Origin of the sequence: Mammaliicoccus sp. P-M59 (assembly GCF_022386135.1) — a bacterium.
Classification (GTDB): Bacteria; Bacillota; Bacilli; order Staphylococcales; family Staphylococcaceae; genus Mammaliicoccus; species Mammaliicoccus sciuri_A.
Window position 1 is genome coordinate 115,344 of the sequence record NZ_JAJNJJ010000002.1, and the last position, 57,671, is coordinate 173,014.

The window sequence follows — 57,671 nt, forward strand, 5'->3', positions numbered from 1 at the left end:
GTTCATCCCTACTCGTACAACCCGCAGCAGGACTGATCTCAAACTTCGAAGGACAAAATCTAGTCATTATAAACAAAGACGAAACACCTTATGACGCAACAGCAAATATCGTCATACACGATGACATGGTAGCTGTTGTACAGGAGTTGTTGGGGTAAGTGAAACTTATAACATCTAAGTGTCACCTTTTATTCTTGATAACAAAATACACCCATGGTATTATTTAAGTATTAAAAAACACTCAGCAACTTTGGAAGGTCGGCTGAGTGTAAAAATTAAGGCGTATAGTCAATGCTATATTTCACCATGGCTTATTGAATTTAGTCGTTTGTGTTGCTGCACAAGCGACTATTTTTTATTGTCTTTTTTAAGCAATAAATAAATGGTAATAGGAAGTATTACTGTGTAAGTAATCTTGAATGTTAAATATATCTCTAGTTGCATACTTACATCTAAGCCCATATAATCACCTTCTTTCACCACGATCTAATAAGGCACGGTGAACATATAGGCAATCAATAAGCACGTTAATTTTTATGTACTAATTATAGCATGGTATCAAGGCTCTCAACATTTCAATACCTTATTTTTTTTGAGTAATAACATAAAAAGAGTCACAAGAATCTTGGTAATCAAGTTCTTGTGACTCTTTTCCTAATATATATAATGATATCTAACTAAATGGCCAAACTAATGGAATGAGTACTAAACATATAATCAATTGAATGATTAAAAATGGTAGTCCACATTTTACGTAATCCATAAATTTATAATTTCCTGGGATATAGATTTAATCAGTAGTATTAAATCTATATCCCTATACAATTATAACTTTAGTACCTTGTTTTTCCACTTTTAAAACAAATTCATCTGATATATTAATATCAGTTATCAAAATATCAACATCGTTCCAACTACATACTTTTTCTAGGTGGATTTTTTCTTCTTTCGAACTATCTGCTAACACAATTACCTTTTCTGCATTAGAAATAACTTGTTTTTTTATATCTGCTGAAAATATATGATTTTCACTTATAAACTGTGTATTCATACCACTAATACTTATATATGCAGTTTGAAAATGATAATTTTTTAATTCAGAAATTGCTTTAGGACCAACCACCTCTTGTAGCGCACTTCTAATCGTTCCACCAATTATATGTACATTAACATTATTTAATTGGCTTGATTCCATGGCAGTGTGAAGAGCACACGTTACTAAATTATAATGAAATTTTGTAGGTAAATATTTTATTAGAGCACTGATTGATGTACCAGCATCTAAAAAGATAGTATCATGCTCAGTAATATATGCAGAACCATATTTTCCTATTTTGTCTTTTTCTGTTTTGTGTATTTTTGTTCTATCTTTATATGGGTATTCAGTATGATTAGCATTGATACTTTTAGCACCACCATGAATTCTTTGTAGTTTATCCATCTCTTCTAAAGCTCTTAAATCACTACGTATTGTCGCTCCAGACACATTAAATTTCTTTATCAATTCTTCAACAGAAATGCGCTCATGTTCATTAACGTATTGCACAATCTCATTCCTTCTATCCCAAAAGGTCATAAATACACTTCCCTTAGTATTATACTATTTATATAATACCCTCTCTGATAGTCAAATTAAAATCTTTTTTTATTTCCATTAAATTTTCAGAACTAAGCACATTATTAAGTTCACCATTAGTAATAAGATAGATTTTTGCTGCTTTATTAACTGTTTCTATTAGTCCGAAACAATCACTAAAAGAAGTACCTGCAGAAAAAATTCCATGTTGTGGCCAAATCACTACTCTATGTTCTAATAGTTTCAAAGCTGATTCTTCTCCTATTTTTCTATTACCGCAAACCATCCATGGCATTAATCCAATACCTTCAGGTAAAAGAATAATACATTCAGTACATAAGCTCCATAAAGTTTTAGTGAATTTCAACTCATCTAATTCATGTTTTATCGTCATTGCTACTATTTCTGTTGCATGATTATGCATTATTATTTTATGATTAGGATCTACTTTCAATCTACTAGAGTGTCCTAATAAGTGCGTATATAATTCACTTGTAGGATAATTGGAATTATTAAATCCATATACTATTTCTACACAATCTAATGTGTCTGCAACTTTTATAACTCCTGTAAGATCATCTAAATGGTCTTTAATAACTCGAAAATGACTTCCAGATGCAGTAATAGCAATATATTTATTCCTTAAATTATTAGGTATATTTTCAAAATTTATAAATCGATTTGACTCAATAATTTCAAATTCATCAACTTCATCATCGCTTAGCAGATAACTAATATTCCCCGCGTTATATTCGTCCCAACCTTTCTGCCACATTTGAAAAGTAATATTACCTATTTCCTCAAGAATATTCATTGTTCTCTTCCTCCTTTCTCAAGTTTTTATAAAAAATTACTTCATATTTAAAATAATAAAGGTATAAACCAATCAATAGGCATATAAAAGTAAGTAAAATTTGACTCGATAAAAAACTATAAATAAGTATTATCGTTGAAAAGACTAATAGTAATTTATAAAATGTTTTCATTTTTTATAACGCCTCACTATCAGCATAACTTTTAGCTTTTTTTATCATACCTTTATACATCCAATAAAAGGCACCTAGCCAAACAATGGCTAAAGCAATAAATACTATATTACCTTCAGCAGCTAATCCAAATATATATCTAAAATCTGGTCCTTCAAAAGTCGACCAAGTTAACTGAGTACCTTCTTTTACCTTCACAACACCTGTGGAATTCGCTAAATCTGTAATAAAAGGTGCAAAGAATGTTGCTGCGTATAAAAATATAGGGGTAGTAATAATCCCCATTATTATCATCCTTAATAAATTACCTCCAGTTATTAAAAATGCTGCAACAAAGAAAGATATATTAATTATTCCTGCAAACGGTAATACCTTATTACCTGGTAAAGTAATAGCAAAAAGAATTGAAATTGGTATTAAGATAATTGCAGTTACCCATAGTTCATTTCTCCCAGCTAATACTGGCCAGTCTAAACCTATAAATACTTCTCTACCACTAAATTTCTTTCTCATAAATTCTGACACAGCGTCAGATATTGGAGATAAGGCTTGCATAAATAATTTAGATACCATAGGAAACAACGTCATTGCTGCTGCTGCTTTTATTGCTAAACCTAGTGATCCAGAAACTCCATAACCAGCCGCAAAACCTAGTAATAGCCCAATGATACCTCCCATTATATGATTTTCAGCAAATACTCCAATTTTTTCTTTCAAAGCATCTGCATCCATTTTCTTATTTAAAAAAGGTACTAAATCCATAAGTCTATTTAATGGATATAAAATAACAGCTAATAATGTTATGAAATGAGGAACAGTAATTCCTGGTATACCTGTCAATTTATTAATATGATCTCCCCATGCATCACCTGCTTTTAATTCTAAAATCACTTGAATTCCAGCAACTATAAACCCCATAATCATACTCCCTGAAATAGCAGACACCATTACAGCTGTAAATATCTTATTCCATACATTCCACATATCAACATTTAAAGTCTTAGTTAGATTTAATAAAAGCATGATAATATTTATTCCAACAGTAAGTGGAAACATTAGAAATGCATATGGCCACGCCCAAGAAATACTAGCCATACCTGTCCACCCACCATCTATAGCGGTTAATGTAATTCCCGTTAATTTTGCTAATTCTTTTGCCGCAGGACTAATTGCGTCTAACATAAATCCAACAACTAACATCATACCTGTGAAAGCTACTCCTAATGTAATAGCTGATGACAATGCATCTTTGAATTTCATCCTCACTATCATACCAATGACTAACATTATTAAAGGAACAAAAACTGCTGCTCCCAAATCTAAAACATAATTAACAATTATTTTTAAAGTTTCCATATACACAACCCCTTTAAATGGATATAGTTATCAACTAATTGCGTCTATAATTTTTTGCAGTTCTTGTTCTTGTCCCATTCCAGTTAAAAATGCAATTCCATCAATGACAGGAATATCGTATTGTTCTTTAGGCTTAGTTATTGCTACATATACATCTGCCGATTTTATAAATGTACTAATTGATTTTATATCTACCGCTTCAACTTCAGCACTTACTTTTCTTTCTTTTAATAATTTTTCAACCTTTGATGCTACCGTTTGAGACGTTGCTACACCTGACCCACATGCTACTATTACTTTTGCCATAATTATTCTCCTCCTATAAAGTCATTAATAACTTTTTCGATTTTAAATTTATTTTGTTCATTTATAATTAATTCCATTTCTTTTTCCTGCATAAATAAATTCATAAGTTTTGACAATACCTCAACCTGTCCCCCATCTTTAGTTACACCTAAAACAAATAATAATTTTGCTTCACACATTTCATCACCAATACCCATCTGAATAAATGATATTGGCTTTTTCAGTCGAATAAATGATATAAATGGTTTGATTAGATGATTAGGATCAGTATGTGGAATAGCCAATTCACACGTTTGTGTAACTAATCCTGTTGGATAATTTTTTTCTCTCTCTTTTATACTTTCTTTAAATGATTCTTTAACATAACCTTTACTAAGCATTTCACTTGAAAACCAATCAAAAAAACTATCTTTATCTTCATAATCACAATCTAGGTAAATTAAACTTTCATTTAACAAACTCAAATTATCAGATCCTTTCTATTCATATTCACTTCTAACCAATCAATATATTCCTTATACAAATCTTGATAAATTACAGAAGATTCATCTGGTTTGATAACCTCTTTTATTTCTACCATATTCTCAAATGTCTCTGATAAACTATTATATATAGTTTTTGAAGCTGCAATTAAAACAGCACCAAACGCTGCATTAGGATTTTTTGTGATTAGAATTTGTTTGTTTAAAATAGAGCTTCTAATTTGTAACCACGCTTTACTTTTAGTGCTGCCACCGGCTACGTATATTTTTTCAATTTTAGACCCTGTTAATTTTTCAATTTTTTCAAATGCCATTTTTTCAATGTATCCGACAGCTTCAAGTCCAGCTAAAAATTTTTGTTCTTTATTCAAATTTTTATTATCTATTAACTTAGCTTCACTATTGTAAAATGGGAATCTCTCACCATTTATTAGTAAAGGATAAATAAAATCATTGGAAGGATAAAATTCTTGTGCATAACTATTTAGATTATCAAGCTCGTCATTTCTGTACCATTTACTTATCCAATCTCCACCAATATTAGAAGCACCTCCTGGCATATAGTAGCCTTCAGGATGACGATGAGAATAAAAAATTTTATCACTTATTATTTTTTTAGTAACACCTTTTAAAACAAGTGTAGTACCTATTGTAGAACTCCATTGATTTAAACCAATTGCACCACTTGCAAATTGAGAAGCGCACCCGTCAGTTAATCCTGCAACTATTTGTATATTATTATTTATATTTAAATAGTTAGATAAATTTGGATCAATAAAAGATATAAAAGTTCCTGGTTCTACTACTTTAGGGAAATTATTAATGTCAAGACCAATTTTACTCACATCATTCCACGCTAAATTAGAAACATCAAAACCTGATTTTAAAGCATTAGTATAGTCAGTAATTTTATAAACACCCGTAAGCTTACCAATAATAAAATCTGTAGCATGTACCCATTTGTCTATATCTTTATACTTTTCATGAAAATTATTTTTGAACCATAACATTTTAGGTAATGAATAAGATGATTTCATAGAAATATTCATTGTAGCCTCAATTTCAAGTGCTTCTTTACTTGATCTATCATCAGAGTACATCAATGCATTGTGTATAGGCTTATTATCACTATTCAAAGGTATTATCGTCCCTGATGTAGAAGTAACTGAGATAGATACCAAATCATCACATCTAGTTTTAATATTTTTCAAACAGTCTAATATTGATTGCCACCAAACATTTGGATCTTGTTCTATACGCCCATCATCGAATTTAAATTCTCTACTTACTTCATCTAAGATATTGCCCTTGTCATCCGTTATAACAAGCCTTACACCTTGAGTACCAACATCAATACCCAGTATTTTTTTCAAACTTTAATCACCTCTTTTCAATAACTCCTGCCTGTATTTCTCTGCATCTAAATTCAGAATATCTGCAATTTCTTGTTCTGTAAGTATCTTTGGGATTCCTATACTCTTTGCATGCACAAATACTTCTGCTGCAGCTTCCACAATTGAAGTTCTAGTCAATGCCTCTTTAGATGTGCTACCTACTGTAATCAAGCCATGGTTTTCTAGTAATAAACCCGAACCTCCAACAATTTGATTTTTCACTACCTCATTTGCTAGTTCAACTGAACAAGGTTTTACATATTTAACTAAAGGCATATTCCCAGCTATAGCTACATGATCTGGAAATAAAAAAGGTATCTGTTTATATCCAGAACTTAAAATAGCTAATGTGAAAATTGGATGAGTATGAACAATAAATTTTATTGAATTATCTTTTAAATACATTAATCTATGCATTTCAATTTCTGATGAAGGTCTTAAATGATCATTTAAAATATTTCCAGTATTTTTATCAATTGGTACCCAATCACTTATTTTTACTTCATCTAAATTAAAACCACTTGGTGAAATCCAGATTACATCTTCATCAATTACACTTATATTTCCACCTGGTCCAGCTGCTAATTTTTGCTTGATAATTTCTTTTCCTAAAAACTCAAGTTCCAAATGCAAACTTTGCGAGATTTTCATTACAACACCTCTTTAAAATTTATTTATATAATCAACCTTTATTTCTTCTTTATTTACAGTAACTTTAGTTAAAGAAGCATTATCAACTTTTAACTTTCTATAAGAATAATTTGGCATTTCTAAGATGGCAACGATTAAAAGTCTTATGAAAGTATTATGTGAAAAGATTAAAACATTTTGATTTTTATCAATGTGTTTAAAATCTTCAATAAAAGTTAATGCTCTTCTTTTCACTTCCAAATATGACTCCCCTATTTCTCCAATTCTTACATTATCGTCATCCTTTGAAGTTACCCATTCATTCCATTCTTTAGGATAACGTTCCCAAATTTCTTGTTTAGTTAATCCTTCCCATTTCCCAAAATCCACTTCTATCACACGATTATCAATCTCAATTTCATCTGAATTTGTCATTAGTTTTGCAGTTTCTTTTGCTCTAATCAGAGGTGAGGATATAATTTTAGAAATTTCTATATTTTTTAATAAAAATTTGTTTTTAACAACTTGATATTCACCTTTTTTAGATAAGTTAATATCTGTACGTCCACAGTACATATCTCCATTTGCATTCCATTCTGTTTCTCCATGTCTAATAAAATATAAAGTAACTATAATTACCACTTCACTTTCATTTTATTTTCATTTGATTGTTAATTTGATAATAAACTAACAATTCTGATAAGTCAATAAAAATTTCATTATTATTGTAATTATATACAATATAAGCAAGATGATTAATTCAATAAAAAAAGTAGAATTCCCCATAAGGGATTCTACTTTTTGCTGCTTTTTATCTCATTTATTAATTCATCTATCTTAGAATCATTCAAAAAGTTACTAATAGGTACAATACGCGTGTTAGGATGAACCTTTTTCGTTCTATCAAGTAAGTCTTGGTGTACAACTATTATATTTGTATCTTGTGGTACATCTTCAATTCTATAATGTTTTACAAATATATCATTAACATTTTCCTTTTGCAGTTTCCTTCTAAATGTAGTTGCTCCCATTGCACTGCTTCCCATCCCAGCATCACATGCAAAAGCAATTTTGTCATAAGTATTATTCAAATTAATATTTTCATTTCTAATATCTTTTTTGCCTTCTTGTTTCATAGATTTTGATTTCTCTACATTTTCTTCAAATGAAAAGTCATCCATATCTTTTTTATCGTATTTTAGAATAATTGCTGTAAAAATAAATGTGACAATAGTGGCAACTAATACACCTGCAATTACCCCTAAATAATTACCTTTAGGTGTTAATATTAAATATGAAATAATTGATCCTGGACTAGGTCCAGCAACTAATCCCACATTGAATAATTTAAATGTAATAATACCAGACATACTACCCAATATCATCGGTATTAGTGTTAGTGGTTTCATTAATACATATGGGAAGTACAACTCATGTATACCACCAATAAAATGTATTACAGCTGCACCAGGAGCGGTACGTTTTGCTACTTTTTGACCAAATACTGAATACGCAAGTAACAAACCTAATCCAGCTCCAGGGTTAGAAGCTACCATGAAATATATAGATTTCCCGTTTTCTAAGGTGTTCTGTAATCCTAATGGATAATATACGCCTTGATCTATAACATTATTTAAGAATAAAATTTTAGCTGGTTCATTAATAATAGCTACTAATGGTAACATTCCAGCATTAACTATAAATTCTATTGAATTTGTAATTAATCCATTTAATAACTCAATGACTGGTCCAATGAATAGAAACGATAAAATCATTAGTAAAAAACCTATAATACCAATTGAAAAATTATTAACTACCATTTCAAATCCTGCTGGTATTTTATTTTCTAAATATTTATCTGTTTTCTTCATTATAAGACCACCAATTGGTCCAACTATCATTGCTCCTAGAAACATCGGAATATCGGTACCAATTATAAGTCCCATTGTCCCAATTGCTCCTAAAACCCCTCCACGATGTCCACCAATCATCTTACCACCAGTAAATGCCAATAATAGAGGTAATAAATAAGTTATAGAAGGTTCAACTAACATTGCTAGATTTTTGTTAGGAAACCATCCCTTTGGTATAAACAAAGCAGTAACTAATCCCCAAGCTATAAATGCACCTATATTAGGTAACACCATATTAGTCAAAAATCCACCAAACATTTGGACACGAGCTCTTAAAGATAATGATTTTTTCTCACTATTCATGATTATCTCCCCACATCTTCAAATATTTTTTCTTTATTATATTTAATGCTTTCATAGATATTCGTGATATCCTTTGCTAGCAGATCATCTAATTTCGAAATTTGCTTAACCGTATTTTCTATCCCGTTTCTGCTTATCGACTTTTGAATAGATTGTGACTCTACATCATCTTTGGAGTCATATAAATATGCAGATGCTATGATTTTTTTGCCGATACTATTATCTAAATTCATATTGTTTAACTTTTTAACTGGTGCAACTAATCGATCATCAGATTGTAATTTTCTAATTGGATCCCTTCCAACTCTATTTACACTGTCTAATATGCCATTTTGAGTATGTCTCTTGACAGTTTCTTTAATATACAGTTGTAACTCTTCTTCATCCATTTTATATTTAGTTATAAAATAGTTTTTATTTTCAGATAAGTAATTAATGACTAATTCATAAATTCTTTTATCTTTAGCTGCTTCTTGTATTGTAGGATAATCAAATAAGTGTCCAATATATGCAAAGGCTGCATGTTCAGCATTTACAAGGAATAATTTCCTTTCTATAAAGGGTTCTAAATTATCTACAAGGCGAACATTGTCAGAAAAGAATTTCTCAGCTTGAAACAATTCTTTCCTATTAATAACCCACTCATAATAAGGTTCAACTGAGGCAATTATTTCCCCTTCTCTTTCAATAGATAAACACTGTCTATCTATTGTGGAATTAGCAAAGTAGGCTATTTCTTGAATCTTATTAATCTCATTCTTTGTTGAGATTTTAATTATTTCATTTTTTAATCGATCAGTAGCATTTATAACATTTTCATTAGCTATAATATTAATAGTTTTTTTAGCCTTTTCTCTAATCAATAATCCTTCTTTTATAGTATGTGCTATCTTACTTAAATTATTTGCACCAACAGATGTTGTAATAATATCAGCTTTTTCTATCAATTCTTTAACTTTTTCTGGTTCATTAATACTATTTATCGCAGTAACTTCTGTAATATCAATGTAACTTCCAACATTGTTAAATAACTCTATTTTATAACTATTATTTTTATTAATATCTTCTATTACGCGATTATTTGTATCAATAAAACAAATTTTATAATCATTGCTATTTAGTATATTTCCAATCAAACCTCTTCCTATATTGCCCGCTCCAAAATGAACTGCTAACATTTTATCACCTACTCTAGGTTGGCATGATATTGCCAAAGATTTTTTATATCTATATTTTTATCTGATATGATTAATAGCGCTATTATATCTCCTAATATTAATAAAGATTGCTCAAATAAACTTGTCATTGGCTGAACAGACTCTATTTCATCATCTAAATTTAATTTAGTACGTACCGGTATTCTTATAAATAAATCCGTAAACTCTTTCATTGAGCTTGTTGGATTTGAACCAAAATGTACAACTCGTGCTCCATATTTTTTGGCTTTTTCAGCTATTATTAATGGAAAGGCACTTTGTCCACTGCCAGATCCAACAATCAACAAATCTTTTTCTGTAATTGCCGGTTCAGTTATTTCTCCTACAATTACAGTATCAATACCAATATGTGCTAACCTTTTTGCAATTGCTTTTAAAGATAGAAGAACACGACCTACACCAACAAAAAATACTTTTCGTGCAGAATTTATTTCCTGAATTACCTGTCCAACTTCTTCATTATTTACAACTGTCAATGTCTTATTTATTTCATTGACAATATCATTTTTAGCTTCAATATAATCCATAATAATCCCCCTCATTAAATATTCGGTAATAAACCCAAAATAGTATTTTTATTTTCACTTAATGTATGACCTTTTAAAAATAAGCTTGTACTACCTAACACCAAATTATCTGCTCCAGATGAAACCAAATTAAATATTGTTTCCATTGAGACTCTTCCATCTACTTGTATGCTGACATCTAAATCACGTTCATCTATCATTTTTTTTAAATCAGAAACTTTTCTGTTCGCATATGTTACTTGCTTTTCATTTTTGTTTGTAGCAAATCCCGGATTAATCAACATTAAACAAACCATATCAATTTGATCAATTACATATTCAAGAGATGATAAAGGAGTAGAAGGATTAAGTGCTACACCCACTTTAGAACCAGATTCTTTAATAAGTTTTATATATCTATCAATATGTTTTGAGGATTCTAGATGAAATGTAATACTTTCTGCACCAATATTAATAATTTCATTAATAAAAAATTCATTATTATCTGACATGATGTGTACATCGAAATTTAAATTCGTCTTTTTTCTTAGAGCTTTTATAGTGTCTAAGCCTAGTGGCATACTAGGACTAAACGATCCATCAATTACATCTATGTGTAGATTATTTAATCCATTTTGCTCAATTTCATTAATTGATTTTTCTAAATTAATTAAATCTCCACACATAATTGAAGGTGACAATATAATATCTTTCATTGAAAACCACTCCTTTTTTTAATATTGTAAGCGCTTGTAACAAACAAGTCAACACAAACATGCATAAATCGTCATTTATTAATCCTGTTTATGCACGTTTGTAATTTGACGATAAGAAATTTTTATGTAAAATTAAAATATAAAAGGGGGCTTTAATATGCTTAAAGAGGAACGTCAACAAAAAATTCTTGATAAACTAAACATTGAACAAAAAGTACTAGCAAGTGATTTAAGTCAAGAATTTAAAGTTTCTGAGGATACAATAAGAAGAGATTTAAAAGAATTAGCTGAACAAAAACTAATTAAACGTGTCCATAAAGGCGCCTTAAAAATAGGACCTCCAGTCACAGATTTCTTTAATAGACAATCTGTTTCCGAGAAATCCAAAAATGAAATTGCAATAAAAGCTCTGCCTTTTCTAAAGGAAAATGCTTGTATCCTTATCGATGGTAGTACTACTAACTTAGAATTAGTTAAACAAATACCATCTGATTTTAAATGTACAATTATCACGAATAGTCCTCCAATCGCAATTTCTCTTGCCCATCACCCAAATGTTGATGTAATAAATTTAGGAGGCACTTTCTATAAACAGTCAATGATCAATGTTGGTATTGAAACTTATAAAAGTTTACAAAAATTGCATGTAGATTTATATATTATGGGGATTTATAATATCGATGTAGAACATGGTACAAGTGTCCCTACAATTCAAGAAGCTGAAATAAAACAAGCAATGTCTGAGGTAGCAACCGAAGTATTAGCAATGGTAACACAAGACAAAATAGGTACTATAAGTAATCATATTGCAACTAAAACAGATGATATTTCATATCTAGTTTCAACAAAATTTTCAGATGCTACTAAGACTGCTTTTGAACAAAAGAATATTGTATTAGTTGATTAGAATTTATTTTCAACTTTAATATTAAAGAGCAATACAACTTATATAATTAAGTTAGTATTGCTCTTTTCCTAATATATATAATGATATCTAACTAAATGGCCAAACTAATGGAATGAGTACTAAACATATAATCAATTGAATGATTAAAAATGGTAGTCCACATTTTACGTAATCCATAAATTTATAATTTCCTGGGATATAAATCATCGTATTTGGTGGTGTTCCTATTGGTGTCGCATATGCTGCTGATGCACCTACTGCTACTGTCATAAGTACAGCTTTTGGATCGATGCCCATATTATTCGATATGACGAGTGCTATAGGCGCCATCAAGGCTGCTGCAGCGGTATTAGACATTACTGAAGTTAAGATTGTGGTAATACTGAAAATGATACCTACTAAAATATATGGACCACTATTAGTACTTACAAAACCTACAACATAATCAGCTATCATTTTTGCTGCTCCTGTTTTTTCTAAAGCTGTAGCCATTGGCATCATTGAAGCTACAAGAATAATAGTAGATAAATCTAGAGATTTGTATGCTTGTTTTTCTGTTAAAGTTCTTGTTACGACAAGTATCAATGCTCCAATTATCGATACTATATGTAATGGAACACCAATTTGTTCTTCAAAGACCATGAATATAATGGCACCTAACAATACTAATACAGCTATAATCTGCTTGATAGAAGTTTGATTATCTTTATTTTCTTCATTATCTGTATATTCATCGTCACCTACTATTAAACCTCTATCTGGAATGAGTTTGTATCCTATTGTTAACATATATAAAATACCTACGATTGTTAAAGGTATACCAATCCAAGCAAATTCAAAAAAACCAAACTCTTTAACACCCGCATTGTTCATAACACTTTGCACCGCTAAATTCCCATTAGTTCCAACCAGTGTGATCATGCCACCTAGTGATGTTGCATATGCTAATGGCATAAGCAACTTAGATCTTGAAAAGTTTCCTTTATCCGCAAGCATTATAACAACTGGCAATAAGACTGCTGTCGTACTTGTATTAGATAAAAATGCTGAAAGTCCAGCAGCAATAAGCATGACAACTAATAATAATTGACGCTCAGTTTTTGCATATTTCGAAATATAGTTACCCACCTTCTTAGCAACACCTGTTTCAAACAAAGCGCCACCAATCACAAACATACCTGTGATTAATATAACAACTTCATTTGTATATCCTGAGAATAGCGTCTTACTATCGATAATCCCTGTTACAAAAAGCAATATAGATGTTAAAAGAGCTGTAATCGCTATTGGTAATTTTTCAGTTATAAATAATACTATTGCTACTACTAATATAATAATTGTCAAAACTGCAGATGACATATTTGACACCTCTCATTTTTAGAATGTAATATCAGTCCATCTTTCTTGTACTTTTTTAATAAATGGTTCACTTAAACCAATATATGAATATGGTTCTAAATGTTTCGTAACTTCATCTTCTGACATATGTTGCGTAATTGTATTATTTTTCAAAGCAATATTTAATAACTTTTCATCTTTTTCAAAAGCTTCCATCGAGATATCATAAATGACATCATGTGCTTTTTGTCTACCTATATATTTACCGAGCTCTAACATTAAGTTTTCAGATACGATGAGTCCTTTTAGTAAATATAGATTTCGTTCCATTTTATCTTCATGAACAATCATGTTGGAAAGTATTTTATGCATTTTATCAACTTGACTGCTTGTATAAATGCAAATTTGTGGGATATAGCTCCATTCAGTCGTCCAGAATGTCATATCTCTTTCATGTTCTTGTACCATTGCATCAAGACCTAAAGTTGCATTTCTTTGGACCAATCTTGTAAGACCAACCACATATTCACAAATCATAGGATTACGTTTATGTGGCATTGTACTACTCCCAATTTGACCATCTACATGTCCTTCTTCAATTTCACCAATTTCAGATCTTTGTAAATTAATAATTTCGTTCGCAATTTTACCTAAAGTACTAGAAATCATCGCGACGATATTAGAGAATTCAGCAAAGCCACTTCTTTGTACATGCCATGTTACAAGTGGTTCATATAATCCTAGATTTTCACAATATTTACGACGAACATCAAAACCAATTTCACCTAATGATGCTAATGTGCCTGCAGCGCCGCCAAATGAACCTAGTAAATATCGTTTCTTGCCTTCATTTAACCTTGTTAGATGTTCACCAATTTCATCAGCCCAGATTGCGATTTTATATCCTAACGTCACGGGTAAGGCATGCTGGCCATGTGTTCTACCAGGCATTACAACATCTTTATATTTTTCAGCTAACTTTAGAAGTAATCTAAGAAAATCATGTATTTGTTTTTCTAATATGTCTTGGGCACTTTTAATTTGTAGAACTACAGCTGTGTCCATAATATCTTGAGTTGTCGCACCCCAATGAATATATCCACCCGCTTCAGGTGATAACAATTTCTCAAACTCTCTTATTTGAACAATTAAAGGATGTGTTGTATCAATAATGCCATTACTAATTACATCCATATCAAATAATGAATAATCTGCTTTTTCTTTAATTTGTTTAGAAATGCCTTCAGGTATAACTTTTAATGATTCCTCTGCTTCTGCTAATGAAACCCAAGAATCCAACCATTTTTGAAGAAGCGATTCATCAGAAAATACCTCTTTCATTTCATCCGTTGTATATAATTGACCGTATAATTTTGAATCTATAGGATTTGATGCCATAAATTTATCCCCCTTTTAATTAAAACGTTTTTCTTTTATAAGGCTTATATAACTATATTTAATAAAGAAAACGTTTTTCTTAAGTTACATATTATAATTGTAAGCGTTTTTAGTCAAGTAAATTTTAATATCTACAAAAAATCATATATAATATAATTACTAAATAAAGCTAGGTGAAATGATGGCAACTTTAAAGGAAATTTCTCAAATAGTCGGTGTTCACCCGTCCGTTATATCACGGGTGTTAAATGATGATCAGACATTAAAAATTAAAGATTCAACTAGAAAGAAAATATTGCAAACGGTTAAAGAACTCAATTATCAACCTAATAGAATGGCTAGAAATTTAAAAATGAATAAGACAAATATGTTAGGAATCGTTATACCTGACATTGGTAATCCAGTGTATTCAGACATTATTAAAGGTGCTGAATCAGAAGCAAATGCTAATGGGTATAGTTTGTTAATTTATAGTGAGCATAATAAGAAGAAAAATGAATTTTTGAAATTAATTAAAGATAATCATGTAGATGGTCTACTAATTGCATCACATGAACTTGAACACGAGATTATTTTAGAACTAGAATCATCAAAAAAACCATTCGTAATCGTTAATGGAAAACACTCTAGTTCCGATAACTATGTTGTATTAGATGATAAAGCAGCTGGAAAATTAGCCACAGAACATCTTATTGAACTTGGGCATAAACATATCACTCATATATCTGGTCCTATTTATGCTGATAGTGCAATTCAGCGATTGCAAGGATATCGAGAAGCACTGCATCAAAACAATTATGACTTCAAATCTGCAAATGTAATTGAGAGTCAATATACAATTGATTCAGGTTATGAAGCAATGAAAGAAATCATTAAAAATCATACTTTGCCAACAGCAATTTTTGCAGCAAATATACTTATCGCACTTGGTGCATTAAAGGCAATGAAAGAACATGAAATAAAAGTACCTGACGATATTTCAATAATTGGATTACACGATACTTACTTTACATCAATACTCTCACCAAGCCTAACAACTATCCAAATGCCATTATTTGAATTAGGCGTAAACTCAGTTAAAAGTATTCTCCAAAACATCGAAGATAAACAAGCATCACCAGGTAAAATAATCCATGGCGCATCATTAATTAAGCGTGAAAGTACAGCAGAATTTAAAATTTAATTATATTAGTAAAGTCATATGATAAATTAACCAAATTATCTCTGCACGTAATTCCACTTCAACACTTAAAAAAGACTACTTATCCCTCTATTTTCTGAGAAATAAGTAGTCTTTTTTTATGTTATTTTCTTACCTGTTTCTACTAATATTCTCCACAATAATAGGATAATTGCAACGATGATTGTGATTGTTATGATTAGGATTAATGAATATGCATGATCAAATGCATTTGTACCCAATTCTAGTAATTTACTTTTTAAAAGACCATTTGAATTTTCTGCTACTATCATCGTTTCTTCAAAACTACCTTTTGCTTTTGCTGGTATTTCTGCTATCGACATTGAGCGTTCCATTAAGTAAGTATAAGTAAATGAAAATACGCCACCAAGTGCGGCTATTCCTATTGAGCCTCCGAGTTCATATGACACTTCTTCTACTGAAGCTGCCATACCTGCTTTATCATCATCAACGTTTGTCATGATTGCATTTGATGCTACAGTCATTGCTCCGCCTAACCCTAATCCTGCAATGCTAAGGAACAGTATTTGAATCCATAAATCATTGTGTAGAAATGCTGTGAATCCTACAATACCGATTAATGAAATGATTAAATTATAAATGAGTATTTCGATGCTATCAAATCGTGTTAAGATACTTCCCTGTACAATTGCTCCTATAAAAGCAGCTGCTGCCATCGACATTAAGACTAATCCTGCTTTTAAAGGTGTTAGATTTAAAATTAACTGTAATCTTTGAGATAAAATCATTTCAAAGCCAATTAATATAGATGCTGATGTAAATGCAGCTATCACACCTGATAAAAAGTATTTATTTTTAAATATATCTAAACTAATTAAAGGATTTAATAGACGTTTTTGTCGACTAATAAATAATTTCAACGACCATAATCCAATCACTAATGTCAGTATAATCAGTACAATTGAAGGATTTTCTTTTGTGACTTCTTTTATAGCGTAGACAGTACCTATAAGCCCTATCATAATCAGAATTGAACTTGTGATGTCCCATTTTTTATCTTTGTTTCCTTTAATATTAGGAATTTGTATAAAAGCAACGACAATCACAAGTATCGTAATAGGAACATTAATTAAGAATACTGATCCCCACCAAAATTTAGTTAATAATAAACCACCTATTAAAGGTCCTAAACCAGCACCTGCTGATGCAATAGAAGACCAGATACCTAGCGCAAGTGCTCTATCTTTTTTGTCATCAAAGACTTGTTTAATAATAGCAAGCGTTGACGGCATCATTGTTGCTGCACCAATAGCTAATATAACTCTAGCCATAATTAAAGTGCCAGACGTTGGAGAAAAAGCCGCGACAACTGATGCTAAAGTAAAGATTACTAAACCAGATAAAAACATATTCTTATGCCCTACTTTATCACCCAACGTACCTAAACCAGGTAAAAGACCTGCAACAACTAGCGGATATGCATTTACAATCCATAATTTTTGAAACGCAGTCGCTTCTAATTCATACGTTATCGTAGGTAAAGCAGTATATAAAACTGTCATATCTATAACAATCAAAAATAACGCACTAGAAACCAATATTAACGAGAACCATTTATTAAATTTCATGATAAATCCTCCTTACTCAAATAATGGTAAGGTGTATAGTTACTATATAGTCAAACATAAACTTTTTAACTGGATATTTAAAGATTTTGCGAGCGAATTATCGGTACAGAAATGCTAAATATGGACCGATAATCTTTTTTATCGGTACAAAAACGCAAAATATGGACCGGTAAATTTTTTTATCGGTACAGAAACGCTAAATGAGTCTGGGACATAATGTATTGTCTCAGACTTTTCTAATATCTTGGCAGTAGATGCCTGAATTGAAAATGCGCTTGTACCAAGCTTTTTTTCAACTCTAGTCATCCTTGCCGGGGCGGGACTACGAAATCTTTTTTATACAAATTAGATTTCTGTCCCGCTCCCATTTCTACATCCTAACTATATTCGACGTCTTTTGTTACTAGGAATACGACATATTGATATAACACATAGCATACGATGATTGCTGCCCATGTGATTTCAATTACAGAAAATATTGTTCCGAATGTAATGATGCTACTACTTGCGTGACTGTGTTGAGTGACATTATAAAGTGATGCGGCTGTTGTTACCCATGGGAATGTCATTGCTGAAAAGGATACTTTGAAACCTCTTTGTAGTATTTTCGGTAAGAATATTAATGTAAATACAAACAACACTTGGGAAAGTATTAATAAGACGATGATATATACATTTGAATAACTTGTATTGTTTAAGATATAACCATTTAAACAAAGTGCTGCTGGTGCACTCATAATAATCACCATCGGAAATTGTTCTTGGTTATATGTTTGCCATGACTTGCTGATTAGTACATACGCTAAAATCAACACTAGGCATACTGTTCCAAAGATTGTCGATACATGTCCGAGTGTTTCATTAAATGCCGATGATGTTTCACTTATAACCCCTGTTCCGACAAACATCACAAACCAACTTGTATTTGGCCATGATTTAAAATTTCTAAATGCATAGCGACTTATAAAAATAATAATCAAACTTATATGTAATAAAATGGCTACATACCATAGCACGTTTAACAACTGAGATTGTACGGCAAATTCCTGTTTTATAATGGATGCAAATATCATGAAAGTCATAGGAAATGTTGGTGATATCGCAAATGTATGGATATTTTTAAGTTCTTTCAGAAACATACTAGGATAAATGATCCATTTCATGATAAATAATAACATTATTGCACAGGAAATAATAAAGCTACATAGGCCGAGCGTCTTAAAATTAATATGATAAAATACATTACTCAATGCCATGATGCCCAATGCCAATCCGCTTATTGCGATTGGCGTTCTTTTTAAAGCTATTTTTAACATTTTCAAAAGCCCTTCTATCTATGTAATATTCGTCCATTAATCATACCATTGTTTTTGATTTAATTTAATATTGTCTTACAAGTGTATACTAAATACGTGGCGTTTTTTTGTAATATTCTGACAAAAAGTAATAAAATAATCAGCATTTTTGACGAATAATTGTATGAAAATCTAAGATATAATGTATAATGACAAAATTTATAGAAAAAGAGGTTAGCAATGTGGATACTTTAAAAGTGAACAAACGATTAATTATGACACCTGGACCTGTAAGTGTAGATCCACGTGTTTCTCAAGCAATGTCGAATTCTATACTCGGTCAATTCGATTATGAATTTGTTAATATCATGAATGAAACAATGTCATTAATTCGTCAGTCATTCTTAACAGAAAATAAATGGGCTTTTCCAATTGATGGAACTAGCCGTGCTGGCTTAGAAGCCGTTATATCAAATATCGTGAAACCTGGTGATGAAGTACTCGTACCTGTAATTGGTCGATTTGGTTATTTATTTACTGAACTCGTAACACGTGCAGGAGGTATCGTCCACAATATACATAAACCGATGGGCGAAGTGTTTGATCAAGCAGAAATTATTGAAGCTTTAGATGAATATAAACCTAAAGTACTTGCGATTGTACATGGTGAAACATCAACAGGAAGATTGCAGCCTATCGATCAATTAGGACGTGCTTGTAAAGAAAGAGGCATCTTTTCAGTAGTAGATGCGGTCGCAACTTATCAAGGTATGGTTATTCCTGTAGATGAATGGGAACTAGACGCAGTCGTTGGTGGCGCTCAAAAATGTCTATCTATTCCTTCAGGTATTACACCGATTACATTTAACGAGCGTTTCAGTGAAGAAATTAATAAACGCAAACGTGTAGAATTAGGGATTCGCTCTAATGAATCTACCGAAAAAGAACATTTCATTAGCAGTAACTATTTAGATTTAACACAGTTACAAGACTACTGGAGCCCTAAACGCCTCAATCATCACACAGAATCTACAACATCTGTTTATGCATTATATACAGGATTAAAATTAGCACTATCAGAAGGCATCGAAGCACGTGCCAAAAGACATAGCTATCACCAAGAAGCTTTAAAAACAGCTTTAAAAGCACTTGGATTAGAAATTTACGGTGACGAATCTAACGAGATGAAAATGGTCATTTGCGTTAAAATTCCAGAAGGCATCGATGATAATGCCTTTAGAAATGGCTTATTACAAAATTACGGTGTAGAAATTGCCGGATCTTTTGGAGATTTACAAGGACAAATATGGAGAATTGGTATTATGGGTTACGGCGTTCAAAAACAAAACATTCTAACATTCTTATCAATATTCTCAACATATTTAGTATCACATGACAGCCAGCAACACCTTAATGTCGCAGAGTCTATCAAGACATTATTAGACTATTATGAACAAAATGAAATCTAGTCACACCAAGTTGAAGTAAAATAAAACACTTTCGTATTAATTCATGATAGATGAATTGGACGAAAGTGTTTTTTAGATTCTATTAATTATTTATAAATCTCATTACATAAGTTGATTTTAGCTAATAATTACCATATTATATAAAAAATTACATTTTTAAGGGTGATGGCTATGATTACAACAAAATGCTCATTAAAAGTTTTTAATTTTAGACATGTTCATAAACCTGGTACATTGAAATTAGACAAACAGTCGAAAAAATTAATTTTCAAAGAAGATGGTATAGGCACAGAGTTTTCTTATACTTTGGACATTGTAAACATTAAAGAAAAAGAATTTAAAAAAGGTATTTTAAAAGAACATATCAAAATCTTTTATGATAATGAGTGGTATAACTTCACAAACTTTACTGATGAAAATTATAGAATCATCAATAAAGAATTAGATTTATTATTAGCTTAGTACTAAAATAAATTCAATACAAAAAGTCTGAGACAGTAACTTTGTCTCAGACTTTTTTGTATTTTTATATCGTTTCATCTTCTACGACTCTATTTTTAGATGCTGGATAGCCTACTATAAAGAACAGAATAGACATAACGATTAAGGCGATGATGCCTGATATCCAACTGTCTGTCACATCGTGTAAATAACCGATAAAGAATGGTCCGATGGCAGCTATTAAATACCCGATAGATTGCCCGAATCCTGATAATGCGATACTTCCGTCACTTGTACGTGCACGTATAGAGAAGAATGTCATACATAAGCTAAAGCATGCACCCATACCTAAACCTGCAATAATAATACCGATTACGAGTAATACTAATGATTGCGTAAAGAATAACCCAAATCCAACTAAGAATAGCATTGTGATGATCACAACTAATATACGTTGGTCTTTTAATTTAGACGCAATAATCGGGAATGTAAATGTCATTGGCACTTGTGAAAATTGGTTAAGCATGAGTAAATAACCTGCAGTTGATGGGTCTAGACCTCTATCTACTAATATAGAAGGCACCCAAGCAACAACTGTATAGAATACCATTGATTGGAATCCCATTGTTAAGGCTACTAACCATGCTAATTTAGACTTCGTAATGTTCAATTTTGTATGTTGATTCTGTGCTTCTGATAGTTTATCTTGACGTTCTAGTTTAGCGCCTTTACTTGCTTTTGGAATCCACAAAATCAAAGCGATAATTCCTAGTACAATCCAAAAAGCAAGGGACAGTCTGAATCCTAATGGAGATTGTGACATTGGGAAACTTAATCCCCCACCTAATCCAGCAGTAAAGTTCATTGTCCCACTATAAATACCTGTTGCTAATCCAATTTGTAATGGAAAATACCATTTCACATAACTCGGTAATACAACATTACCAAATGCGATTGCAATACCTAGTAGAACTGTACCAATAATAAATAAATTAAAACCACCAGCAACACGTATGTACAAAGCAATAATTACTAATATCGTTGATAGTACAATTGTATTAGACATCGTCAAACGTTTAGTTACTTTAGATACTAATGGCGAAACGACTGCAAATATAATGAGTGGTATTGTTGTTAAAAAACCAGCAAGGCTGTTATTAATTTGCATAACATCTTTAATTTCATTAACTACCGGACCTACTGATGTTAGTGGTGCACGTAGCGTAGATGCGATAAATACAATCGCAATTATGATACCCCAATTTCTTTGAATTCTATGTGTATTATAGGGTTCAATCATCTTATACCACCTTATTTCTAAAAATTTTCTTATAAAACATCAACGCAACATTAGTATAGTTCATTCATATTGAAGTGTATATAATATGAGAGTCTGGAACAACACTTTGTCCCAGACTTTTTTAATAGTATATCAGAGATATGATTGAGTGCAATGCTGCTAAATTGAGCGACTTGATCGTTAGCCATAGGGGGATGGGTTTATTTTCGGTTTATAAAGTTTAGTATGTCGGCTAACGATCTTGTTTCACTTTCTTGAGCGTTAGAATTTCTAACAACCTTCTTTTACACTCAATCAAACCCTTCATATTAACAAGAAACTGGTTTTGCTGAAGGATCTAATAAAATTCGTGTACCTGCTTTTCCTTCTAATGCATCAATTGCATCATCTAATGAACAAATAATAGCTTCTTTACCTGATTCTGCAAATTGAATTGCCGCTTCTATCTTAGGTAACATACTTCCTGCTGGAAATTGATCTTCTGCTACGTATTGTTTCGCTTCTTCAACTGAAATGGTTTTAAGCTTTTCTTCGTTTTCTTTACCGAAGTTCACGCACACATTTGGTACGTCTGTTAACATCATGAATGTATCTGCTTCAACTTGTTGAGCTAGTTTCAAACCAGAACGGTCTTTATCGATAACAGCTTCTACACCTTTAATATCACCGTGTTCATCACGGTAAACAGGTATGCCACCGCCACCTGAAGAAATCACAATCGCTTGATTAATTAATTTCTTAATTTGGTTTACACCATGAATAACAAGTGGTTCTGGAGAAGGTACAACACGACGGTATCCTCTACCAGCATCTTCTACCATGACAAAGCCATGTTCTTTTTCTAATCTTTTAGCTTCTTCTTCACTGAAAAATACACCAATTGGTTTAGTTGGATTATTAAACGCTTGGTCATCTTTGTCTACTTCAACCATTGTTAATAATGTTAATACATCACTGCTAATACCTAAATCGTTTAAATGATTTTTAATAGCTTCTTCCATCATATAGCCGATAAATCCTTGAGATTCTGCACTACATGCGTTAATTGGAAGTGGGTTCACAATATCTTTCGCCGCTTCGTTTTGAGCGATAATATTCCCGACTTGTGGCCCGTTACCATGTGTAATCACAATGTTATGTCCTTGTTTCTTCAATTCTGCCATTTTACGTGTAGCAGACATCACGTTGTTATATTGATTATCGTATGACGCTTCTTGATTAGGTTGTAATATCGCATTACCACCTAGTGCAAGTACAACTCGCTTACCCATACGTCTCACTCCTTAATGTTAATGCTACATACATGCCATATAACGTGTCTCTTCCAGATGAAGAACCTACTTTTAAAAGTTGGTCTAGACGCGCGATTGATGGATCATGTTGTAGGTTAGAAATTTTTGAACTAAATTGACCTTGCAAAGCACATTTTAAAAATGTTTCGCCTACAAGTGTGGTTAGAGATGATTGCAGCAATATGTTTAATCGTTCTAAATGATTATTGTTAATAAAAGGATGGATAAAATGAATAAATAAAATACCTGTCAGCATATCATCTCCGGATGGTGTTAAACCTTGTCCTCTACCAATCAGATATCGGTATTGTTCCTCAACTTGTTCATCATTTCCAAATTCTAATGCGTTTAATACGTGTTGCATCTTCTCTTTGTTAAAATCGCCTTGCTCATACATGGCAAAGTCATAAGATGCGATATTTTCTTTAAGCTTTTGTATATCCGTCTGTTCCGAAAAGTCAGATGCCTTTAAAGTTGGAACATGCCAAACGAGTTGGCATGCCTTACTTATTTGAATAGCAGTAGGACCCACTACAATGTGTTGATTTAATTCGATTTCGTTAAATAAACTTTGCTTTGTTTGTGAATCGACTACTATACCAAAAGGAAATGTTCCATTTTCATCTGTACCTATAAAGATAAGGTCATTCGATTCATTGACGATATTGAAACCTTTATTAAATATGCTATGCACATAAAATTGTTTATGTTGTTCTAAGTGTTTCTTAGCATCCTGTCCTATTGCAGTTGCTTGAAGAATCACGCGTTAAATCCTAACTTTTCAGCATACGCTGTGATTGCTTTTTCGAAACATTCGATTGGTGGATGTACTGTACCTGCACCAATTTGTCCGTAACCAGCAATCTTATGCGCAATACCTGTATTGATTACAGGTGTAATGCCTGTTTCTACAACTTTACGTGCATCGATACCTAAACAAGCGCCTTTAAAGTTCCATGTTGGGATCGCAAAGTTAGGGTTCTCACCAATACAAATTTCAGTCATTTCATTACTAATTTGTAATGCATCATCAAATCCACCAGTACCAACAAATCTTGTAACAGCTGGTGCTGCGATCATTGCCATACCACCAACACCGATTGTTTCAGTAATCGCTGAGTCACCGATATCTGTATTCGCATCATCTGCTGAGTAACCTGTGAAATATAAACCTTGAGGTGTGTTAACAGGTGCTGTGAACCATTCGTCACCCATACCTGCAATACGTACACCGAAGTTCTCACCGTTACGACACATTGCTGTTACAACTGTACCGTGTTCGATTTGACGAGCAGCGTCCATCATCGCTTTACCTGTAGCCATCGCGATGTTTAAGAAGAATTGATCTGTATCAGCTAAGAATTGTAATACTTCCGTACGTTTCTCAGGTTCTACATCTTCTAATGACGCAATGATAGGTGTCACTTCTTTTAAGAATGCTAATGATGCTGCAATGTTACGTTGGTGGAATTCATCACCCATTGCAATTGCTTTAGCGATTAATACGTTAACGTTTAAGCCATCATCCATTTTTTGAAGAGCTTTACTTAATACTGGACCTAATACATCTTTCATCCAGTGTAGACGGTTTACAACTGTTTCGTTGTAAGCACCGAAACGTAATACAGCACCGATACCTTCGTTCATTTGACAGTATGCTTCATTACCTGATTCTCTATTTTCAACAACAAGTACAGGCATGTTAGCTGATGTGATACCACCCATTGGTCCAACCGCGTTAACGTGATGACAAGGAATGAACGTAATTTGTACTTCTTCTAACAACTTACGTGCCGCTTCTTCGTTCTCAGCCCATCCTTCAAATAAAATTGCACCAACACATGAACCTTGCATAGGGTCTGTCATGTTTTCATATTTGATTGGTGGTCCAGCATGTAGTAATACATGTTCTTTAAGTTCTGGAATTTTAGATTTAGCAGGCACCACATCTACTAAAAATGGTGCTGCTGCGATCATCTTATCAATGACTGCTTGGTTAGCTTCATCTATTGTTTTATAAGCCATTTTATACTGTCTCTCCTTCGTAATTGTTTAAGAATTGAAGTACTTTCATTAATTTCTCGTCGCCACCTGCGATTGGTTGCCAGTTAAACTGAACAACTTGTGCATCATTAGCTTGGATAGCTTCAGTGAAACTCTTCAATCCGATATTAATCACACTTGGTTTCATATTAATTAAGTTCAAGATTTTTTCATCAACTGTTAAGTCAACAGATTCTGCTTCGAATGATTTTGTTTCTAATTGTGGTTGTTCAACATCTTTACCTAGTAAATGAAGTGCTGTCGTCACCATTTGATTGTTTGTTTCACATACGATTGCGCCAGCTTCTTTTAAGATATTGACTTGTTTGTCGTAACCTTGGTGATCATGCTCAGTACCTACAACTGTAGCAAGAACTGCTAAACTGCGACCTTCTGATTGTGCTTTATCTAATACTTTTTGAATCGTTGGTGCAAGTTCACTTGCCATGTCATCATGACTTCCGTATCCGATTACGTTATCTAACATAATAATAGCTGTTGATGGATCGTCTGCAGATTGTTCTAACATTTCGATACGTTTAGATGGGTCAATCATAGGGTGAGGTCTACCTTGTGTATAAATATCATCACCTAAGTCGATAATTTCGTGGTGACCACCTTTATATGAAAAGCCTTCTGGTGTTTCTGCATCTGAATTGTCGCCTAAAGTATCTTTCAATAACATTGCCGCTTCAGAAGCTAACGTACCACCTGAGTAATAACCTTTAACGCCATCTTGGTTATCAGCAAATTTGATATTAATATCTGATTGAATTGCTGTACTAAATTGAGGTGTTTCTCCGTTTGAAAGTTGAACAGATACGCGTGCCGCTTCTTCTAATGTATAAGCGTGGTAAATGTTTGTTTCTGTATATTCAGGTTTAGACCCTAAGAATAACGTTACGATTGGTTTTTCGATATTACGTAATAAATTCAATACTTTTTCTTCTACTTCTTTAGCTGGTGGCTTAGAAATAACTGTAATGACTTTCACTTTAGGATCCGCATTAAGTGCTTTAATACTGTCTAACATCGTAATCGCGCCTACTTCTGTAGATAAGTCACGTCCACCTGTACCGATAGCATTTGTAACACCTTTACCTTCACGGTCAATGATTGTTGTTACTTCTTGAATACCTGTACCTGAAGCACCTACAACACCGATGTCACCTTCATTAACAGTGTTTGTAAATGCAAGTGGTAAACTGTGAATAATACCTGTACCACAGTCAGGACCCATCACGAGTAAACCTTTGTCATGTGCCATTTCTTTTAAACGTACTTCGTCTTCTTTTGCGACGTTGTCGCTGAACATAAATACATTTAAGTTATTTTTCAATGCTGTTTCAGCTTCCATCGCTGCATATTGCCCAGGAATTGAAATTAATGCTAAGTTAGGATTGTTTGCTAATTCTAATGCACGGTTCCAATTTGAAGCTTCGTTTTGTTTTTGAGATTGGTCTTCGCTTTCACCTTTCCCTTTCAATTCTGCTTCAACTTCTTGGTTTACTTCTTCAACTTTTTCTTCATTTTCTGTATCAACAACGATAATAATATCGTTTGGTTTCGCTGCTTCTAGTTCATCCGTACCTAATCCTGAAGATTTAAAAATATCTTTATTGGCAGGTGTTCCCATCATAATGGATACTTGGTTAATACCATCAATAGCAGATAATTTATTCGATAATAACATTAATACAATCGAATCTTGGTAAGTGTTTTCTTTAATAATTGTGTGTAACATACTATTCCTCCGTTATTATTCTGCAAATCTATTTTTTCCGTGATAACGATCAAAGTGCACATCGTCTGAAACTAAGTAGTTGTATATATCATCAACAATTTCAATGCCTTCTTCGTCGTATTTTTCACTACGTAATCGGCCACGTTCACCAGGATAGAAAATTTCTCCATATCCTTGTGCTGCTGGTTGTGCTTTTAATTCATCGAGCATTGTTGAAATGTTTGTTTTGAATTGCTCTAAGTCTGTGAAGAATGCTGGATTAATCACGACATGTAATTGGCCTAAGTCACGGCCTTTCGTTAAATCTTTATACATAGATGAAACATGTACACCATGTGGTACGCCTAGTAAACTACCTGATAGAATATCAACCATCATCATAAGGCCATATCCTTTAGGTCCTGCAACTGGTACAAGTGCATGAACATCTCTAGCATTTGTCGTTGGTTCACCATTCGCATCAACTGCCCATGTATCTGGGATGGATTGATTTTTCGCTCTTGCATCTAGCACTTTACCCCATGCTTGAACGGTCGTTGCCATATCAAAAGTAATGATGCGATCATCGTTTGAAGGTGCACTAAATGCAATTGGATTTGTTCCGAAATATGGTTCAGTACCGCCGAATGGCACAACCATTGGATCTGATTGGCACATACTTAAACCGACCATATTCTCTTTAGCTGCCATTTCTACAAAGTAACCTAACGCACCGCTATGTGAAATGTGCTTAACACCAACAACGGCAACGCCATTTTCTTTAGCCATCTCGATTGCTTTTTCCATCGCTTGTTTAGCTGCTTGATGACCAGGGCCATTATCTCCTTCAAATACAGCTGTTGATGATCCCGTTTGTTCGAATTGATAATTCGGATTGGCTGTTATACCACCTTTAGCAATTCGCTCAGCATAATACTCTACTCGAACTGCACCATGTGAATGAATACCTCTATGATCCGCAAATGTTAATACGTCTGCTACATCTTCTGCAGCACCTTCGTTTAAGCCCGCTTTAACTAATTTATTCTTCATTAAATCAAATAAATCTTTCTTTGAAACACGCATATCTTAACCTCCTTATTACTCGAATAGTGTAATTTATATACATAAAATCATGATTTTAGCCGTAAAAAAAGAAGGTACTCAAGACGTACGATATTAAATGTCGACAGTCGTCATTCATAACATTCAATTGTCTCTTTCACTTCTTCTCAGCTATTTAATAAATGTCATCAGATATTAAATACTCATAAATACTTTCGGCAATCGGTATGCCACTTTCTTTGTAGCGTTTTTTAACGTCTTCTTGAATTTCACCTGGGTAATAAACTTGATCAAAGCCTTTAGCCGGTTTAATATCATGAAGTTCATCAACCATTTCAGAAACGTGTGTTAAAAATTGTTCTTCATCACCAAAATATGCTGGATTAATGACGATATGAAATTGTCCTAATCTACGATACTGACTTAAATCTTCATACATTGATGTAACATGTTTTCCGAAAGGTAAACCTAACAAGCTACCTGCTAGAATATCGACCATCATCATCAATCCATAACCTTTAGGACCAGCGACTGGTAATAGCGCAGCGACTTCAAATGGATCTGTCGTTGGCTCACCTTGTTTGTCTACTGCCCAAGTGTCTGGAATGGATTTGTTTTTAGAACGTGCATCTAAGATTTTTCCCCAAGCTTGCACGGTTGTCGCCATATCAAATAATATCGGTTCACCATTTTTACGTGGTGCTGCAAAAGCAATTGGATTTGTACCGAAGTATGGTTCTGTACCACCAAATGGTACAACCATTGGATCTGACTGACATACTGTTAAAGCGACCATACCTTCTTTTGCCGCTTGTTCAGCAAAGTAACCAATCGCACCACTGTGGCCCATTTCTTTAATGCCGACCATACCGATACCACTTTCTTTAGCTAACTTGATCGCTTCTTCCATTGCTTCATATGCAACATAGTGACCAACTGCATTATCTCCAAAATAAGTACCTGATGATGGACCTGTCTTTGTGAATGTTAATGCTGGATTCAAATTGTATCCTTTTTTTGCAATACGTTCTGCGTAATATTGTGTACGCACAGAACCGTGTGAATGAATACCGCGCTCATCTGCAAATATCATCAAATCTGCTGTCTTATCAGCATGTTGTTCAGATAAACCTGCATTTGTCAGTTTGTCTTTAAATAACTGGCGCAGCTTTCCACGTTCTACGTATACTAATCCTTCTTCTGCCATTCTTAACAACCTTCCTTAAATTTCGATATCTCTATTTGCATCTTTAGAGTAAATATAAGCGAATGGTTCGTCTAAGCCTACAGCGTAAGTTGCTTGTGGTGCATAAGCGCCCATAAAGATGTAATCACCTTTATCAACTGGTTGCCATTCGTTATCTAAGTTGTACATACCGCGACCACTTAATACATAAGCACCGTGTTCTTGAACGTGTGTTTCAATATATCCGTGTGAAGCACCTGGTTTAAATGACAAGATATGAATGTTCATGTCGTAAGCTAATTCTTTAGGTAATAAATCAAGAATTGTAACTTCTTCCATACCTTCATAAGGTTCTTGAGCCATGTCATTCACATTTCCAGTTACAACTTCAGGTGTGAATCCTTCTAAAGGTTGGTAACGTTTTTTGTATAAAAATACGCGGCTATCATTATTTTGATTGCTGTTTTCAAAAGTCATAACTTGGTGACTTGGTACATATAAGTATCCACCAGCTGATAATTCATATTTTTTGTCATCTGCATATGCGTTGATTTTACCGTATTCAACGTAAATAAATGTTTGAACGCCGTCTCCACCAAAGCCTTGTCTATTTCCACCTTGATTTTTTAATGTTACTAAGTAGTCTACAAAGCGAGCACCTAGTCTTGGTGAACCTAAAATTGTAACGTCGCAATCTTCGAAACCTGGTACAACGTTGTTTACTAAACCATCTGGTGTAATAACTGCATAGTTGTCTTTCTTAATAACTGAACGTGTTTCTAATAGTCCTTCTCTATAACCTTGATTATGATTAATGTAACCCATGATCAATACTCCTTTTCTCTATCTCTATTTTTTAAAATTTATTTATTCTTGATAAGCAAGTTCATATAAGACTTGTTTCAATACTTCGATACCTTTTACTAAATCTTCAACATTTGTTTCTTCTTCAACGTTGTGACTCACACCATTTATAGATGGCACAAACAACATAGAAGTTGGTACATATTGTGCGAAGATTTGTGAATCGTGACCTGCACCTGAAGACATCAGTTTCCAATCTGATTCACCCACGACTGTTTCAGCAGCACGTTCGATTGTCTTAACTAAATCTTCATTCATTAATGTTGGTGCTTCGTCCATCCATAAATCAATATCGTGTTCAACGCCTTCTTCTTCAGATACGCGTTTAATACATGCATCAATTTCTTCAGCGAATTGATTTAATGCATCTTGGTCAATGTGACGACAATCGATTGAGAATGTCACTTCACCTGGCACAACATTTACGGTATTTGGTACTGGGTCGACGCGACCAAATGTTAATACTAATGGATCTCCTAATTCTCTTGCACGTTCTGTCAATTGTGTCGCGATTTTACTAAATGCGATGACAGCATCTTTTCTTAAGCCCATTGGTGTCGTACCTGCATGGTTTGCTTCACCATTTAAATTAACTGTATAACGTTTTTGTCCAACGATACCGTTAACGACACCAATTGATTTTTGTTCTGTTTCTAACACTTTTCCTTGTTCAATATGAACTTCGATAAATGCTTTAATACGACTGTAGTCATTGTCTTCAGTACGATAATCAAATCCTACTTCACGCATTGCATCTTTAAATTGAACACCTTCAGCATCAGCAATTGTATCTACATCGTCTTTACCTGCTAAGTTGAAGAAGTTCTTACTACCCCAGAATGCAAATGGGAAGCGACTGCCTTCTTCTTCTGCTAAAGCTAAAATTTCTAAAGAACGTAATGGATGTCCGTATTCTGCTTTCAATGATTGCATCGCTACAAGTGCTGCTAATACACCGAATTGACCATCTAAATGGCCACCTTCAACAACTGTATCAATATGAGAACCAGACATAATCGTTTCTTCTGGGTATTTACTACCTTCTATACGACCTCTTAAGTTACCAATGTCATCGAATTGTGCTTCAAATCCTTCTTTATCTAATGTTTCTTTTAATGCGCGAACAGCGTCTGACCATTCTTTTGAATAAAGTAAGCGTGTAATACCGCCACCTGTCAAACCTCCAAATGAAGTAAACTGTTTATCTAGCGCTTCGAAAGAAGAACGGATGTCCATATAATTCATCTCCTTTTCATGTCACTTACTATTATAAGCGGTTACATTTTTGTTATCATTCACAAAACATACAATAATTAGCTTAACTTTTATATGTTTTATACAAATACGACCTAAATTTAATTTGAGATACTATGATTAGGAAAATATATCTTCTAGGAGGCTGAGTTGTTTTGACTCAAAATCATTCAATGTGTTTATCAAATGATGGTTTTCAATTACCTTATACCATCATCGAATCTAAAAATGAAAATCCTCAAGGGGTTATCATATACTTTCATGGTGGCGGATTAATTTTTGGTCAACGTGATGACTTACCACAAGCATATATAGATATTTTGACAGAGTCCTACCATCTTGTACTCGTTTCTTATCGATTGGCACCGGAAAGTCCGATTGATACGATTATCTCAGATGCATTAGCTCAATATGATGAAATCAGTGCCTTATATGAGGCATTACCAATCTATACGTTTGGTCGTTCAGCGGGTGGATTCTTAAGTTTAATGGTTGCTCGTTATCGTGAAGTTGCAGGCATTCTTGATTTTTATGGCTATTCACGTGTTCATGTTCCTGCATTTTTAAGACCGAACGCACAATACCAAGCTTTATCAACTCAAATTACACCAGCGATATTAAATCAACTTATACAACCTAATCCATTAACTTTTGGCTCATTACAAACGAGATATCCGATTTATTTATATGTACGTGGCCAAGCGAAATGGTTATCTTATTTAGCTATTCAATCTTCTACAGCAAGTGCGTATAATATTTCGCCTAAAGAATTGAAACAATTTCCACCGACTTTTATTGTACATTGCAAAGGCGACCCAGATGTTCCGTATAGTGAAAGTGAACATATTCACCGACAAATAGAGCATAGTCATTTAGAGACGCTCGACTTAGACCAACATGATTTTGATCGCGAAGTAACACCAACAAGTATTTCACTGTATAAACAAGCCGTACAATTTTTAAGTCAATCATCAAACTTAGTTCAAGGGGGATAAATGATGAACATTCAAAATGTCATGGAAAATCTAGAAACATTTAATCAATTTGCGCGTAATCCTGAAAATGGTGGTATTAACCGAATTGCTTTTACACATTCAGAACGAGTAGCAGCACTTAAATTCTCAATGCTTTGCCAAAAAGCTGGTCTAGACGTCTACTTTGATTTCTTCGGAAATGTTATTGCGCGTCGAGAAGGTAAAAATCCAGACCTTAAACCAGTCGTATTAGGTTCTCATATAGATACGGTTAAAGACGGCGGGCAATATGACGGACTACTTGGTGTTGTTGGTGCGTTGGAAGTTGTAGAATATTTAAATAAACATCAAATAGAAACGGATCATCCCATTATTATCATTGCTTTTGCTTGTGAAGAATCTACTAGATTTAATGAAGCGACATTAGGTAGTAAATATCTCACGGGCAATATGACGAAAGAAGATATGAAATATATTAAAGATAACGACGGGAATGTACTTTATGATATTGTCGCACCACTCGCTCAAGACATGCATGGTAAAGCAGCATTATTTGAAAGAAACAATATTAAAGCATTTCTAGAATTACACATCGAACAAGGTCCAATTTTAGAGAAGAAACATAAAGATATCGGCATTGTGACAGATGTAGCAGGTCCGCATCGTTTCAAATTAAAAATTCAAGGCGTGACGAGTCATTCAGGTTCAACACCTATGCCAATGAGAATAGATGCACTGACAACATCCGCAGAAATCATTTTAAAAATCGAAGAAATTGGACGTGCTTATCATGACAAAGGAATTGTGACAACAGTCGGTTATGCAAATGTATATCCAAATACAATGAATGCCATACCAGGAGAAGTCACACTTTTAATAGATATTAGAGGGAAGAACGAAGCCGTACGAGAACAAGTCGTTGATGAAATCACATCACAAATCGAACGCATAACAGATAATCGCAATGCACATTATGAATTGGAAGATTTAGGTCAAGACGCACCTCGTAGTTTCAATCATAAAATTGCACAAATCAACGAAGACAACTGTCAGCAATTAGGATACACATATAATTATATGTACAGTGGCGCAGGACATGACGCTATGATCATCGCACCCGTATGTCCAACAAGTATGATCTTTATACCATGTAAAGAAGGTATTAGTCATTCACCAAAAGAATCCGTCACAGCAGACCAAATCGAAAAAGGCATTAACCTCCTCATACAAACAACAATCGAACTAGCCAAGCTCGACACCGTGTTGGAGTAGGATGTTGAGGGGGTTGGGTGCGGGGATGTCCGGAGTTGTGAGTTTACTTATGCTTTAACTCACATCTTTGGCGATCTTGTGAGTTTACTATCTCTTTAACTCACATCTTTGGCAATCTCGTGAGTTTACTACCTCTTTAACTCACATCTTTGGCGATCTCGTGAGTTTACTACAACTTTAACTCACATCTTTGGCGATCTTGTGAGTTTATTACAACTTTAACTCACATCTTTGGCGATCTCGTGAGTTTATTTCATATTTAACTCACATGTTTCACGAACTCGTGGGTTTACTACCTCTTTAACTTACATGTTTGGCGATCTCGTGAGTTTACTATCTCTTTAACTCACATGTTTGGCAATCTCGTGAGTTTATTACCTCTTTAACTCACATCTTCATACCATCCACCCCATCCAACACAAAAAAGGCAGGGACACCGCGATGGTCCCTGCCTTTCCTTATTTATAATTCTTAAATAAAGCGTCCTAAGCGTTCTTCTATTACGCCTGTTTCTTGATCATAAATTTCTTGTCCTCTTAATATTGTTTTTGTAACTTGTGCGCCGATTTCTCGACCAATATATGGACTCATTTTATTTCTATATGCTAAGTCTTCTGCTTGTAATGTATATGGTGCTTCTGGTTTAATAAATACAAAGTCTGCGTCTTTTCCTAGTGCGATGCTTCCTTTTGTATCTAGTCCAAAGCGTTTTGCTGGTGCTGTTGCAATAATATCAGCAAATTTTTGTAATGACATGTTACGTTTTTGAACGCCTTCGTCAAATAGTACGTCTACATTATTTTGTAATCCTGCGATACCGCCCCATGCTTCGAATGCATTGTCAGTATCTTTTAAATCTGGCGTACATGGTGAATGGTCAGATGTTACGAAGTTAATGTCTCCGTTTAATACGCGATCCCACATACCTTCTAATCGAGATTGTTCACGGATTGGTGGTGAACATTTAACAACTGGTCCGATTGAATCTAACTCTTCTTTGTAGAAGTATAAGTAGTGTGTACAAGTTTCACATGTAATATCTACACCTTCTTGTTGAGCTTTGATTACTTCTTCAACGCCTTCTTCACAAGCAACGTGTACGATATGCACGCGACAACCTGTTTCTTTAGCGAATAATACGATTTTGCGGATTGGTTCAACTTCAGTAAATACTGGTCTAGAATCCACATATGCACTTAATGTTGTTTCACCATTTTCTTTAGCGATTTCACCTAAACGATCTGTAATTGTAGCATTTTCTGAATGGATAGATAAGATTTTTCCCGTTTTAGCAATTTGTTTCATACCTTCATATAATGAATAGTCATCAACATTTTCAAAATCACCTTCGATTGTACGGTCACCACAAGTTGCTAAGAATGCTTTATAAGCAACAACGCCCGCTTCATCTAATTCTTGAATACCACCGTTTAAGTTATAAGGTACTAATCCTCCATAACTTGCAACATCTACGGCTAACTCATCTTTACCTGCATCAAATTTAGCTTGGATAGAAGCTTTATCTGTAGTAGCGGGTACTTGGTTTAATGGCATTTCAACGAATGATGTCACGCCACCTTTAGCAGCTGCATTTGTACCCGTCACGTAACCTTCCCATCCGTCACGGTAACCGCCACCTGGTTCAGTAATATGCACGTGAGCATCTACCATACCTGGTGACACGATTTGATTTTTAGCATCAACAATTTGTTCAGCTTCTCCTAATTCTTGTCCGATCGCTGCAATTTTCCCGTCTTTGACACCAACTTCAACTTTTTGCGCGCCATCTTCTAAAATAACTAAACCATTTTTGATAATTAAATCATACTTCATTATATGCCACTCCTTCTTTTTTACTTTTATCTGCATGAAATACATAATGTAAAATGATATAAACACCACCGGCTACAATAAAGCCGATAAACCATGAAAAGTCTGAAATCACTGTGAATCCTGGTAAGAATCCAAGTAATGAAATCACAACACCAGCAATTGTTCCAACATATGCTGAAATATTAATGCGTGGTATTTTTTGATCTTTTACACGTAAATCAAAATACAATTTATCTATATCAATGTGACGTCTAGACACAATATAGAAATGTACAATCATAACACCGGCTACAGGTCCAAGTATTGCCCCAATAGCATTTAAAAATACGAAGATACTATCCTCGTTCTCCATCATTTTCCATGGCATAATCACAACACTCAATACTGAAGCAATGACTACACCACGGCGATAATTAATCCATTTCGGTAATAACGCACTTAATTGATATGCTGCTGGAATAATATTACTTGTCGCATTTGTAGAAATCGTTGTCATTAATAATACACCAGTTGATATGAGAATTGCCCAGAAACTATCCCATTCATTAATGATTGTTAAGATGTTCCACTCTTGATGACCTAAATAAATAGAACCACCAATAATAATGAATACACTCGCAATCGCGAATAAGATATGTGCAACAACAATACCTGAAATTTGACCGACAATTTGCGTCTTCGTAGATTTCGCATTTTGAGTAAAGTCAGATACACTTGCACCAGGTCCTGCCCATACACCTAATAATGAATTAAAGATTAAAATAAATGATAAAATCGCTGGGTAAATAATGCCACTAGACTTCGTTGAAATTTCATAATCTAAAATGTTGCCAACGCCTCCTGCAGCCATGACGCCCCAGATTGCCATACCACCAAATACAATGTAGATCAGTGGGTTTAATACTGCAGTGAATTTATTAAGAATTTCTCCACCACCAAATCCAATTGCGAAACTGATTGCCCAGAAAATTAAGAATGCGATTAATCCAGGAATTGAAATACCTAGTATCGTCACACCGCTTCCGATATCAGCGAATCCAGGGAAAATCTTATTCAATAAGATTAATAGTGCTTGTGAACCAGCAAAGGTTTGAAGTCCAAACCAAGCGATACCAGCTACAACACCACGTAGAATACCTGGTAACTTTGCACCTACATCTCCGTATGTATGACGCAATTGCATCGCAAAAGGTATACCATATTTAGAACCAGCATAACCATTTGCTACTAATAATAATGCAATAATAAATGAACTTAAAATTAATGCGAAAATAACTTGTAATGGTGATAAACCGATTAATAAAAATCCACCTACTGCAGTATAGTTGGGTATATTATGAACGGCACCCATCCATAATGTAAAAAAGTTAAATGCCGAATTATTTCTTTGTGCTGACGTTTTGGGCATTATATCTTTGTTATAGCCACGTTTTTCAAATTCGGCTGGAGTTAATGCCACCTCGTTTGCTTCTCTTGCCATTCTATATGTCTCCTTTGACTTAATCAGCTAATAACTAGCTATGAACTCTTCATATACAAGTGTAAGACTTATGTAAGCGTTTTTCTTTGTAGTTCTTAACATATATAGAATTTAAAATTATAGGTTTCGTACAAAATTTGTGTATAATAAATTTTAGAAATAAAAATTATTGGTCATTTTGAACAAAACACATAACATTTTAACAAAAAATAGCGGTTTCATTTGTAAAAAATCGTTTTCACTTTTATATAATCTTCATTGAAAGATAAACAAAAACGGGAGGTCTTATGATGACAACTCTAAACGAAATATTATCTATACCTCAATTTAAAGGTTTAGAGCTTATTAATAGAAAAGGAGATTTATCTTCTGAAGTAACAAGTTTAGATATTACTGAGAACAATGACATTAAACATTTTACTTCTAGCAATGCCTTCATCTTAACAACGGGCGTACTTTTTCAAGATAATCAGGAGAATTTAAAGAAATTAATTAAAGATTTGAGCGACATTCAAACAGCTGGTCTTGGTATTAAAGTCTCAAGATTTTTACATAAAATTGACCAAGATGTGATTGATTTTGCAGACGAATTGCAGTTTCCGTTAATAGAAATTCCTGAAAGTTGGAACTTAGGTGAGATTACGCATGAAATTTCATCCTTTATATCCGACTCTGAAACAGGCAAATTAAATTATGCATTACAAGTTCAACAAGAACTGAACCAGCTGCTTATTAAAGGATTCAGCATTGATAATATGATCGAACGCATGAGTAAATTACTTGGTGTACCTATCATATTATTTAATCCGTTTAAGAAACCGGAAGCGATCAGCCATCATTATAGACAGAGTCAGTCATTATTATCTGAACACATCGCTTATTTCAATGCACATCAACAAGAGGAACTCTCGCAAGATAAAAATAACTTAGTCTTCGAAAATAAAGACCATGTCATCTTTAAAGTATTGGGTTACACGTACTTCCCATATTACTTAATGGTATCTCAAGTGAATAAGCTGTCTTATCCATTTAGCCTTTTAACAATCGAACAAGTTGTGAGCGTGCTTAGTTTCGCCTTGTACAAAAACACTAAAATTCAAGAAGTCGAAAAAAACGACATTAACCGCTTCTTCGAGTCACTCGTCTACAACAAGAGTGAACAAGCATTATCTATCAAAAAACATGCAGATTTATTAAGACAATATTACATCTATCCGTCAGACTATTATCAAATCATCATTTGTGGCATAGATGCTAAAAATAATTTAGAAAATAGTTATTATTTAAACGAACTACACCAATTAACGTTTCAATGGTTAACAGATAAATTATCCGAAATCGACTCATACATCAGCGTTTACCGATTACCGAGTAATGATCGATTCGCCATTTTAATACAGAACAAACAAGACAATCATCTTGAAATGATTAAACAATTACAAATCAGCTATAATGATTATTTCGAAGACCAAATTTCTTTCGGTGTCGGCAATGAAGTAACTGAATTCGCGCAATTACCTTCATCATTTTTCGAAGCAAACGAAGCATTCGAGAACGGTTTATTCAACAATGAGAAAGCGTTCATTTCCCAGTACCATTCGAAAGATATACAAGAATTATTGCAACTCATACCACAAGAGAAACTTTTACCATTTGTGAAACATACACTCGGTCCACTTAGCTATCCAAAGACTAAAAAAGACTTAGAATTAAAACAAACATTAAAAGTCTATATGGATAACCAATGTGATATTACTAAGACAGCAGAGAAAATATATATCCATAGAAATACCGTTAAATATCGTATAAACAAATGTAGTAATCTTATTGGTACAAATATCGAAGACCCATCACAATCATTAAACATCCGCATCGCATTATATGTGTCAGAAATGATTACATTTGATTAAGTGTAAATATGAAAAAGCAGTAGTGGCTGTGGTGGCCACTACTGCTTTTGTTTATTGGATGATGGCGTGGAGTTGGAAATAAAGCGGGTGTATTTATCTTGTTTGATCAGACTTGATAAATAGAGATGCTGTATTTATCTTGTTTGGTTAGTCTTGATAAATAGAGAGGTTGTATTTATCTTGTTTAGTCAGTCTTGATAAATACAAGGCGCTTATTTATCTTGTTTGGTTAGTCTTGATAAATAGAGAGGCTGTATTTATCTTGTTTGGGCTGTCTTGATAAATAGAGACGCTGTATTTATCTTGTTTGGGCTGTCTTGATAAATAGATGGGCTCTATGTTGCTTGTTTGATTAGTCTTGCAACATACGGCAGCTCTATGTTGCTTGTTTGCCTTGTCTTGCAATATACGACGACTCTATGTTGCTTGTTTAGTCAGTCTTGCAACATACAACGGCTCTATGTTGCTTGTTTGCCTTGTCTTGCAATATTCAGGGCTCCAACATTGCTTGTCACGCCCCACTTGCAACATTCGAGCTCCCAATATTGCTTGTTTGACCTGTCTTGCAACATTCGAGCTCTCAACATTGCTTGTCGCACCTCACTTGCAATATCCAGTCCCTATATATTCACCTTTCCAATAAGATAGAACATTTATTCATACATAAATAGACATTCAATTCCAAAATTGAATGTCTACCTTTTATAATTCCTAACTACTAAGTCCTGCTCCCTACGACCAACCGATCAACTGTGCAAAGATTAATGAAATGATTGAAATGACACCCCATACGATAAAGAGTGGGAAGAAGAATCGGATCCATTTTGTATATGATACGCCTCCGATTGCTAATGCTGCCATAAAGTACCCGCTTGTCGGATAGAAGACATGTGTAAAGCCGTCTCCTAATTGGAAAGCTAAGACTGCGGTCTGTCTTGTTATACCTAGCATATCTGCTAATGGTGCCATAATCGGCATTGTCACTAAAGCTTGTCCGCTTCCTGAAGAAATAATAAAATTAATCAGCACTTGTACGATATACATACCGACTACTGCTACTGTTGGTGTTGCTCCATCGATAACAGAACCTAATCCATGAACGATACTGTCCATAATTTTTCCGTCTTCAAGTACAACAGCGATTGAACGTGCGAGCCCTACAATAATCGCACCCATTAATACATCTTTGAAACCATCATTAAAAGACTCACATATTTCACGCGTATTCAATCCAGTTACGAGACCTACTACAATACCCATAACTATGAAAAGACCTGACATCTCTACCATGAACCATCCTTGAGTAATAACCCCGTATACAAGAATGATAAAGAATAAGAGCACAACGCCGATACCAATTTTTTGTCGTTTAGTCGCAACGAGTGGTTCTTGATTCGTAATATCTTTGTACATATGTCGCTTCTCAGTATCATCATGATAAACCAAACTGATTGAAGGATCTTTTTTAACTTTTTTAGCGTATTTCATAATAAATAATACCGTTACAAATAGTACAATCACAAAAATAACTAAACGTAATCCAAGTCCTGAGAATGTTGGAATACCGGATAATTTTTGAGCTAATCCAGTATTGATCGGGTTTAACACACCGACCGTGAAGCCGACTACAGTACCACACAATGCAATAGATGTAGCAGTTATAGAGTCATAACCTAATGCAATAATGAGCGGAATAATAACCGGAATATAAACGAGTGACAACTCTGCTGTACCGATTAATGTAGCAATAATCGCAAATACTGTTGTTAACACTGGAATAATCAAAATACTTTTATTTATAAACTGACGTGCAAGTTTATCCACGCCAATTTCAATAATACCTGTACGTCTTAACACCATAAACATCCCACCGATGATAAGTGTAAAGAAGACAATTTCTCCTGCTTCAATTAAACCTCGTGGTATAATCGATATAAAATCAACCAAACCAACTGGTGCGGAATCTATGTAATGGAATGAATCTGCATCTACCATTTCTCTACCCTCAGGCCCTTTAACCCTATCAAACTTGCCTGATGGAATTAAATATGTAGAGATAGTTGCAATCACACCGAAAACAAATAAAATCACATATATATGTGGCATACTAAACTTTTTGTTCGACCTATCTTCGTTCTTTGCCTTACCATTTTCCTTTACCAATGTGCACGACCCCTTTGCTTATTTTGATAAACAATTTCACGCTATCACGTTTAGGAAAATTTATAATTATACAAATCTGAAAATTTAAAAAATATTTTTGTCAGTTATTACAAAAAATCATATGCACAAATTATTTTTCACGTTATTATATAGGGAATTCCCTATTTTTCTTCTTTTTGAGAAAAAATTCACAAACTTTCGTTATATTGTTTTAGAATAAAGATGTAGGAGGGATTGTCATGCGAAAGACGATTTTAGTTGTTCATGGTATGAGAAAGGGAAAGTTAAATGAAACGTTATTAAATTTTATTCATCAAACTTTTAATAGTGATGAGATTGATTATGAGGTAGCCTTTTTAGAAAGTGAAGAGATCTTATTGGATGAAGTGATTCAACAAACGATTGATGCTGGTTATTCACGTATTCATCTTGTGCCGTTATTATTGTTTACCGCTTCTCATTATTACGAAGATATCGAAGCGTTATATGAAACATTTCAAGAAAATAATCCGAACGTGCAGTTTATATTAAGTAAACCTCTAGGCACACACCCGATTATGACAAACTGGGTTGCTTCTCAACTTGAAGCTTACAAAGACGACATTGATGATGAAACTGGCATTGTCATACTTGCTCACGGTAATGCACGCTTTGATGAACCGGATGTTGCACTTACACGCATTTGTCACGAGCTATCAACGGCTCAAAATCCATGTTACCCAAGCATGGTCTATGGTGAACTTCGCTTTAAAGAAACGTTACCAAAAATTGCTAAAAAGCATCGTAAATTATTAATTATTCCATTTTTCTTCTATGATGGTTTCCTTGTAAACAAGTCGAAACGTCAAATAGAATCACTCGGTTTACCGAATCCTATCACATATACGACGGCTATTAATTTTCATCCTTTATTAAAAGACATCGTACATTTAAGAATTGCTGAATGTGAGGCGGTACCGGATGTATCCAGTTCAACTTAACCTTAAAGGTAAACATGTCGTAATCATTGGTGGCGGCAAAATTGCATGGAGAAAGTTCTCTAAATTAAAATCAGAGCCTTGCTCAATCGATGTTATCGCACGTGAATTTCATGAGCACTTTGATACGATTCAACCAACGAAACATATTCGCTTCATACAAGCGGACTATCAACGAGAACATATTGCCCATGCAGATTTAATTATTATCGCAACAAACCATCCCGAAACGAATGACCGAGTTGCTCAAGACGCCCTACCCTCTCAATGGGTCAATCATACCGGGGATCGCAAACAATCCGACTTTTATAACAGCTTAGATATTGAACATAATGGCCTAACAATCAGCATTAGCTCACACGGCCAAGATATTCAACGAACACAACACTATGCAGCGAAAATTAAAGCATGGTTAGATTCAATGAAGGAGGATATGCATGAGTAAAACAAAACTTTTAATGATCGGTAATGGTATGGCTGGTGTCCGTACAATTGAAGAAATTCTAGAACGTGATCCAGACCGCTTTGAAATCACAATCATCGGTAAAGAACCTTATCCAAACTATAACCGCATCATGTTATCAAACATTCTTCAAAATAAAATGACAAAAGAAGAAACAATTATGAACCCTTATGAATGGTATGAAGAACATAACATTCGATTAATAACAGGTGATAAAGTTGTAAAAATTGATCGTGACCTGAAACAAGTCGAAACAGAACATGGCGTGAAAGTATCATATGACCAAATGATTATTGCGACCGGTTCTGATTCATTCATACTACCAATTGATGGTTCTCGTCTAGAAGGTGTTGTCGGTTTCAGAACCATCGATGACACTGAAAAGATGTTAGAAACAGCTAAGACTAAAAAACGTGCCATCGTTATAGGTGGCGGTTTACTCGGTCTAGAATGCGCACGAGGTCTTGTCGATCAAGGTATGGACGTGACAGTCGTACATTTAGCAGAATGGCTGATGGAAGTACAACTAGATCGTAAAGCAGGAGAACTTTTAAAAGCAGACCTTGAAAAGCAAGGTATTAAATTTGAATTACAAGCGAATACACAAGAAATCATTGGTGAAAACCATGTTGAAGGTATTCGATTATCAGATGGTCGTGTCATCGCAACAGACATGGTCGTGATGGCAGTTGGTATTCGCCCAGTAACGAAAGAAGCACGTGCCGCTGGATTAGAAATTGGACGCGGTATCGTAGTAGACGATTTCATGCGTACAAGTGACCCAGATATTTACGCAGTTGGAGAATGTGCAGAACACCGCTCAAAAGTATACGGTCTTGTTGCCCCACTATATGACCAAGGTAAAGTCTTAGCAGATCATATTACGGGCATTCCAACTGAAGGTTACAAAGGTTCAACGACCTTTACTTCTTTAAAAGTATCAGGCTGTGATTTATTTAGTGCTGGTTGGATTACTGAAAATGAAGGTGTCCGTGGTATTGAAACTTTTAACGGTGTCGATAACATTTATAAGAAAATCTTCGTCAAAGATAAGACGATCGTTGGTGCAGTACTTTATGGTGATACAGAAGAAGGCAATCGCTTTTATAATATGATGAAAAAAGGCGATACAATCGATGAATATACACTCGTTTCAATTCTTCATAAAGCAGGAGAAGTTGATGCAATTAGCGTTGCTGAAATGGATAACGATGAAACAATCTGTGGATGTAACGGTATTTCCAAAGGAGTCATCGTAGAAGCGATTAAAGACCAAGGTTTAACGTCCGTAGCTGATGTCACACGTGTGACGAAAGCTGGTAACTCATGTGGTAAGTGTAAAGGTCAAATTGCAGAGCTCTTAGAATATACACTTGGTGATGACTTTGTTGCTGCAGCGCCAACAGGTATTTGTGCATGTACAAGCCTTACAAGAGATCAAATCGTTACTCAAATTCGAGCTAAAGGTTTAAAAACATCTAAAGAAGTTCGACACGTATTGGACTTTAAAGATAAAGGTGGCTGTCCAAAATGTCGTCCTGCTATTAACTACTATTTAAACATGGTATATCCTCATGACCACGAAGATGAAAAAGCTTCACGCTTTGCGAACGAACGTTACCATGCCAATATTCAAAAAGACGGCACATTCTCTGTTATCCCTCAAATGCGTGGCGGTGTAACAGATGCCGATCAACTTATTCGACTTGGTGAAGTAGCTAAGAAATACAACATCCCATTAGTCAAAATCACGGGTGCACAACGTATCGGTTTATACGGTGTTAAAAAAGAAGAATTACCGCAAATTTGGAAAGACTTAGATATGCGTTCAGCATCTGCTTATGGTAAGAAGACACGTTCAGTTAAAAGTTGTGTCGGTAAAGAATTCTGCCGATTCGGTACACAATTCACAACAAAATTAGGTATCCGTTTAGAGAAAACATTTGAATATATCGACACACCACATAAATTCAAAATGGGTGTTTCAGGTTGTCCACGTAGCTGTGTAGAATCAGGTGTTAAAGACTTCGGAGTCATCGGTGTAGAAAATGGCTTCCAAATTTATATTGGAGGTAATGGTGGTACAGATGTCGTCGCAGGTGAATTACTAACAACTGTTGAAACTGAAGATGAAGTTGTCAAACTATGTGGTGCATACATGCAATACTATCGTGAAACAGGTATTTATGCAGAACGTACAGCACCATGGCTCAAGAGACTTGGCTTTGACCAAGTAAAATCAGTTGTACTTGATCCTGAAAAACAAGATGAACTTTACGCACGCATAATGGATGCGAAACGCGCCTACGATACAGAGCCATGGCATGAAGTCGTGCTCAATAAAGATAAACGTCACATTTTTGAAGTGGAGAAGGTGTAACTATGACATTAACAAATGAAAAAGTAAGAGTCGCGCATATTTCAGACCTTGAACCATTAATCGGTAAGAAAGTTATCGTTGGAGATACGCAAATTGGTTTATTTTTAACTGAAGAAGGTAACATTCGTGCGATAAATAACGTTTGTCCTCATAAACAAGGTCCATTATCAGAAGGTACAGTGAGTGGAGATTATGTATACTGTCCACTTCATGACCAAAAAATCGACTTATCGACTGGTCAAGTTCAAGAACCAGATGAAGGATGTGTCCCAACTTATCCTGTAGAAGTGGTTGATGGAGACATATACGTATGTCTATAATCGCAGAACCTCGAGTATATTTAGTCGGTGCAGGTCCAGGAAATCCTTTATTACTATCTAAAAAAGCAGAGCGATGTATTAAGCGGGCAGATGTTATTTTATACGATCAACTCGTCAATCCGTTTGTATTACAATTTTCATCACCAGAAACAGAGTGGATTCATGTTGGTAAACGACCTTATCACAAATCTATGAAACAAGAAGATATTAATCAATTACTTGTTGAAAAATCACGCACAAATAAGACGGTCGTCCGTCTAAAAGGCGGTGATCCAGCAATATTTGGACGCCTTGCAGAAGAAGTTTCCACATTAAAATCACACAACATTACATTTGAAGTCGTACCTGGTATAACAGCCGCTTCAGCTGCGATGAGCGAACTCAATCGAGGGTTAACAGAACGCAACATTTCAACTAATATTACATTTACAACTGGCCACTTCAAAGATAATGAAGAACAATCCATTGATATCACAACACTCAAAAATGGTGGCACGCTCGCCATTTATATGGGTGTTAAGAGATTACCAACTTTAGTTAAAGAAATTAAAGCAGAAATCACAGACGATATACCAGTAGCCGTTATCTTCAGTGCAACACGACCAGAACAAACGGTCATCGCAGGCAATGTATCTAATATCGTCGAAAAAGTACAGTCACTCTCACAAATACCAGGACCCGGCATCACAATCGTAGGTCATATTGTTAGAGATTTAGTTGAAGATATATCAAGTAAAGAGGAAGTCGAATACGTAAAGTTTATAGGTAATCGACAGAATATAATAGATGAGGCATTAGAAGTGTATGAATCAGGCGGATGGTCAATCATCGATGACCGCAACCACCCTAACCTACACCCAACACAACATAACATCCTCACCGAGCTCATCAATCAAACAACATTTACAAAAGTTGTAGATACAGAAGTCGTGAATGTGTAGGATGGTAGAGTTTGGTGAGTTAAGAGAGCTAAGGCGGTGAGGTGAAGGCGCACGAAGACTGCAAGATATCGTGCGTTATACCCTAAAATAGTACCCTGGCGCACGAAGACTACAAGATATCGTGCACTTTCAAATAATCTAATCAAAAAAACAGCTGTCGCTTTGAAGTTTCTAAGTGAGTTAGGCCCATTTTATAAAAAACACTTTTGTTAAATTCACATAATGTGAATTTCTACAAAAGTGTTTTTTTGTGAGTACTCTCTTCCTCAATATAAACTAAAAAAGATATTCTCTTCGTCTATCTTTTCTCCAATTAAAATTAGATAATCATCTATGTCTATATCATACTTTTCAATAAGCACATTACTATTAGAAATTTGAACTAAATATTTATTAGGACTATTCTCGAATGTTATAAACCCTTTTACACGATATACCTTTTGGGGTAAATTCTCTAACCATAATTTGAATTTTTCCATTTGAACTGGCTTATCAATTGAGTAGTATTTATGGTAAATATGATTATGAAAATTTTGATTTTGATTCTTAAATGGGATGTTTTTAACTTTTTTAGATAAGTAATGATAACTTACTTTTCCATAAGTTGTTGAAAATGTTTCTGCTCTTGGATATTGTTCTTGTATAGATTTAATAATATTGATTGACTCACACGAATCGATTAAATCAAGCTTATTTACTATAATATCCTGACAATACTTTAGTTGAACATCGATAAGTTGTTGTGTTTGTTTTGAATAGGTTGCTATTTTTTGATATTCCGGTATATCTATGATGCCGATGATACTTCTTATTGTTATAAATGGCGAAAGCACAGGTGTCAAACATGCATCTAGTACTTCTAATGGGTGTGCAATACCACTACATTCAATTAAAACTATTTCTGGTTGTTGTTCAATATATAACATATGCAATTGATGTGCAACATCATCTTTCATTTCACAACATATACAGCCATTGATGATTTCATTTACTGTAACATCAGACTGAATTAACTCAGAATCAACTGTCCTCTTACCAAACTCATTCATAATGACAGCAATTCGTTTACCTTCTTCATGGACTTCTTTAATCAAATGGTTCAGTAAAGATGTCTTCCCGCTTCCTAAAAATCCAGTAATGATAAAAATTTCCATACCAAATCCACCTTTAATATTTGTCAAAATCCATAAACACTTTACTACCTGTTGTGTTGACTTGTCTTTGATACTTTCCATTGTACCCAGAAATAGCAGGTAAATGTGTACGTGCTATTACAAGTTGACATATCCGTTGATTTTCTTCAATTTTTAATGAGAAATCATTCGCATTAAATAATTCTAAAGTAATATGACCTTCAAACCCCGGATCTACCCAACCAGCATTCTGTATAAATAAACCCGCTCTGCCAATTGAACTCCTCCCTTCTACAAAACCCGTCATCATATTTGAAAGTTTCACATATTCTTGTGTAGTCGCTAATACAAATGATTTACCTGGTATTGTAAAAGTTTTGGCAACAACTTCATCATACTGAATAGGATCTTTCAACGATTGCACATTATCTTTCGGTGAAATGGGTAGTAGAAAATGATTGCCTAATGTTAAATCAATAGAAGCTGGTTCTATAAGTTGTTCTCGATAAGGTGTAACACTCACTTGACCTTCACTAATAGACTGTTTAATATCTTGATCTGATAATATCAATTAAATCCCTCCAAAAAATTCATAATCAATACAGTTATACATAAGCAAATTGTCGCTGTTATCATTTGTTTTACGACAATTCCTAGACCTTGTTTCCACCCTAAATTTTTAATTATCATAGTGATTGTTACAGAACATGCAGAAAATGTTGAGCTAAATAATACTAATAAGAATACGCTTTTTAATGGCATTGCTTGCAATAATGAGCCCTGATTCATATTGAACAACAACATACCATCTTTTCTAATCATTGAGAATAGAATACCCGTTGACATCTCTTGAGGTGCTTTCATCAACTGTAAAATTGGATTAAAGATATTTGCAGTCCACAGTAAAATAGGTGTCATAGAAAGGATACTCGCACATACACAAATCATCATAAATATTGGTAAAGCTTGAGCTAAGAATGACAGAATAGTCTGTTTGGATTGTTTCCAAACAGCTTTAATTGAAGGCTTTCTAACTTTATCTAACACAAAATAATGAGTTGGTATCATGCTTTTTGGGGACCATAGTTTAATATGTATTAAACCACCGATAAATACGATTATTAAATAAGGAATAAATAACCATGGGGCATTGATTACACTGAACAGTGAAAGTGTTGCGCCAATTTGATAACTACATGATGATCCAAAGCTAACCATACTTATACAGTTATTTTTAGTACAAGCACTACAATCATGATTGGCGCGCAATACTGCTGCAGAATTACAACCAAATCCCTCTATAACTGGCACAATATCGTAACCAGTTAATCCTACTTTTGTCATAACTGGATCGATTGACCAAACGATATAAGATTTCAAATGACTTTCACTAATAATATTTGTAGAAATACTAATGAAAACGACAACGGGTAATGCCCAAATGATTGAATATATACCGAGTGACAATAACCCATAATCTCCAAATAGTAAGTCATTCAAAGCCTTTTCGTCGAATTGAACAGTATGTATTACATAGTCTAAGAACTGCTCAGCCCAATGATTTTGAATATATTGAGATAAATAATAAGAAAAATATATTGGCAACATAAACATTACTATGATTAAAACAAAAGCTAAAAACATATCTTTTATTTTAGGGATATGTTTCGCTTGTTCCTGTCTTAAGATATCCAATTCAGAGATAATATATTTTGATTCGTCAGGATCATCTATCTTTTGTTTAAAGTTTTCATCTATAGTCAGCTTTAATTGCTTTTGAATGATATACCTTTTGAACTGCAACTTCTGTTCTGTTGATAGTTTTTTTAGCTGCTTAATCACAATATAATGTTCACCGTCTGGTATCGGTGAACAAGTTCCATTTTTAATATTATATTCAACTTTTAACATGAACAATTCACATCGCAACAAGTATAATCATCTAAAAACATTTGATTTGATTGATAGAACTCAATAGCATCCTCATTTGCTTCAAAGCTTTCTCGATCACATATTAATTTTGCTAGAACAGCTAAACGCGTTCTAAATTTGTAAATATAACAAAGAATCACATCTTGATGTTTAACCGTATCTCCTATCATAAAGACATTAGGATTAATTGTTGATTCATCATCGTCAGTTAACATAAAATTTGTACCATCATTTTCAAATAATATTCGGGTTAGTCGATTATGTTGAACAGGATTAAATCCAGTAGCAAGTATTGGTTCTTCGGAAATTTTCACATCGTCATGTACGCCGTTAAATTGAATAACATATTGACCATTTTTATACTCTATTTCTTTCACCACATGTTCGGTATGAATACGTATGGGATAACCAAGTTCCTTTAATTCTTCATATCGTTGGTGTGTATAAGGAGAAAGTCGAATACTTGGATCAGCATCTTCTTGTTTATAACTTGTAGAATTAGTATAAATATCAACAATTTTACCGGATAATGCTAAATTGATTGCTGCATCAAACCCACTTTCATTACCACCAATTACGACAGCCAGATCACCATATATATCTGAAAATTTTTCAACCTCACTATAATGTCTACCATGGTTAAACGGTTTATAAGGATATGAAAAATTCCCTGTCGCAACAAAGATATATTCAGCATCAATAGTCCCTTGATCTGTATAAATTTTATATGTGTCTTTGTCTATATTATTGGATACATCTAATACATTTGTATGTTGGTCAATTTTCAAGTTATAAATCTGTACAAGTGCTTCTAAATATTGAACATACTCTTTACCTGAAATATGTTCTTTTTTAAAAGTAAAAGCAGGAGAACTATGAGGTGTGATTGCGTTAATATCTGGTGTTCCAAATCCATTTGTTGTAAACGAAGGTGTGATAAAACGAGTTGATAATGGCCAATTTTTAAAAGATTCACCAACTTGTCCTTTATCTAATATAAGAATATCATCTAATCCCATTTCAATTAATGCAATAGCCATACCTATACCAGCAGGACCCGCACCAATAATCACTACTTTATTTGTTTTTTCCATTTTAACACTTCCTAAATCGTAATCATTACTATTTAACGATATAAATAAAGTAACATTTTTAAAATGAATACGCAAGTTTAGAAAATTCATATTATTAATCAAATATAATAATAATGGTAAATAGTATTTAAATTAAAATTAGGCGACTTATCCTCTATAGATCATATAGAATAAGCCGCCTAGAAAATATTGTTTATTAAGTTTTCATTATTCGTGCTACGTCATTTTCCGGTATACGTTCTTCTAAATCTGATAAATTTATTATAGGTTGCATGTTATCATTATTCACCTCTGTTTCTACTATTCTAGTATCATTACCCGCCACTTTTCACAATGAAGCAAATTATTGATTATATTTAGTACAAGGTAGTACAAAATCTACTAATTGAAATATCATTTCCATATCATGTGTCACTATAAAAATAATATTATCTGGGGAAGATAGTGACTTTATCTCATTACAAAATTGATCTAATGAGTTTCTATCGAGCCCTGAAGTTGGTTCATCAAATACGATGATTTTTTTATCAGATAGCAATGCAGATGCTACTGCTGTACGTTGTTTTTCTCCTCCCGAGAGAGAAGCAGGATGCCGTGTTTCTAAATGGGACAAACCTAATTGCTTTAAGATTTGTTGTACTTGTTCTTCTGTTGCATCTGTACCTAAACGAACTTCATTTAAAAGTGTATTTGAGAACAATTGTTGATTTACGTCCTGCATGACCATAAATCCTTGTTTATTCAACATTTTCTTCTTTAATATCTGTTTATTTTCTTTGATAGCACCTTTATACTTGATAAACCCTAATAATGTATTTATAAATGTCGTTTTTCCTGCACCATTCTCTCCAATAACACCGATAATACTGCCACCTGAAAATTGAAGGTGAGGAATACAAAACACAGTCTTATCGTGATAAGATACTTCTACTTCTTCAAGTTCAATAGATAGTGAGGAATCTTCGTCAACATTTCTTTGAATTTGACATAATTCCCATGATTTTTCATTTGTTAATTGGTTCAATTTTTTAGATAAAGAATCAATATTCATACTTCTGAGACCCATTATAGATAACTCTTGTTCACTTTTAACATATAGTTCATCAAATGTATAAGTTGCTTGATGTTGTCCGGATTTCAAATATATAAATCTGTCTGCTAAGCCATTTAACCAATATAGGCGATGCTCTGATAGTAGAATCGTATAGCCAAGTTTCTTCAAACTAGTCAGTAATATCTTTAATAATTCAATTGATTCATAATCTAAATTAGCAGTAGGTTCATCAAGAAGTAGTATTTTTGGCTTCATAGAAATAATAGAGCCACAAGCAACACGTTGTTTTTCTCCACCAGAAAGTTCAAATATGCTTCGATTAATTAGATTTTTTAAGTTTAAATCAGCTATTGTCTCTTCTGTTCTCTCTAGAATTTCTTTTCGCGTTAAATTTAAATTTTCACATCCGAAAATCAATTCATTAGAAGTATCTAAATTGAAAAATTGAGATTTTGGATTTTGAAATACAGAACCAACATTTTTAGCTATATCACTAATAGTCTTGCCGTTAATTGATGCACCAAAGTGCTTTACTTCACCTTCCAACCTTAAGGTATCGTAAAATTCAGGTATTAACCCATTTATTACCCGGGTAATCGTTGTTTTGCCACAACCACTTTCTCCGCATAAAACGACACACTCACCTTGTGCTACTTGTAGTGAAAACTCATCAATAATTTTAGTAGAATCAGATGTTGTTACGCTAATCTTTTGAAGATCTATCGCATTCATACGTTCATCCCCCTTTAAAAATAATGACGAGTGCAATAGCTATAAATATCACAAGATAATCTACAATATTTAGTCGAAATTTGATGATGGTCGTACGCTTTCTTCCGACATCTAATCCACGTGTCATTGCAGCTGCTGAGAGTTCTTCCATCACTTTACCGGATGAAATCAACATTGGAACTACCAATCGTTCTATGGATAAGATTGGATGTTTCAAAAAGTAAATTGGACCGATATCAATATTTCTAAAAACTAATGCTTGTCGTATATTTTTTAAATGCTCTAATAATGTTGGAATAAAACGTAACATTACTACAAAAGCGACTGCAAAAGCATCTGGAATATGTAAGGTTTTAAACATTGCCAAATATTCACTAGTAGTTGTTTTTTCTGCTAAAATATAAAACATTGCAATCGCTGGTATAAATACTCTTACAACATTAAATATTATAAAAATAAAAGAAAAGTTTTGACTTAAATGAACTAATTCAGCAATTCCTTCTAAAGCAATCGTCCCAAAGAATATCACGACAAACAGATAACACTTCATCATTTCTTTAGTATTCAATAAAAATAATGATGTTAGTCCTCCTACAATACATTCTCCCAGTATCGATCCACTTCGCATCATTATTATAGATGAAATAATAAAAACGATAATTTTTGTAATAGGTGAAATATCTACGAAAGCATCTTTTTTAAAATACAATGGCACATTTACAGTGTTCATCATATTCATACAATGCCGGCCTTCTCAAAATGTTTTTTATTTAATTTATTACCTATAATTGCTCCAATGATACCCCCAATAATAGCAAGAGCAACTATTACGAGGATAATCCAATTTGGTGTAAGTGCAGAAAATTGTTCAACATAATCTTTTCCATAATAATATTCCGAAGACTTCATAAATTGATCCCGAGCAAATAATAGCATTGTAAAAGGACCAACTACAATAATATTAAAGATACTATAAGCAACTATATTTTTGAGCTTAGTATATTTACTTCTGTCTTTTAATACAATTTCAGCTAATATACCTGCGATAATAGCAATAAATAAAGGTGCAATAGTAGTAGATGACAATGTCAATCCTGATAATATAGCTAAAATAAAGACAGCACCTCTCTTAGGAACTTTAGAAATATAAAGTATAAATACTGGTCCTAAAATAATTCCAGTTATCAAAGGTGTTAATAAGAACGTAACCGGATTAAGACCAAAAAGCATGCCAGTTGCCACTAGGATTACGATATATATTGCAGCAAAAGCACCGGCAAAAATATAATCTTTCGTATTCATTTTTTTCTTCATTTTACTCACTCTTTTCTTTTCAACTAGTCCTTATTTGACTCAGTTTTATTATTATAAAATAGGAACATTAACATCAAAAAATTTAAGAAATCATTGGTTTTTAAATTAAGAATAATCTTTTTTGAGGTATATAGACGTACTAATCGGCTTTTTTTATATTTCTTCACACTATTTATTTTGTTTTTTCTATATTTATATTTTAAATTATACCTTCCGTAGTAATACTACTAATATCTAACAAATATAAAGTACCATTAATATGATGTGTTCGTTCTATTTTCAATCCACTTTTTTCTAATAATTTTTCAAAATCATGATAACTTCGTTCGACCCCTCCACATAATATCCATATGTTTAGAGCATCCATATATTTATCATAAACATTGTTATCATTTTCAACCGGTAAAAGCTCTTCTATTATCCATATTCGACTATTAGGTTTCATATTTCCTTTTATATTATTAAGAATATTTGTAGCTTGCTCATCTTGCCAATCATGTAAAACTTTAGATAAAATAAATATATCGCCTTTTATCTCATAACTATCAAAAAAGTTTTGTGTTTTAAACTTAAGACGGTCAGAAACATCATTTCCTCTCATCAATGCAGTAGTTTCTTCTTCTGCAGAATTCAGATCTAGTACAACCCCTTTTGAATTAATGAAATAATTTAGTATTTTTACCATCAATTCTCCTCTACCACCTCCGATATCTACAAATGATAGTGGAATTTCAGGAGAGAAATGCTTAAACCACTCCTCTAAATCATGGCTTCGTGTATAGCTATCCATCATGTTTGTGAAAGTCTCTAATGACTTTTCATTCTCACTCAAATGTTCAAAAAAGGGTTGCTTATGTAACACTTCGTATGGAGATTGATTTGAAGTCAGACCATCTGTTAAACCTAACCATGTTGGCATAACTATACGCCCAGTAAATAATACATAAGGTAATAAAGAGTTTTTTGAATTTCTTTCTGTTAAATAGTCACCTAATTCAGTTAAGTACAAGTATCCTGCTTTTTCTTTAATAAATCGCTTGGCTATTAAAGGTGTAACAATAAGATTTAATTTATCTTGTGGAATTTTTAAAGATTGAGCTAAACTAGATTTTGTTTGTTTTTGCTCAACTATATTGTCGAATAATCTTATTTCACAAGCAGTGTATAACAATACTGATAAAGAAAAACCCTGTATATTCTTCATAATTGTAAGTACTTCAGAATTCATTTAATTCCCCTTCCTCCTTATAAAAATTTTATCTAAGGATCTACAATAACTAGCAGATAAATCAAAAGGGAAAAAATGGGTTCCATGAAACAAGTCAAAACTGAATTTACCCTTAGTCACTTCTTTCCATTTCAACATATCTTTTTGAGTCGCATCTACATCCTCATCACCAGCATGAGCAATAATATCCGCCTTTATAATTTCACCATGATATTTATGTTGCTCATCCAATTTATAATCATTTTTTATCATTGGTAGAAATAAGTCTTGAAAAGCTTCTGTCTCAAGAATCTCTTCTGGCGTAGCTCTTTGTCGTAATAGTTCTCTTTTTAGAGCTGTATCACCCTGTGTAGAATAGTAGTGACGTTCTTTTTCGAACGTCACACTATGTCTCCCAGCAACAATTAAATTTTTAACACTTTTCTTATACTTACTTTCTAATAAATGAGTCACATAAAATGCAAGCAACGCACCAAAACTGTGTCCATATAGGTTAATTTCATCACTTGGAGATGTGATATTAGCAATCTCTCTGGCTAACGTTTCTATTAAATGGTTTAAAGAAGACTCAAGTGGTTCATTCATACGAGCATGTTTACCTGGTAATTCTATCGGAATAACAGCTACATTATGAATTTCATCTAACCAGCTATAATATTTGGTAGCAGAACCCCCAGCAAAACTGAAACAAAACAGCTTTTTTCTATGATTTAATTGCTTATCATCTAAAAATGGAAATGTCATATAATCATTCTTAAGCATTTTATATTTCCCCTTCTTCTACATTATTTTGGTATGTTTCCTCAATATATTTCGACAATTTGTCTAATTGAGATATTTCGAAGAGTTCTTTTAGTGATAATTCTATTAATAGTTTTTCTTTTACTAACTGGATAAACTGTATTGCTTTTAATGAATCTCCTCCTAGTAGGAAGAAATCATCATTTAATTCAATCGTATCTACTTCAAGTATTTCCTTCATTAAATTTTGAAGTTGTCTATCTAAACTATTCCATTCTCTTTCTGATACACCCTCTTTATCGAATCTAACTTCATTGAGTAACTTATTACGATCTAGTTTCCCATTTTGCGTGAGAGGGAATTCATCAGTTTGAAAATATATTTTCGGTACCATATAGGCTGGTAAGGATTTTTTTAAGTCAGATTCGATTGTTTGATATTCTACATTTTCAGAAGCAACATAAGCTACAATAAGTTGTTTATCAATAAGCACAACTGCATCTTGGATATATGAGGTTTGTTTTAAATTTTGTTCTATTTCTCCAAGTTCGATTCTATAGCCATTTATCTTGACTTGGCCGTCTTCACGCCCCTTAAAGATAATCTGTCCATCATTTCTATACATTGCTAGGTCACCTGTACTATAAAGTCTTTGCTTTAATTCCGAATGATAAAAGAATGATTGTCTTGTTTTAGTTTCATCGTTCCAATAACAATCCGCTAAACCTTCTCCTGCAATATACAGATTTCCTATTACTCCAATTGGACATAGATCTAATTGTTCATTTAAAATATACATACGTTGATTAGCTAAAGGTTTTCCATAAGGAACAGATACGTCTGATTCTTTTAGTGTTGATAAATCAAATATATTAGACCAAATCGAAGCTTCAGTTGCACCACCTAATCCATAAAATTGTATATTAGAATTAATTATTTTCTTAGCATCCTTATACAAATCTTTTGGAATCCAGTCACCACTCAATAATACTTTATTTATCGTTAAATCTTTTTGTGGATGTTTTTCTAAATATTGTATAAATAATTTGAATAAAGATGGAACTGTATTCCACAATGTAATTGAGTATTGTTTAACATAATAAGTTATAACTTCGGGATTGATACGATCTACTTCATCAACGATAAACACCGCACCCCCTGCTTGGAACATGCCAAAAATGTCATATACCGACAAATCAAATGTCATTTGTGATAGCATAATTGCTCTATCATCAGCTGTAATTTTTAATCTGTCATTTATATCTAAAATTGTATTCATCGCTGATTCATGTTTAATCGCAACTCCTTTCGGAGTACCAGTAGTACCTGAAGTATAGATAATATAAGCTAAATCTTTTTTGTCATTTTGGGTATCATCAAAATATTCTAATTGTGTACCTTCAAATTGAATATTTGAAACTCCTGTATATTCATCCTCGCTATATGATTTACTTGTGATTATACATTTCACACCTGCTTGCTCCATTATTTTTATATTTCGAGAAGCTGGATTGTTTCTTGCTAAAGGTGTATAAATAGCTCCTACCTTAAATATAGCGATTGCTGCAATAATTTGCTCAAATGTTTGTTCAGATAGAATTGCAATAATATCACCTTTTTGTACTCCTGCTGTTTTTAATTGTTGAGCTAAACCATTAGCATAGAGATTCACTTCTTTGTAAGAATATGTTTGATATTTATCAATAATTGCAATTTGATTAGGATACCTATCAACCTGGTGGCTAAATCCTTCTAATAGAGTGTGACCTTTATAAGCTGGAACTTCAGTCTGATTAATTTGGTGAATCAAAGCATTAGATGAACTCTCTATAATATTTGTATGTTCATTTTCCCATATATCAGTAGTTTTACTTAAATCTCTTAATGTTTGTATATATCCCTTAAACATCTCGTCAACCATACCTTGCTCAAATAAATCTTTTATGCTATCTAAGGCAATATTCAAACCTGTTTCATCTT

General features: G+C 33.5%; 51 protein-coding genes (2 of these 51 cut by a window edge). 13 read left to right on the forward strand and 38 right to left on the reverse strand.

Features of this window, described 5'->3' with window-relative positions:
• Positions 1–158, forward strand: the 3' end of a protein-coding gene (locus LQ617_RS05605; RefSeq protein ID WP_239739861.1) for an NAD-dependent protein deacylase. Its footprint begins 571 nt before the window's first position; 158 of the gene's 729 nt are visible here — the last part of the coding sequence; its start codon lies beyond the left edge, outside the window; its stop codon occupies positions 156–158.
• A 659-nt stretch (positions 159–817) separates the two neighbouring features.
• Here the strand turns inward: LQ617_RS05605 and LQ617_RS05610 are convergent.
• The 12 genes from LQ617_RS05610 to LQ617_RS05665 all read right to left on the reverse strand — a co-directional run bounded on the left by LQ617_RS05610 (position 818) and on the right by LQ617_RS05665 (position 11,385).
• Positions 818–1,576, reverse strand: coding sequence for a DeoR/GlpR family DNA-binding transcription regulator (locus tag LQ617_RS05610; RefSeq protein ID WP_239739862.1), 759 nt, complete (start codon positions 1,574–1,576; stop codon positions 818–820).
• A gap of 28 nt (positions 1,577–1,604) precedes the next feature.
• On the reverse strand, positions 1,605–2,390 hold the full coding sequence (gene rhaD, locus LQ617_RS05615) for a rhamnulose-1-phosphate aldolase (protein WP_239739863.1): 786 nt from the start codon (positions 2,388–2,390) through the stop codon (positions 1,605–1,607).
• A gap of 175 nt (positions 2,391–2,565) precedes the next feature.
• Positions 2,566–3,918, reverse strand: a complete 1,353-nt coding sequence (locus tag LQ617_RS05620; protein ID WP_119651126.1) for a PTS galactitol transporter subunit IIC — start codon at positions 3,916–3,918, stop codon at positions 2,566–2,568.
• Positions 3,919–3,948: 30 nt separating this feature from the next.
• Complete coding sequence (locus LQ617_RS05625; protein WP_119651125.1) at positions 3,949–4,224, reverse strand: PTS sugar transporter subunit IIB; 276 nt, start codon at positions 4,222–4,224, stop codon at positions 3,949–3,951.
• A gap of 2 nt (positions 4,225–4,226) precedes the next feature.
• The gene (locus LQ617_RS05630; protein ID WP_239739864.1) at positions 4,227–4,682 is read right to left on the reverse strand and encodes a PTS sugar transporter subunit IIA; all 456 of its coding nucleotides are present in this window, start codon (positions 4,680–4,682) and stop codon (positions 4,227–4,229) included.
• A 2-nt stretch (positions 4,683–4,684) separates the two neighbouring features.
• On the reverse strand, positions 4,685–6,079 hold the full coding sequence (locus LQ617_RS05635) for an FGGY-family carbohydrate kinase (RefSeq protein WP_239739865.1): 1,395 nt from the start codon (positions 6,077–6,079) through the stop codon (positions 4,685–4,687).
• Between the two features lie 3 nt (positions 6,080–6,082).
• Positions 6,083–6,751, reverse strand: a complete 669-nt coding sequence (locus tag LQ617_RS05640) for a class II aldolase/adducin family protein (RefSeq protein ID WP_239739866.1) — start codon at positions 6,749–6,751, stop codon at positions 6,083–6,085.
• 12 nt (positions 6,752–6,763) lie between these two features.
• Complete coding sequence (locus LQ617_RS05645) at positions 6,764–7,372, reverse strand: histidine phosphatase family protein (RefSeq protein WP_239739867.1); 609 nt, start codon at positions 7,370–7,372, stop codon at positions 6,764–6,766.
• Positions 7,373–7,524: 152 nt separating this feature from the next.
• Positions 7,525–8,949 (reverse strand): PTS mannitol transporter subunit IIBC, encoded by a 1,425-nt coding sequence (locus tag LQ617_RS05650; protein ID WP_345773042.1) that lies wholly within the window; start codon positions 8,947–8,949, stop codon positions 7,525–7,527.
• Positions 8,949–10,124 carry a mannitol dehydrogenase family protein gene (locus tag LQ617_RS05655; RefSeq protein ID WP_239739869.1) on the reverse strand — a complete coding sequence of 392 codons (1,176 nt, stop codon included), beginning with the start codon at positions 10,122–10,124 and terminating at the stop codon, positions 8,949–8,951. The genes LQ617_RS05650 and LQ617_RS05655 overlap by 1 nt, the downstream gene beginning before the upstream one ends.
• A gap of 8 nt (positions 10,125–10,132) precedes the next feature.
• Complete coding sequence (hxlB, locus tag LQ617_RS05660; protein ID WP_239739870.1) at positions 10,133–10,690, reverse strand: 6-phospho-3-hexuloisomerase; 558 nt, start codon at positions 10,688–10,690, stop codon at positions 10,133–10,135.
• A 14-nt stretch (positions 10,691–10,704) separates the two neighbouring features.
• Positions 10,705–11,385 carry a ribulose-phosphate 3-epimerase gene (locus tag LQ617_RS05665; protein ID WP_239739871.1) on the reverse strand — a complete coding sequence of 227 codons (681 nt, stop codon included), beginning with the start codon at positions 11,383–11,385 and terminating at the stop codon, positions 10,705–10,707.
• 157 nt (positions 11,386–11,542) lie between these two features.
• Here LQ617_RS05665 and LQ617_RS05670 point away from each other — a divergent pair, with 157 nt between their 5' ends.
• Complete coding sequence (locus tag LQ617_RS05670; protein WP_239739873.1) at positions 11,543–12,292, forward strand: DeoR/GlpR family DNA-binding transcription regulator; 750 nt, start codon at positions 11,543–11,545, stop codon at positions 12,290–12,292.
• 87 nt (positions 12,293–12,379) lie between these two features.
• Here the strand turns inward: LQ617_RS05670 and LQ617_RS05675 are convergent, their stop codons facing one another.
• Positions 12,380–13,651 (reverse strand): SLC13 family permease, encoded by a 1,272-nt coding sequence (locus LQ617_RS05675; RefSeq protein ID WP_037590261.1) that lies wholly within the window; start codon positions 13,649–13,651, stop codon positions 12,380–12,382.
• An 18-nt stretch (positions 13,652–13,669) separates the two neighbouring features.
• Positions 13,670–15,028 (reverse strand): adenylosuccinate lyase, encoded by a 1,359-nt coding sequence (gene purB, locus LQ617_RS05680; RefSeq protein ID WP_037590262.1) that lies wholly within the window; start codon positions 15,026–15,028, stop codon positions 13,670–13,672.
• 181 nt (positions 15,029–15,209) lie between these two features.
• Between purB and LQ617_RS05685 the strand changes: the two genes are divergently transcribed.
• Entirely contained in the window at positions 15,210–16,211 is a 1,002-nt protein-coding gene (locus LQ617_RS05685; protein ID WP_037590263.1) for a LacI family DNA-binding transcriptional regulator, read from the forward strand.
• A gap of 116 nt (positions 16,212–16,327) precedes the next feature.
• Here LQ617_RS05685 and LQ617_RS05690 read toward each other — a convergent pair whose 3' ends face one another.
• Together LQ617_RS05690 and LQ617_RS05695 are read right to left on the reverse strand one after the other, a co-directional pair.
• On the reverse strand, positions 16,328–17,818 hold the full coding sequence (locus LQ617_RS05690) for an MFS transporter (protein ID WP_239739875.1): 1,491 nt from the start codon (positions 17,816–17,818) through the stop codon (positions 16,328–16,330).
• 377 nt (positions 17,819–18,195) lie between these two features.
• The gene (locus LQ617_RS05695; protein ID WP_239739876.1) at positions 18,196–19,134 is read right to left on the reverse strand and encodes a TDT family transporter; all 939 of its coding nucleotides are present in this window, start codon (positions 19,132–19,134) and stop codon (positions 18,196–18,198) included.
• 221 nt (positions 19,135–19,355) lie between these two features.
• On the opposite strand from LQ617_RS05695, the gene LQ617_RS05700 reads away from it, so the two are divergent.
• Positions 19,356–20,582 carry a pyridoxal-phosphate-dependent aminotransferase family protein gene (locus LQ617_RS05700; protein ID WP_126477163.1) on the forward strand — a complete coding sequence of 409 codons (1,227 nt, stop codon included), beginning with the start codon at positions 19,356–19,358 and terminating at the stop codon, positions 20,580–20,582.
• A gap of 171 nt (positions 20,583–20,753) precedes the next feature.
• The gene (locus LQ617_RS05705; RefSeq protein WP_037590268.1) at positions 20,754–21,044 is read left to right on the forward strand and encodes a hypothetical protein; all 291 of its coding nucleotides are present in this window, start codon (positions 20,754–20,756) and stop codon (positions 21,042–21,044) included.
• A gap of 64 nt (positions 21,045–21,108) precedes the next feature.
• Here LQ617_RS05705 and LQ617_RS05710 read toward each other — a convergent pair whose 3' ends face one another.
• From LQ617_RS05710 to allC, 9 genes are all read right to left on the reverse strand, one after another.
• Positions 21,109–22,323, reverse strand: a complete 1,215-nt coding sequence (locus tag LQ617_RS05710) for a CynX/NimT family MFS transporter (RefSeq protein WP_239739877.1) — start codon at positions 22,321–22,323, stop codon at positions 21,109–21,111.
• A 308-nt stretch (positions 22,324–22,631) separates the two neighbouring features.
• Complete coding sequence (gene arcC, locus LQ617_RS05715; protein WP_075578271.1) at positions 22,632–23,594, reverse strand: carbamate kinase; 963 nt, start codon at positions 23,592–23,594, stop codon at positions 22,632–22,634.
• Positions 23,587–24,378, reverse strand: a complete 792-nt coding sequence (locus LQ617_RS16075) for an oxamate carbamoyltransferase subunit AllH family protein (RefSeq protein WP_204188493.1) — start codon at positions 24,376–24,378, stop codon at positions 23,587–23,589. Before LQ617_RS16075 ends, arcC begins: the two co-directional genes overlap by 8 nt.
• Positions 24,375–25,640: a YlbE family protein gene (locus tag LQ617_RS05725; protein WP_239739878.1), complete on the reverse strand. Its 1,266-nt coding sequence runs from the start codon at positions 25,638–25,640 to the stop codon at positions 24,375–24,377. The genes LQ617_RS16075 and LQ617_RS05725 overlap by 4 nt, the downstream gene beginning before the upstream one ends.
• Before the next feature lies 1 nt (position 25,641).
• Positions 25,642–27,402: an acyl-CoA synthetase FdrA gene (gene fdrA / locus LQ617_RS05730; RefSeq protein ID WP_239739879.1), complete on the reverse strand. Its 1,761-nt coding sequence runs from the start codon at positions 27,400–27,402 to the stop codon at positions 25,642–25,644.
• Between the two features lie 15 nt (positions 27,403–27,417).
• A complete protein-coding gene (gene allD, locus LQ617_RS05735; RefSeq protein ID WP_239739880.1) occupies positions 27,418–28,467 on the reverse strand; it encodes an ureidoglycolate dehydrogenase in 1,050 nt (349 codons plus the stop codon).
• Positions 28,468–28,621: 154 nt separating this feature from the next.
• Complete coding sequence (gene allD, locus LQ617_RS05740; protein ID WP_037590278.1) at positions 28,622–29,653, reverse strand: ureidoglycolate dehydrogenase; 1,032 nt, start codon at positions 29,651–29,653, stop codon at positions 28,622–28,624.
• A 15-nt stretch (positions 29,654–29,668) separates the two neighbouring features.
• Positions 29,669–30,457: a (S)-ureidoglycine aminohydrolase gene (gene allE / locus LQ617_RS05745; RefSeq protein WP_204258782.1), complete on the reverse strand. Its 789-nt coding sequence runs from the start codon at positions 30,455–30,457 to the stop codon at positions 29,669–29,671.
• Positions 30,458–30,499: 42 nt separating this feature from the next.
• Positions 30,500–31,732 carry an allantoate deiminase gene (allC, locus tag LQ617_RS05750; RefSeq protein ID WP_239739881.1) on the reverse strand — a complete coding sequence of 411 codons (1,233 nt, stop codon included), beginning with the start codon at positions 31,730–31,732 and terminating at the stop codon, positions 30,500–30,502.
• 173 nt (positions 31,733–31,905) lie between these two features.
• Between allC and LQ617_RS05755 the strand changes: the two genes are divergently transcribed.
• Both LQ617_RS05755 and LQ617_RS05760 read left to right on the forward strand, forming a co-directional pair.
• Positions 31,906–32,745, forward strand: coding sequence for an alpha/beta hydrolase (locus tag LQ617_RS05755; RefSeq protein ID WP_239739882.1), 840 nt, complete (start codon positions 31,906–31,908; stop codon positions 32,743–32,745).
• A gap of 3 nt (positions 32,746–32,748) precedes the next feature.
• A complete protein-coding gene (locus LQ617_RS05760; RefSeq protein WP_239739985.1) occupies positions 32,749–33,996 on the forward strand; it encodes a Zn-dependent hydrolase in 1,248 nt (415 codons plus the stop codon).
• A gap of 471 nt (positions 33,997–34,467) precedes the next feature.
• Here LQ617_RS05760 and allB read toward each other — a convergent pair whose 3' ends face one another.
• Both allB and allW read right to left on the reverse strand, forming a co-directional pair.
• Complete coding sequence (allB, locus tag LQ617_RS05765) at positions 34,468–35,829, reverse strand: allantoinase AllB (protein ID WP_239739883.1); 1,362 nt, start codon at positions 35,827–35,829, stop codon at positions 34,468–34,470.
• Positions 35,819–37,309, reverse strand: a complete 1,491-nt coding sequence (gene allW / locus LQ617_RS05770; RefSeq protein ID WP_239739884.1) for an allantoin permease — start codon at positions 37,307–37,309, stop codon at positions 35,819–35,821. The genes allB and allW overlap by 11 nt, the downstream gene beginning before the upstream one ends.
• Before the next feature lie 290 nt (positions 37,310–37,599).
• On the opposite strand from allW, the gene LQ617_RS05775 reads away from it, so the two are divergent.
• Positions 37,600–39,219, forward strand: coding sequence for a PucR family transcriptional regulator (locus LQ617_RS05775; RefSeq protein WP_204253165.1), 1,620 nt, complete (start codon positions 37,600–37,602; stop codon positions 39,217–39,219).
• Positions 39,220–39,951: 732 nt separating this feature from the next.
• Here the strand turns inward: LQ617_RS05775 and LQ617_RS05780 are convergent.
• Positions 39,952–41,325 (reverse strand): YfcC family protein, encoded by a 1,374-nt coding sequence (locus tag LQ617_RS05780; protein WP_481816972.1) that lies wholly within the window; start codon positions 41,323–41,325, stop codon positions 39,952–39,954.
• A 296-nt stretch (positions 41,326–41,621) separates the two neighbouring features.
• Here LQ617_RS05780 and LQ617_RS05785 point away from each other — a divergent pair, with 296 nt between their 5' ends.
• The 5 genes from LQ617_RS05785 to cobA are packed head-to-tail and all read left to right on the forward strand — an operon-like array spanning position 41,622 to position 46,463.
• Entirely contained in the window at positions 41,622–42,362 is a 741-nt protein-coding gene (locus LQ617_RS05785) for a sirohydrochlorin chelatase (RefSeq protein ID WP_239739887.1), read from the forward strand.
• Positions 42,343–42,804 (forward strand): precorrin-2 dehydrogenase/sirohydrochlorin ferrochelatase family protein, encoded by a 462-nt coding sequence (locus tag LQ617_RS05790; RefSeq protein ID WP_239739889.1) that lies wholly within the window; start codon positions 42,343–42,345, stop codon positions 42,802–42,804. Before LQ617_RS05785 ends, LQ617_RS05790 begins: the two co-directional genes overlap by 20 nt.
• Complete coding sequence (gene nirB / locus LQ617_RS05795) at positions 42,797–45,202, forward strand: nitrite reductase large subunit NirB (protein WP_239739891.1); 2,406 nt, start codon at positions 42,797–42,799, stop codon at positions 45,200–45,202. The genes LQ617_RS05790 and nirB overlap by 8 nt, the downstream gene beginning before the upstream one ends.
• 2 nt (positions 45,203–45,204) lie before the next feature.
• A complete protein-coding gene (gene nirD, locus LQ617_RS05800; protein WP_239739893.1) occupies positions 45,205–45,522 on the forward strand; it encodes a nitrite reductase small subunit NirD in 318 nt (105 codons plus the stop codon).
• On the forward strand, positions 45,513–46,463 hold the full coding sequence (gene cobA, locus LQ617_RS05805) for a uroporphyrinogen-III C-methyltransferase (RefSeq protein WP_239739894.1): 951 nt from the start codon (positions 45,513–45,515) through the stop codon (positions 46,461–46,463). The genes nirD and cobA overlap by 10 nt, the downstream gene beginning before the upstream one ends.
• A 266-nt stretch (positions 46,464–46,729) precedes the next feature.
• Here the strand turns inward: cobA and LQ617_RS05810 are convergent, their stop codons facing one another.
• The 10 genes from LQ617_RS05810 to LQ617_RS05855 form a co-directional block, all read right to left on the reverse strand.
• Positions 46,730–47,617, reverse strand: a complete 888-nt coding sequence (locus tag LQ617_RS05810; protein ID WP_239739896.1) for a CobW family GTP-binding protein — start codon at positions 47,615–47,617, stop codon at positions 46,730–46,732.
• A 13-nt stretch (positions 47,618–47,630) separates the two neighbouring features.
• Entirely contained in the window at positions 47,631–48,167 is a 537-nt protein-coding gene (gene dcd, locus LQ617_RS05815) for a dCTP deaminase (RefSeq protein ID WP_204253159.1), read from the reverse strand.
• Positions 48,164–49,507, reverse strand: coding sequence for a nucleoside recognition domain-containing protein (locus tag LQ617_RS05820; RefSeq protein ID WP_239739898.1), 1,344 nt, complete (start codon positions 49,505–49,507; stop codon positions 48,164–48,166). The genes dcd and LQ617_RS05820 overlap by 4 nt, the downstream gene beginning before the upstream one ends.
• Positions 49,501–50,622 (reverse strand): NAD(P)/FAD-dependent oxidoreductase, encoded by a 1,122-nt coding sequence (locus LQ617_RS05825; protein WP_239739900.1) that lies wholly within the window; start codon positions 50,620–50,622, stop codon positions 49,501–49,503. The genes LQ617_RS05820 and LQ617_RS05825 overlap by 7 nt, the downstream gene beginning before the upstream one ends.
• A 343-nt stretch (positions 50,623–50,965) precedes the next feature.
• Positions 50,966–52,408 (reverse strand): ABC transporter ATP-binding protein, encoded by a 1,443-nt coding sequence (locus LQ617_RS05830; protein ID WP_239739902.1) that lies wholly within the window; start codon positions 52,406–52,408, stop codon positions 50,966–50,968.
• A 4-nt stretch (positions 52,409–52,412) separates the two neighbouring features.
• Positions 52,413–53,141 carry an energy-coupling factor transporter transmembrane component T gene (locus LQ617_RS05835; protein ID WP_239739906.1) on the reverse strand — a complete coding sequence of 243 codons (729 nt, stop codon included), beginning with the start codon at positions 53,139–53,141 and terminating at the stop codon, positions 52,413–52,415.
• Positions 53,142–53,143: 2 nt separating this feature from the next.
• Positions 53,144–53,722, reverse strand: a complete 579-nt coding sequence (locus LQ617_RS05840; RefSeq protein WP_239739908.1) for an MptD family putative ECF transporter S component — start codon at positions 53,720–53,722, stop codon at positions 53,144–53,146.
• 199 nt (positions 53,723–53,921) lie between these two features.
• Positions 53,922–54,950, reverse strand: a complete 1,029-nt coding sequence (locus LQ617_RS05845) for a methyltransferase (RefSeq protein WP_239739909.1) — start codon at positions 54,948–54,950, stop codon at positions 53,922–53,924.
• Positions 54,951–55,712, reverse strand: coding sequence for a thioesterase II family protein (locus LQ617_RS05850; RefSeq protein ID WP_239739910.1), 762 nt, complete (start codon positions 55,710–55,712; stop codon positions 54,951–54,953).
• 1 nt (position 55,713) lies between these two features.
• Positions 55,714–57,671, reverse strand: the 3' portion of a protein-coding gene (locus tag LQ617_RS05855; protein WP_239739911.1) for a non-ribosomal peptide synthetase. 5,548 nt of this gene lie beyond the right edge of the window; 1,958 of the gene's 7,506 nt are visible here — the last part of the coding sequence; its start codon lies beyond the right edge, outside the window; it ends in the stop codon at positions 55,714–55,716.

What these genes read in the sequence shown, in the direction of transcription:
- LQ617_RS05685 (WP_037590263.1), top strand. Translation starts at nt 15,210, where the DNA reads ATGGCAACTTTAAAGGAAATTTCTCAAATAGTCGGTGTTCACCCGTCC.
- LQ617_RS05790 (WP_239739889.1), top strand. Translation starts at nt 42,343, where the DNA reads ATGTATCCAGTTCAACTTAACCTTAAAGGTAAACATGTCGTAATCATT.
- LQ617_RS05670 (WP_239739873.1), top strand. Translation starts at nt 11,543, where the DNA reads ATGCTTAAAGAGGAACGTCAACAAAAAATTCTTGATAAACTAAACATT.
- LQ617_RS05705 (WP_037590268.1), top strand. Translation starts at nt 20,754, where the DNA reads ATGATTACAACAAAATGCTCATTAAAAGTTTTTAATTTTAGACATGTT.
- LQ617_RS05850 (WP_239739910.1), bottom strand. Translation starts at nt 55,712, where the DNA reads ATGCTTAAGAATGATTATATGACATTTCCATTTTTAGATGATAAGCAA.
- rhaD (WP_239739863.1), bottom strand. Translation starts at nt 2,390, where the DNA reads ATGAATATTCTTGAGGAAATAGGTAATATTACTTTTCAAATGTGGCAG.
- LQ617_RS05625 (WP_119651125.1), bottom strand. Translation starts at nt 4,224, where the DNA reads ATGGCAAAAGTAATAGTAGCATGTGGGTCAGGTGTAGCAACGTCTCAA.
- cobA (WP_239739894.1), top strand. Translation starts at nt 45,513, where the DNA reads ATGTCTATAATCGCAGAACCTCGAGTATATTTAGTCGGTGCAGGTCCA.
- allC (WP_239739881.1), bottom strand. Translation starts at nt 31,732, where the DNA reads ATGGACATCCGTTCTTCTTTCGAAGCGCTAGATAAACAGTTTACTTCA.
- allB (WP_239739883.1), bottom strand. Translation starts at nt 35,829, where the DNA reads ATGAAGTATGATTTAATTATCAAAAATGGTTTAGTTATTTTAGAAGAT.
- LQ617_RS05710 (WP_239739877.1), bottom strand. Translation starts at nt 22,323, where the DNA reads ATGATTGAACCCTATAATACACATAGAATTCAAAGAAATTGGGGTATC.
- allW (WP_239739884.1), bottom strand. Translation starts at nt 37,309, where the DNA reads ATGGCAAGAGAAGCAAACGAGGTGGCATTAACTCCAGCCGAATTTGAA.
- LQ617_RS05820 (WP_239739898.1), bottom strand. Translation starts at nt 49,507, where the DNA reads ATGTTAAAAGTTGAATATAATATTAAAAATGGAACTTGTTCACCGATA.
- LQ617_RS05675 (WP_037590261.1), bottom strand. Translation starts at nt 13,651, where the DNA reads ATGTCATCTGCAGTTTTGACAATTATTATATTAGTAGTAGCAATAGTA.
- nirD (WP_239739893.1), top strand. Translation starts at nt 45,205, where the DNA reads ATGACATTAACAAATGAAAAAGTAAGAGTCGCGCATATTTCAGACCTT.
- LQ617_RS05695 (WP_239739876.1), bottom strand. Translation starts at nt 19,134, where the DNA reads ATGTTAAAAATAGCTTTAAAAAGAACGCCAATCGCAATAAGCGGATTG.
- fdrA (WP_239739879.1), bottom strand. Translation starts at nt 27,402, where the DNA reads ATGTTACACACAATTATTAAAGAAAACACTTACCAAGATTCGATTGTA.
- LQ617_RS05780 (WP_481816972.1), bottom strand. Translation starts at nt 41,325, where the DNA reads ATGCCACATATATATGTGATTTTATTTGTTTTCGGTGTGATTGCAACT.
- LQ617_RS05655 (WP_239739869.1), bottom strand. Translation starts at nt 10,124, where the DNA reads ATGTTAGCAGTTCATTTTGGAGCGGGCAATATAGGAAGAGGTTTGATT.
- purB (WP_037590262.1), bottom strand. Translation starts at nt 15,028, where the DNA reads ATGGCATCAAATCCTATAGATTCAAAATTATACGGTCAATTATATACA.
- hxlB (WP_239739870.1), bottom strand. Translation starts at nt 10,690, where the DNA reads ATGGATTATATTGAAGCTAAAAATGATATTGTCAATGAAATAAATAAG.
- LQ617_RS05725 (WP_239739878.1), bottom strand. Translation starts at nt 25,640, where the DNA reads ATGGCTTATAAAACAATAGATGAAGCTAACCAAGCAGTCATTGATAAG.
- LQ617_RS05840 (WP_239739908.1), bottom strand. Translation starts at nt 53,722, where the DNA reads ATGAAGAAAAAAATGAATACGAAAGATTATATTTTTGCCGGTGCTTTT.
- LQ617_RS05620 (WP_119651126.1), bottom strand. Translation starts at nt 3,918, where the DNA reads ATGGAAACTTTAAAAATAATTGTTAATTATGTTTTAGATTTGGGAGCA.
- allD (WP_037590278.1), bottom strand. Translation starts at nt 29,653, where the DNA reads ATGGCAGAAGAAGGATTAGTATACGTAGAACGTGGAAAGCTGCGCCAG.
- LQ617_RS05760 (WP_239739985.1), top strand. Translation starts at nt 32,749, where the DNA reads ATGAACATTCAAAATGTCATGGAAAATCTAGAAACATTTAATCAATTT.
- LQ617_RS05835 (WP_239739906.1), bottom strand. Translation starts at nt 53,141, where the DNA reads ATGATGAACACTGTAAATGTGCCATTGTATTTTAAAAAAGATGCTTTC.
- LQ617_RS05640 (WP_239739866.1), bottom strand. Translation starts at nt 6,751, where the DNA reads ATGAAAATCTCGCAAAGTTTGCATTTGGAACTTGAGTTTTTAGGAAAA.
- allD (WP_239739880.1), bottom strand. Translation starts at nt 28,467, where the DNA reads ATGCGTGTTTCAAAGAAAGATTTATTTGATTTAATGAAGAATAAATTA.
- LQ617_RS05775 (WP_204253165.1), top strand. Translation starts at nt 37,600, where the DNA reads ATGACAACTCTAAACGAAATATTATCTATACCTCAATTTAAAGGTTTA.
- LQ617_RS05610 (WP_239739862.1), bottom strand. Translation starts at nt 1,576, where the DNA reads ATGACCTTTTGGGATAGAAGGAATGAGATTGTGCAATACGTTAATGAA.
- LQ617_RS05665 (WP_239739871.1), bottom strand. Translation starts at nt 11,385, where the DNA reads ATGAAAGATATTATATTGTCACCTTCAATTATGTGTGGAGATTTAATT.
- arcC (WP_075578271.1), bottom strand. Translation starts at nt 23,594, where the DNA reads ATGGGTAAGCGAGTTGTACTTGCACTAGGTGGTAATGCGATATTACAA.
- LQ617_RS05830 (WP_239739902.1), bottom strand. Translation starts at nt 52,408, where the DNA reads ATGAATGCGATAGATCTTCAAAAGATTAGCGTAACAACATCTGATTCT.
- LQ617_RS05845 (WP_239739909.1), bottom strand. Translation starts at nt 54,950, where the DNA reads ATGAATTCTGAAGTACTTACAATTATGAAGAATATACAGGGTTTTTCT.
- LQ617_RS05825 (WP_239739900.1), bottom strand. Translation starts at nt 50,622, where the DNA reads ATGGAAAAAACAAATAAAGTAGTGATTATTGGTGCGGGTCCTGCTGGT.
- LQ617_RS05810 (WP_239739896.1), bottom strand. Translation starts at nt 47,617, where the DNA reads ATGGAAATTTTTATCATTACTGGATTTTTAGGAAGCGGGAAGACATCT.
- LQ617_RS05785 (WP_239739887.1), top strand. Translation starts at nt 41,622, where the DNA reads ATGCGAAAGACGATTTTAGTTGTTCATGGTATGAGAAAGGGAAAGTTA.
- nirB (WP_239739891.1), top strand. Translation starts at nt 42,797, where the DNA reads ATGAGTAAAACAAAACTTTTAATGATCGGTAATGGTATGGCTGGTGTC.
- LQ617_RS05690 (WP_239739875.1), bottom strand. Translation starts at nt 17,818, where the DNA reads ATGAAATTTAATAAATGGTTCTCGTTAATATTGGTTTCTAGTGCGTTA.
- allE (WP_204258782.1), bottom strand. Translation starts at nt 30,457, where the DNA reads ATGGGTTACATTAATCATAATCAAGGTTATAGAGAAGGACTATTAGAA.